At 66.5% G+C, this 56901-nt stretch carries 53 protein-coding genes (2 of these 53 only partly in view); 18 read left to right on the top strand and 35 right to left on the bottom strand.

All coding sequences use genetic code 11. The annotated features are described in order from the left end of the window. The 6 genes in view from cobN to P0X85_RS06460 are tightly spaced (at most 11 nt apart) and all read left to right on the top strand, a layout consistent with a single transcriptional unit that may run on beyond the window. Positions 1–690, top strand: the 3' end of a protein-coding gene (gene cobN, locus P0X85_RS06435) for a cobaltochelatase subunit CobN (protein ID WP_275810293.1). It extends 3624 nt beyond the left edge of the window; the window shows 690 of its 4314 coding nt (coding positions 3625–4314); the start codon falls outside the window, past its left edge; its stop codon occupies positions 688–690. A gap of 11 nt (positions 691–701) precedes the next feature. Then, the gene (locus P0X85_RS06440) at positions 702–1220 is read left to right on the top strand and encodes a MotA/TolQ/ExbB proton channel family protein (RefSeq protein ID WP_275810296.1); all 519 of its coding nucleotides are present in this window, start codon (positions 702–704) and stop codon (positions 1218–1220) included. Then, complete coding sequence (locus tag P0X85_RS06445; RefSeq protein WP_275810299.1) at positions 1213–1569, top strand: DUF2149 domain-containing protein; 357 nt, start codon at positions 1213–1215, stop codon at positions 1567–1569. Before P0X85_RS06440 ends, P0X85_RS06445 begins: the two co-directional genes overlap by 8 nt. Continuing rightward, on the top strand, positions 1562–2236 hold the full coding sequence (gene exbB, locus P0X85_RS06450) for a tonB-system energizer ExbB (protein WP_275810302.1): 675 nt from the start codon (positions 1562–1564) through the stop codon (positions 2234–2236). Before P0X85_RS06445 ends, exbB begins: the two co-directional genes overlap by 8 nt. Position 2237: 1 nt before the next feature. Then, a complete protein-coding gene (exbD, locus tag P0X85_RS06455) occupies positions 2238–2666 on the top strand; it encodes a TonB system transport protein ExbD (protein WP_275810306.1) in 429 nt (142 codons plus the stop codon). Beyond that, a complete protein-coding gene (locus P0X85_RS06460; protein WP_275810308.1) occupies positions 2663–3424 on the top strand; it encodes a TonB family protein in 762 nt (253 codons plus the stop codon). Before exbD ends, P0X85_RS06460 begins: the two co-directional genes overlap by 4 nt. A gap of 6 nt (positions 3425–3430) precedes the next feature. On the opposite strand, the gene recN is transcribed toward P0X85_RS06460, so the two are convergent. The 14 genes from recN to P0X85_RS06530 all read right to left on the bottom strand — a co-directional run bounded on the left by recN (position 3431) and on the right by P0X85_RS06530 (position 19434). Then, positions 3431–5080 (bottom strand): DNA repair protein RecN, encoded by a 1650-nt coding sequence (gene recN / locus P0X85_RS06465; protein ID WP_275810311.1) that lies wholly within the window; start codon positions 5078–5080, stop codon positions 3431–3433. A gap of 36 nt (positions 5081–5116) precedes the next feature. Next, the gene (locus tag P0X85_RS06470) at positions 5117–5965 is read right to left on the bottom strand and encodes an outer membrane protein assembly factor BamD (protein WP_275810314.1); all 849 of its coding nucleotides are present in this window, start codon (positions 5963–5965) and stop codon (positions 5117–5119) included. A gap of 187 nt (positions 5966–6152) precedes the next feature. Beyond that, the gene (gene lpxC / locus P0X85_RS06475) at positions 6153–7073 is read right to left on the bottom strand and encodes a UDP-3-O-acyl-N-acetylglucosamine deacetylase (protein WP_420851793.1); all 921 of its coding nucleotides are present in this window, start codon (positions 7071–7073) and stop codon (positions 6153–6155) included. A gap of 246 nt (positions 7074–7319) precedes the next feature. Further along, positions 7320–8960: a cell division protein FtsZ gene (gene ftsZ, locus P0X85_RS06480; RefSeq protein WP_275810317.1), complete on the bottom strand. Its 1641-nt coding sequence runs from the start codon at positions 8958–8960 to the stop codon at positions 7320–7322. A 207-nt stretch (positions 8961–9167) separates the two neighbouring features. Beyond that, positions 9168–10505: a cell division protein FtsA gene (gene ftsA, locus P0X85_RS06485; protein ID WP_275810320.1), complete on the bottom strand. Its 1338-nt coding sequence runs from the start codon at positions 10503–10505 to the stop codon at positions 9168–9170. Then, positions 10502–11737 carry a cell division protein FtsQ/DivIB gene (locus P0X85_RS06490; RefSeq protein ID WP_275810323.1) on the bottom strand — a complete coding sequence of 412 codons (1236 nt, stop codon included), beginning with the start codon at positions 11735–11737 and terminating at the stop codon, positions 10502–10504. The genes ftsA and P0X85_RS06490 overlap by 4 nt, the downstream gene beginning before the upstream one ends. Then, positions 11725–12639: a D-alanine--D-alanine ligase gene (locus P0X85_RS06495; RefSeq protein ID WP_275810326.1), complete on the bottom strand. Its 915-nt coding sequence runs from the start codon at positions 12637–12639 to the stop codon at positions 11725–11727. Before P0X85_RS06495 ends, P0X85_RS06490 begins: the two co-directional genes overlap by 13 nt. A gap of 71 nt (positions 12640–12710) precedes the next feature. Then, a complete protein-coding gene (gene murB, locus P0X85_RS06500; RefSeq protein WP_275810329.1) occupies positions 12711–13640 on the bottom strand; it encodes a UDP-N-acetylmuramate dehydrogenase in 930 nt (309 codons plus the stop codon). Positions 13641–13685: 45 nt separating this feature from the next. Next, on the bottom strand, positions 13686–13952 hold the full coding sequence (locus tag P0X85_RS06505; protein WP_275810332.1) for a hypothetical protein: 267 nt from the start codon (positions 13950–13952) through the stop codon (positions 13686–13688). A 24-nt stretch (positions 13953–13976) separates the two neighbouring features. Beyond that, positions 13977–14225, bottom strand: a complete 249-nt coding sequence (locus P0X85_RS06510; RefSeq protein ID WP_275810335.1) for a DUF2484 family protein — start codon at positions 14223–14225, stop codon at positions 13977–13979. After that, on the bottom strand, positions 14222–15406 hold the full coding sequence (locus P0X85_RS06515; RefSeq protein WP_275810338.1) for an APC family permease: 1185 nt from the start codon (positions 15404–15406) through the stop codon (positions 14222–14224). Before P0X85_RS06515 ends, P0X85_RS06510 begins: the two co-directional genes overlap by 4 nt. Before the next feature lie 333 nt (positions 15407–15739). Beyond that, positions 15740–17161: a UDP-N-acetylmuramate--L-alanine ligase gene (gene murC / locus P0X85_RS06520; RefSeq protein WP_275810342.1), complete on the bottom strand. Its 1422-nt coding sequence runs from the start codon at positions 17159–17161 to the stop codon at positions 15740–15742. Positions 17162–17165: 4 nt separating this feature from the next. Then, complete coding sequence (locus P0X85_RS06525; protein ID WP_275810345.1) at positions 17166–18266, bottom strand: UDP-N-acetylglucosamine--N-acetylmuramyl-(pentapeptide) pyrophosphoryl-undecaprenol N-acetylglucosamine transferase; 1101 nt, start codon at positions 18264–18266, stop codon at positions 17166–17168. 1 nt (position 18267) lies between these two features. Continuing rightward, complete coding sequence (locus P0X85_RS06530; protein ID WP_275810348.1) at positions 18268–19434, bottom strand: peptidoglycan glycosyltransferase FtsW; 1167 nt, start codon at positions 19432–19434, stop codon at positions 18268–18270. Between the two features lie 311 nt (positions 19435–19745). Between P0X85_RS06530 and P0X85_RS06535 the strand changes: the two genes are divergently transcribed. Continuing rightward, a complete protein-coding gene (locus P0X85_RS06535) occupies positions 19746–20672 on the top strand; it encodes an L-lactate dehydrogenase (RefSeq protein ID WP_275810351.1) in 927 nt (308 codons plus the stop codon). On the opposite strand, the gene murD is transcribed toward P0X85_RS06535, so the two are convergent. The 10 genes from murD to P0X85_RS06585 all read right to left on the bottom strand — a co-directional run bounded on the left by murD (position 20669) and on the right by P0X85_RS06585 (position 32417). Then, positions 20669–22069 (bottom strand): UDP-N-acetylmuramoyl-L-alanine--D-glutamate ligase, encoded by a 1401-nt coding sequence (gene murD / locus P0X85_RS06540; protein WP_275810354.1) that lies wholly within the window; start codon positions 22067–22069, stop codon positions 20669–20671. The two genes, P0X85_RS06535 and murD, sit on opposite strands and share 4 nt — an antisense overlap. A gap of 78 nt (positions 22070–22147) precedes the next feature. Further along, positions 22148–22837, bottom strand: coding sequence for a hypothetical protein (locus tag P0X85_RS06545; RefSeq protein WP_275810357.1), 690 nt, complete (start codon positions 22835–22837; stop codon positions 22148–22150). 83 nt (positions 22838–22920) lie between these two features. Next, positions 22921–24003, bottom strand: coding sequence for a phospho-N-acetylmuramoyl-pentapeptide-transferase (gene mraY, locus P0X85_RS06550; protein ID WP_275810360.1), 1083 nt, complete (start codon positions 24001–24003; stop codon positions 22921–22923). Then, complete coding sequence (locus P0X85_RS06555) at positions 24003–25454, bottom strand: UDP-N-acetylmuramoyl-tripeptide--D-alanyl-D-alanine ligase (RefSeq protein WP_275810363.1); 1452 nt, start codon at positions 25452–25454, stop codon at positions 24003–24005. The genes mraY and P0X85_RS06555 overlap by 1 nt, the downstream gene beginning before the upstream one ends. Then, positions 25454–26938 carry a UDP-N-acetylmuramoyl-L-alanyl-D-glutamate--2,6-diaminopimelate ligase gene (locus P0X85_RS06560; protein ID WP_275810368.1) on the bottom strand — a complete coding sequence of 495 codons (1485 nt, stop codon included), beginning with the start codon at positions 26936–26938 and terminating at the stop codon, positions 25454–25456. Before P0X85_RS06560 ends, P0X85_RS06555 begins: the two co-directional genes overlap by 1 nt. A 91-nt stretch (positions 26939–27029) precedes the next feature. Then, positions 27030–28811, bottom strand: coding sequence for a peptidoglycan D,D-transpeptidase FtsI family protein (locus P0X85_RS06565; RefSeq protein ID WP_275810371.1), 1782 nt, complete (start codon positions 28809–28811; stop codon positions 27030–27032). Beyond that, positions 28808–29158, bottom strand: coding sequence for a cell division protein FtsL (ftsL, locus tag P0X85_RS06570; protein WP_275810374.1), 351 nt, complete (start codon positions 29156–29158; stop codon positions 28808–28810). Before ftsL ends, P0X85_RS06565 begins: the two co-directional genes overlap by 4 nt. Next, complete coding sequence (gene rsmH, locus P0X85_RS06575) at positions 29155–30153, bottom strand: 16S rRNA (cytosine(1402)-N(4))-methyltransferase RsmH (RefSeq protein ID WP_275810377.1); 999 nt, start codon at positions 30151–30153, stop codon at positions 29155–29157. The genes ftsL and rsmH overlap by 4 nt, the downstream gene beginning before the upstream one ends. Before the next feature lie 3 nt (positions 30154–30156). Next, positions 30157–30621, bottom strand: a complete 465-nt coding sequence (gene mraZ / locus P0X85_RS06580) for a division/cell wall cluster transcriptional repressor MraZ (protein WP_420851794.1) — start codon at positions 30619–30621, stop codon at positions 30157–30159. Between the two features lie 734 nt (positions 30622–31355). Then, positions 31356–32417: an Mrp/NBP35 family ATP-binding protein gene (locus P0X85_RS06585; RefSeq protein ID WP_275810383.1), complete on the bottom strand. Its 1062-nt coding sequence runs from the start codon at positions 32415–32417 to the stop codon at positions 31356–31358. A 340-nt stretch (positions 32418–32757) separates the two neighbouring features. On the opposite strand from P0X85_RS06585, the gene P0X85_RS06590 reads away from it, so the two are divergent. From P0X85_RS06590 to P0X85_RS06605, 4 genes are all read left to right on the top strand, one after another. Continuing rightward, positions 32758–32961 (top strand): DUF1127 domain-containing protein, encoded by a 204-nt coding sequence (locus P0X85_RS06590; protein ID WP_275810386.1) that lies wholly within the window; start codon positions 32758–32760, stop codon positions 32959–32961. A gap of 565 nt (positions 32962–33526) precedes the next feature. Next, positions 33527–34324: a 23S rRNA (adenine(2030)-N(6))-methyltransferase RlmJ gene (gene rlmJ, locus P0X85_RS06595; protein WP_275810389.1), complete on the top strand. Its 798-nt coding sequence runs from the start codon at positions 33527–33529 to the stop codon at positions 34322–34324. 156 nt (positions 34325–34480) lie between these two features. Continuing rightward, the gene (locus P0X85_RS06600) at positions 34481–35584 is read left to right on the top strand and encodes an acyltransferase family protein (RefSeq protein WP_275810392.1); all 1104 of its coding nucleotides are present in this window, start codon (positions 34481–34483) and stop codon (positions 35582–35584) included. A gap of 3 nt (positions 35585–35587) precedes the next feature. Further along, the gene (locus tag P0X85_RS06605) at positions 35588–36505 is read left to right on the top strand and encodes a hypothetical protein (RefSeq protein WP_275810395.1); all 918 of its coding nucleotides are present in this window, start codon (positions 35588–35590) and stop codon (positions 36503–36505) included. Between the two features lie 16 nt (positions 36506–36521). Here the strand turns inward: P0X85_RS06605 and P0X85_RS06610 are convergent, their stop codons facing one another. The 9 genes from P0X85_RS06610 to P0X85_RS06650 all read right to left on the bottom strand — a co-directional run bounded on the left by P0X85_RS06610 (position 36522) and on the right by P0X85_RS06650 (position 46338). Further along, positions 36522–38864, bottom strand: a complete 2343-nt coding sequence (locus P0X85_RS06610) for an ATP-dependent helicase (protein ID WP_420851795.1) — start codon at positions 38862–38864, stop codon at positions 36522–36524. A gap of 231 nt (positions 38865–39095) precedes the next feature. Further along, positions 39096–40193 carry a GTP cyclohydrolase FolE2 gene (folE2, locus tag P0X85_RS06615; protein WP_275810398.1) on the bottom strand — a complete coding sequence of 366 codons (1098 nt, stop codon included), beginning with the start codon at positions 40191–40193 and terminating at the stop codon, positions 39096–39098. Between the two features lie 104 nt (positions 40194–40297). Beyond that, complete coding sequence (metZ, locus tag P0X85_RS06620; protein ID WP_275810401.1) at positions 40298–41476, bottom strand: O-succinylhomoserine sulfhydrylase; 1179 nt, start codon at positions 41474–41476, stop codon at positions 40298–40300. A 97-nt stretch (positions 41477–41573) separates the two neighbouring features. Further along, positions 41574–42347, bottom strand: coding sequence for a hypothetical protein (locus P0X85_RS06625; RefSeq protein WP_275810404.1), 774 nt, complete (start codon positions 42345–42347; stop codon positions 41574–41576). Then, entirely contained in the window at positions 42328–42966 is a 639-nt protein-coding gene (locus P0X85_RS06630) for an inner membrane-spanning protein YciB (RefSeq protein ID WP_275810664.1), read from the bottom strand. Before P0X85_RS06630 ends, P0X85_RS06625 begins: the two co-directional genes overlap by 20 nt. 58 nt (positions 42967–43024) lie before the next feature. Continuing rightward, positions 43025–43924: an EamA family transporter gene (locus tag P0X85_RS06635; protein WP_275810407.1), complete on the bottom strand. Its 900-nt coding sequence runs from the start codon at positions 43922–43924 to the stop codon at positions 43025–43027. Positions 43925–43951: 27 nt separating this feature from the next. Next, a complete protein-coding gene (locus P0X85_RS06640) occupies positions 43952–44374 on the bottom strand; it encodes a hypothetical protein (RefSeq protein WP_275810410.1) in 423 nt (140 codons plus the stop codon). Positions 44375–44377: 3 nt separating this feature from the next. Further along, positions 44378–45622, bottom strand: coding sequence for a signal recognition particle-docking protein FtsY (gene ftsY, locus P0X85_RS06645; RefSeq protein WP_275810413.1), 1245 nt, complete (start codon positions 45620–45622; stop codon positions 44378–44380). 56 nt (positions 45623–45678) lie between these two features. Then, the gene (locus tag P0X85_RS06650) at positions 45679–46338 is read right to left on the bottom strand and encodes a lysoplasmalogenase (protein WP_275810416.1); all 660 of its coding nucleotides are present in this window, start codon (positions 46336–46338) and stop codon (positions 45679–45681) included. A gap of 96 nt (positions 46339–46434) precedes the next feature. On the opposite strand from P0X85_RS06650, the gene P0X85_RS06655 reads away from it, so the two are divergent. Together P0X85_RS06655 and P0X85_RS06660 are read left to right on the top strand one after the other, a co-directional pair. Beyond that, positions 46435–48060: an alkane 1-monooxygenase gene (locus tag P0X85_RS06655; RefSeq protein WP_338030517.1), complete on the top strand. Its 1626-nt coding sequence runs from the start codon at positions 46435–46437 to the stop codon at positions 48058–48060. A gap of 53 nt (positions 48061–48113) precedes the next feature. After that, the gene (locus tag P0X85_RS06660; protein WP_275810419.1) at positions 48114–48548 is read left to right on the top strand and encodes a hypothetical protein; all 435 of its coding nucleotides are present in this window, start codon (positions 48114–48116) and stop codon (positions 48546–48548) included. A 71-nt stretch (positions 48549–48619) separates the two neighbouring features. Here the strand turns inward: P0X85_RS06660 and xseA are convergent, their stop codons facing one another. After that, positions 48620–50170 carry an exodeoxyribonuclease VII large subunit gene (gene xseA / locus P0X85_RS06665; protein WP_275810422.1) on the bottom strand — a complete coding sequence of 517 codons (1551 nt, stop codon included), beginning with the start codon at positions 50168–50170 and terminating at the stop codon, positions 48620–48622. Positions 50171–50237: 67 nt separating this feature from the next. Between xseA and purD the strand changes: the two genes are divergently transcribed. After that, on the top strand, positions 50238–51500 hold the full coding sequence (gene purD / locus P0X85_RS06670; protein WP_275810426.1) for a phosphoribosylamine--glycine ligase: 1263 nt from the start codon (positions 50238–50240) through the stop codon (positions 51498–51500). Positions 51501–51655: 155 nt separating this feature from the next. Here purD and P0X85_RS06675 read toward each other — a convergent pair whose 3' ends face one another. Next, complete coding sequence (locus P0X85_RS06675; protein ID WP_275810429.1) at positions 51656–53035, bottom strand: L-serine ammonia-lyase; 1380 nt, start codon at positions 53033–53035, stop codon at positions 51656–51658. Positions 53036–53193: 158 nt separating this feature from the next. Between P0X85_RS06675 and P0X85_RS06680 the strand changes: the two genes are divergently transcribed. The 4 genes from P0X85_RS06680 to hflK form a co-directional block, all read left to right on the top strand. Next, a complete protein-coding gene (locus P0X85_RS06680; protein WP_275810432.1) occupies positions 53194–54213 on the top strand; it encodes a Hint domain-containing protein in 1020 nt (339 codons plus the stop codon). 122 nt (positions 54214–54335) lie between these two features. Then, positions 54336–55121, top strand: a complete 786-nt coding sequence (gene rpiA / locus P0X85_RS06685; RefSeq protein WP_275810435.1) for a ribose-5-phosphate isomerase RpiA — start codon at positions 54336–54338, stop codon at positions 55119–55121. 93 nt (positions 55122–55214) lie between these two features. Further along, positions 55215–56570: a glutathione-disulfide reductase gene (gene gor, locus P0X85_RS06690; protein ID WP_275810438.1), complete on the top strand. Its 1356-nt coding sequence runs from the start codon at positions 55215–55217 to the stop codon at positions 56568–56570. 56 nt (positions 56571–56626) lie between these two features. After that, positions 56627–56901 carry the 5' end (the start) of an FtsH protease activity modulator HflK gene (gene hflK, locus P0X85_RS06695; protein WP_275810441.1) on the top strand. 868 nt of this gene lie beyond the right edge of the window, so only the first 275 of its 1143 coding nucleotides appear in the window; the start codon lies at positions 56627–56629; its stop codon lies off the right edge, out of view.

Consider the following 56901-nt stretch of genomic DNA (forward strand, 5'->3'; position numbering starts at 1 on the left):
ATCTCGAACATGCGCGACCCGAACCGCACCAAGCTGCAATCGGCCGAAGGGTTCATGGCGTCCGAGTTGCGCGCGGTCTATCAGCATCCCCGCTGGGTGGCCGAGATGCAGGACGAGGGCTTTGCGGGCACGCTGGCGCTGTTGAAGACGGTCAACAATTTCTGGGGCTGGCAGGTGATGGATCGCGACGTGGTGCGCGACGATCAGTGGCGCGAGTTCATGGCCGTCTATGTCGAGGACCGCTACGAGCTGGGCGTGCGCGAGTGGTTCGAGGAGACCAACCCGCAGGCCATGGCGCAGATCGCAGAGCGCATGATCGAGGCGATCCGCAAGGGCTATTGGGAGGCCTCGGAAGAGGATCTGCGCAAGCTGATCGAGACCTATACCGAGGTCGCGGCCGCCCATGATGTCGTCTCGCAGAACGACACGTTCACCGACTATGTCGCGGCGCAGGCGGCGGGCTTTGGGCTCACGCTTGCGGCGATGACGCCCGAGGCGGCGCCGAGCGAACCGGAGCCTGCGCAAGGCACGCCCGAGCCGGTGAGCGGGCAGGAATTGCGCGAAGAGGCCAAGCCCCCCGCGCCCCCTGCCCCCCCGCACTATTACGCGCTGATCCCGCTCTTGCTGATCGGGTTCGGCTTTGTCTGGCAGGCGGGAGCGCTTTGGCGCCGCCCGCGCGCCATCGCCTGAGGAGAACGCGCATGACCATGCTTGAAACGCTGATGTTCGAGGTCTCGAAACTGTTCCTGACCCCGGTTCTGGTGATCCTGTCGCTGATGTTCGTGGCGGCCCTCGTAGGGCTGGGCGGGTTTCTCGCCGAGGCCGCGATGCGCTGGACGGGGCGCGGAGGGATGCGCCCGCTCGCGCGCTACCGCGCCGCCCATCCGCAGGCGAGCCGCGACGCGCTGGAGTTGCACCTTCTGCGCCGGCTGGAGCCGTTGCGGGTGATCTCGCGGGTGGCGCCGATGCTGGGGCTGGTGGCGACGATGATCCCGATGGGTCCGGCGCTCGTGGCCGTAAGCCAGGGCGACACCGGCGGCATTGCCGAGAACCTCGTGATCGCTTTCGCCGCCGTGATCATCGCGCTGCTGGCGGCGGCGATCACCTACACGGTGCTCTCGGTGCGGCGGCGCTGGCTGCTCGAGGAATTGGACGAGATCCTGAGCGCGCCCCGCGCCAAGGCGCAGGTCGTCGCCCTGCCGGAGGCCGCCCATGTCTGACCTTCACCAAGCAGAGATGCACCACCGGCTGGGCGTGCTCGACGATGACGATGGCGACGACCCGATCCTGTCGGTCGTCAATATCATCGACGTGTTTCTGGTCATCATCGCGGTGCTTCTGATCACCGTGATGGAGAACCCGCTCAACCCGTTCTCGGTCGAACAGGTGACGGTCATCAAGAATGCGGGCCAGCCTGACATGGAGATCACCGTGAAGGACGGCAAGGAGATGAAGACCTTTACCGCGACCGGGCAGATCGGCTCGGGCACGGGCACAAAGGCGGGGATCGCTTACCGGATGGAGGACGGCTCGATGGTCTATGTGCCGCAGGAGGGGACCAATGAGTGATCTCGTCGTCTCCGACCTCACGCCGATGGGGATGTATCACAATGCCGATGCGGTGGTTCAGGCGATCTTGCTGATCCTCGTGGCGGCCTCTGTCGTGAGCTGGACGGTGCTGTTTGCCAAAGGGGTCGAGCTGGCCGCGCAGCGGGTGCGGCTGGGCCGGGCGCTGATGCGGTTGCGGGCCGCGTCCGGGCTTGATGCGCTGGCGGGGCTTGGCGGCGCGGCGGCACGGATGCTCGCCGAGGCGCGGCTGGAGATCGAGGCCTCTGGGGCCACGCTGCCCGCGGCGGGCGTGAAGGAGCGGCTCGCGCTTCGGATCGCGCGGATCGAGGCGGGCGAAGGGCGGCGCGCGCAGCGGGGCACCGGGGTGCTGGCCACGATCGGGGCGGTCGCGCCCTTTGTCGGGCTCTTTGGCACGGTTTGGGGGATCATGAATTCCTTCGTCTCGATTGCCCAAAGCCAGACGACCAATCTGGCCGTGGTCGCGCCGGGCATCGCCGAGGCGTTGCTGGCGACGGCGGTGGGCCTTGGCGCGGCGATCCCGGCAGTGGTGATCTACAACGCGCTCGGGCGCGTGGTCGCGGCCCAGCGTGCGGGGCTTGCGGATGCGGGCGCGCTGGTTCTTGCGATTGCCGGGCGCGATCTGGACCGCGCGCAGGGAGGGGCGTGAGATGGGATTTTCGCTCTACACCGATGACAGCCCCGAGGAAATGAGCGAGATCAACGTCACGCCTTTCATCGACGTGATGCTGGTGCTGCTCATCATTTTCATGGTGGCGGCGCCGCTGGCGACGGTCGATATTCCGGTGGACCTGCCGGGGCAGAGCGCGGCCCCTGCGACCCCGCGCGACGCGGAACCGTTATTTCTCACGCTGACGGGCGAGCAGCGACTGATGCTCAATGAGCAGCCGGTCGCGCCCGGTGCGCTGGCGGCGGCGCTTGAGGTCGCCACCGGGGCCGATCCCGAGACCCGGCTTTACCTGCGCGCCGATGAGAGCGTGCCTTATGGCGCGCTGATGGCGGTGATGGATGAGTTGCGCGGCGCGGGCTATCTCAAGGTCGCGCTGGTCACGCGGGAAATTCAGGGCGGCGCGCCATGAGAGACACGGGGCGGACAGTGGCACCTTGGCTGATCGGGCTGGCGCTTGCGGGCGCGGCCCATGCCTCGGTGGCGGTGGCGGTGATTGGCCGCGCGCAGCCCCCCGCCCTGCCCGCGCCCGAAGGGGCCTTTGTCGTGGAACTGGCCGAGATCGCGACCTCGCGCGGGACGGAAGCAAAGGATTTGGCCTTGGGCGCGGAGGCGAGCGCACAGGATGCCATTGCCGAGGCGGACCCGGTCGAGGCGCCGCCGCCCCCCGAGGAGCCCGAGCCGGTCCCCGAAGAGGTGCCCGCGCCAGAGCCAGAGCCAGAGCCAGAGCCGGAACCGGAACCGGAACCGGTCGAACCGCCGCCTGCCCCGCCGCAAGAGGCCGTAGCGCAAAGCACCACCACTCATTCGGACGCGCATGTCTTGGCCGAAACCGACCGCGCGCGCGAACAAGCCGTGACGCGCCGGGCGGCGGATCCGCAGCAAGTGGCGGCTTGGATGCGGGAGCTGGAGATGCGGCTGCAAAAGGAAAAGACTTATCCCGAAGAGGCGCGGCGCGCGAAATGCGAGGGCGTGGCGACGGTGCGCCTGTCGCTCACCGCCGAGGGGGCGTTTGCCGGGGCGACGCTGGTGACGGGATCGGGGACGGCGGCGCTCGATGCGGCGGCGCTGGATCTGGTCGAGCGCGCGGCCCCCTACCCTGCGCCGCCCACGACGGGCGCGAATGGGCTGCTTACGCTGCTGGTGCCGGTGCGCTACGCGTTGAAGTGAGGGGGGTCAGCCGCGCAACAGGTCGTCGGCGGCGGCGCGCGCGGCCTCGGTCACTTCGGCGCCCGAGATCATCCGTGCGATCTCGTCGCGGCGGGCCTCGGGCGGGAGCGCCACGACCTCGGAGGTGGTCATCCCGTCGGAGACCGATTTCTGCACGCGGAAATGATGCCCGCCCCGCGCGGCGACCTGCGGGCTGTGCGTGACGACAAGGACCTGCGCGCCGGCGGCCAGCGTCGCCAGACGGCGGCCAACCGCATCGGCCGTCGCCCCACCGACACCGCGGTCGATCTCGTCGAAGATCATTACCAGCGCGTCGGCGCCTTTGGACAGCACGACCTTGAGCGCGAGCAGGAAGCGCGAAAGCTCGCCCCCCGAAGCGATCTTGTTGAGCGGGCCAGCCGGGGCGCCGGGATTGGTGGCGACGGTGAAAGCGACGGTGTCGATGCCCTCGGGGCCGGGTTCGCCCGCGCTGAACGAGGTCGCAAACACTGCGCGTTCCATCTTGAGCGGCGCGAGTTCCTGCGCCATGGCCGCGTCGAGGCGCGTTGCGGCCTCGGCGCGGGCCGCCGACAGGGCCGTAGCCGCCGCATCGAAGCGCGCGCCCGCCTCGGCCACCTGCTTTTGCAGCTTGGCGATATCGCCTTCGGAGGCGTCGAGCGCAGCCAGACGCGCGCGCAGATCGGCAGCGAAACCGCCCAGATCGTCGGGGAGCACGCCATGCTTGCGGGCAAGCCCCCGGATCGCGAAGAGCCGTTCCTCGCAGGCATCGAGGGCATGCGGATCGAAGCTGAGCGCATCGAGCGCGTCTTCGACGCCCTGCGCGGCCTCGCCCAACTCGATCAGCGCGCGTTCGAGCGAGGTCAGCGGCGCATCGAGACGCCCCTCGGCCCGGTCCGCCGCGCCTTGCAACCAGCGGTCGGCATCGCGCATCGCACCTTCTGCGCCCTCAGGGCCAAGCGCGGACAGCGCGCGCGCAACATCGGAGCGGATCTTTTCCGCGCCTTGCATCAGGCGGCGCTCGGCATCGAGCCTGGCCTCTTCGCCGGGCTGCGGGTCGAGTTGATCGAGTTCGCCGACCGCGTGGCGCAGGAATTCCTCTTCGGCACGGATCGCGTCGCGGGCGGCTTCGGCGGCACGCAGCGCCTTGGCCGCGCGGGCACGCTCGGCCCAGGCGGCGCGGGTGGCATCGAGCAGCGCATCATGGCCGGCGAAAGCGTCGAGCAACGCGCGGTGCCCGCGCTCGTTCAAGAGCCCGCCATCGTCCTGCTGGCCGTGCAATTCCACGAGCGTCGCGGAGAGCGCGCGCAACACCTCGCCACTGGCGCGACGGTCATTGATGAAGGCGGTCTTGCGCCCGTCACGGGTATTCACGCGGCGCAGAATGAGTTCGGACCCGCCGGGCAGCCCGGCCTCGGCCAGCAATGCGTGCGCGGGATGGCCTTCGGGCAGGTCGAAAACGGCGGTGACCTCGCCCTGCTCCGCGCCCTTGCGCACAAGTTCCGCCCGCCCGCGCCAGCCCAGCACGAAACCCAGCGAGTCGAGCAGGATCGACTTGCCCGCCCCGGTCTCGCCGGTGAGCACGTTCAGACCATCGCGGAACTCGAGATCGAGATGCGCGATGATGAGCATGTCGCGGATTTCAAGGTGACGCAGCATGATTGATCCCGCATCGGCTCCGGGCGCGGACCCGGATCAGAGCCATTCGCCCCGCAGCACTTGCCGATAAACCTTGGTCAGCCAGCTATCGCCCTTGCCCTCGGGCTCCAGCCCGCGCTTGGTCAGCAGACGATAGGCATCGTCGTAGAAGGGCGAGCCCTGATAGTTGTGCCCAAGGATCGCGGCTGCCGTCTGCGCCTCGTCGGTGATGCCAAGCGCGAGATAGGCCTCGGTCAGACGCATCAGCGCCTCGGCCGTGTGCTCGGTGGTCTGGAAGTCCTCGACCACGACGCGGAAGCGGTTGATCGCGGCGGTGTAGTGGCCACGCTTGAGGTAGTAGCGCCCGATCTCCATCTCCTTGGCGGCGAGGTGATCGAAGGCGAGATCGAATTTCAGGATCGAAGAGCGCGCGTAATCGCTGTCGGGATATTCCTCGATCACGTCACGCAGCGCTTGCAGCGCCTGGAAGGTCAGGCCCTGATCGCGGCCAACCTCGTCGATCTGGTCGTAATAGCTCAGCGCAAGGAGGTATTTGGCATAGGCCGCATCCTCGTCGCCCGGATAGGTGTCGAGGAAACGCTGCGCGGAGGCGCGCGCGGCCTCGTAATCCTTGGAGCGGTGCTGCGCGAAAGCCTGCATGATCAGCGAGCGTTTCGCCCATTCGGAATAGGGATAGAGGCGTTCCACCTCGGAGAAATAACGCAGCGCCTCGACCGGGCGGCGGGGATTGCCGACCTCCAGCTCATATTCGCCACGCTTGTAGATTTCCTCGGCGGTGAAATTCTCGAGCGGCACTTCGTCCGAACCGCCCCCGCCACAGGCCGCCAGAGCCGAAATCAGCACAAGACTTGCCAAACGAGTAGCCAGCGATCTGCCGCGCGCCATGCCCTGCCCTTATCCATTCTTGTGCCGGAGCGGTTCCGGCACCTCCTTCGGGACCGTCAAGCGGCCCTGCTTCGATTGTCCTAGCACAGAAAAATCCGGGGCGCAAAACGCCTTTCGCACGGAAGCGCCACGGAAATTCCGGATCGGGTCGAACGGGTCACCGCCGCCCCGAAAGGCGGGCAGAGGATCAGCGGGCGGCCAGACCGGCAGCGCGGCACACGCCCGCGCCCGGCAGGCTGTAAGCCTGTGCAGGGGAACAGGTTTCCCATTCCCAAGCTTCGGGATCGGCGAAGAGTGCGCGCAGCAGGCGATTGGTCATCGCGTGACCCGCGCGCGCGCCGACATAGCGGCCAAGGATCGGCGCGCCCGCAAGCGCGAGATCGCCGAGCGCGTCGAGCATCTTGTGGCGCACCGGTTCGTCCGCATGGCGCAGACCGCCCGGGCTCAGAACCTTGTCGCCATCGACCACAACGGCGTTCTCATAAGTGCCGCCGAGCGCAAGGCCATTGGCGCGCATGAAGTCCACATCGGCCTGACGGCAGAAGGTGCGGCTGTCCATCAACTCACGCACGAAGGCGCCATTGGCCATGTTGAGCCGCTTTTCTTGCTTGCCGATCGCGGCGTCTGCGAAGTCGATGCTGAAGTCGATGACCAGCGACGCGGCCGGTTCAAGCCGGGCCACTGCCTCGCCCTCACGGACTTCGACGGGTTTGAGCACGCGGATCGCACGCAGCGCGCCGCTGAGCGCGCGCAGGCCCGCCGCCTGAATACCTGCGACGAATTCGGCCGAGGAGCCGTCAAGGATCGGAACTTCGGGGCCGTCGATCTCGATCAGCGTATTGTGCACGCCCGCGCCGACCAGAGCCGCCATGATATGTTCGATGGTCGAAACCGACACGCCGTCTTCGTTCTCGATCAGCGTGCAGAGTTTCGAGGGCGTCACGCGATCCCAGATCGCGGCGATACGCGGGTTGCGGTCGGTGATATCGGTACGGCGGAACACGATGCCATGATCGGACGGCGCGGGATGGAGCACCATCCGCACGGGGGCGCCCGTGTGCAGGCCCACGCCTTCAAAGGCAACCGGTTTTGCAATCGTCATCTGCACGATAGTGGCCTTTCGCTGCCGCCTTACGCTTGTTTTCCCGTGCCGTTGAGCGTCAGAGAGACTCAGGGCCCGGAACCGCATGATCAGTTAGTCACCCCCGGCCCGCATCACAATTCACTCTTTGTAACGCTTTGAAACAAAACTGTCGCAAAGGGGCAAAACCCTGCTTACGGCCATTTAAGTATCTGTTTTACAAAGAAAAAGGGCTGGCGCAGGCCAGCCCTTTTCAGGTGGTTTTGTGATGGCTTAATTGGCCTGACGGCGCAGGAAAGCCGGGATCTCGATGCGGTCCTGATCCTGCGGAGCCTCGTCTTCGTATTCCGAATGCTGCGGCTGCACGGCCTGCGCGCGCTGCGGCGCGGCGTGCTGCGGCTGGCCTTCATGGCCGTGGCCGGTCATCCGGTTGATGAGCGAGTTGATCCCGAAGCGCGGCTTTTCGGCCTGCGGCTGCGGTTGCGGTGCGGCGGCACGCTGCGGCGCGGCCATCGGACGCTGCACGGGCTGCATCGGCGCCTTGTTCACGGCTGCCTGAAGACGCGCAAGCGCCTCGGGCGAGGGCGTGCCGGGCGCGCGCGGACGCGGCGCGACATAGGCCGAAGGGTCTTCGTCGACATGCAGGTTCTGCTCTGCGGCGCGCGGCTGATAGGCGGGCGGCGGCAGATCGTCGGCGGCTTGCGGCGCGGGGGCTGCGGCGGCGGTTTGCGCGGCGGGCGCGTCGAACAGGCTCGGCGCGGGCTGCGGCGCCGGTTGCGCTGCTGCTGCGGCGGCAGCAACGGGCTGGGCCGAGGTCACCGACAGCGCCGGCTGCGGGGCCGGTTGCGGCGCGGGCGCGGGGTTCACCTCTTCGGCCACCGGCTCATGCGCGGGCTTGAGCGGCTCGGCGAGCGAACGGCGCGGCACCGGAATCTCGGTGGTCGCGGCCACAGCGTCGATGCCGGTCGCCACGACGGAGACGCGCATGCCGCCTTCCATCTCCGGGTCCAGCGTCGAGCCGACGATGATATTGGCGTCCGGGTCCACCTCTTCGCGGATGCGGTTCGCCGCTTCGTCGAGTTCGAACAGCGTGAGGTCGTAGCCGCCGGTGATGTTGATGAGAACGCCCTTCGCGCCCTTGAGCGAGATCTCGTCCAGCAGCGGGTTGGCGATCGCCTTCTCTGCGGCCTGCACGGCGCGCTCGTCGCCGGTGGCTTCGCCGGTGCCCATCATTGCCTTGCCCATCTCGTCCATCACGGCACGCACATCGGCAAAGTCGAGGTTGATCAGGCCCGGACGGACCATCAGGTCGGTCACCCCCTTGACGCCCTGATAGAGCACGTCATCGGCCATCGCGAAGGCCTCGGTGAAGGTGGTCTTCTCGTTGGCGAGGCGGAACAGGTTCTGGTTCGGAATGATGATCAGCGTGTCGACGACCTTTTGCAGGGCCTCGATGCCCTCTTCGGCCTGACGCATGCGCTTGGAGCCCTCGAACTGGAAGGGCTTGGTCACGACGCCGACGGTCAGAACACCCAGCTCACGCGCGGCTTGGGCGATGATCGGGGCGGCGCCCGTGCCGGTGCCGCCGCCCATGCCGGCGGTGATGAAGCACATATGCGCACCCGCGAGGTGATCGACGATCTCCTCGATGGTTTCTTCGGCGGCGGCGGCGCCGACCGAGGGACGTGCCCCCGCACCGAGACCTTCGGTCACCTTCACGCCCATCTGGACGCGCGCCTGCGACTTGGACTGCTGAAGCGCCTGCGCGTCGGTGTTGGCCACCACGAACTCGACACCTTCGAGCTGTTGCTCGATCATGTTATTGACGGCATTGCCGCCGGCACCGCCCACCCCAAACACGGTGATCCGCGGCTTGAGGTCCTGGTGCTCCGACATCATCAGATTCAAGGTCATTGGTTCCGCCTGTGATTTTGTGTTCGGCCCTGTCCCGACCGAATTCCCCGAAAATTAGGCTGATATTAAACAGATTCCGCCGAAGCGTCACCCAAAAAACACGCTTCAAACACAAAATCTGCGACAGATCTTGCGTGTGTAAGCGGTATTTCGCGCATGACTCATCATCTAGCGGGGCCAGATGGCATCCCCCGCAGCGGATTGCGATCACCAGTTATCGCGGAACCAGCGGATCGCGCGGCGCAGGGACCGTCCGCCAAGGCGCTCGGCGGGGATTTCGAAGTCCCACCATTCGTCCTGCGGATGCGCCGCAAAGAGCGCAAGCCCCACCACCGAAGAGAAGCCAGAGCCCGTCGCCGCCTGCGGCAGACCCTGCACCCGCAGGGGCCGCCCGAGGCGCACGTTCTGGCCCAGAATACGCGCCGCAAGGCCATCGAGACCGGGGATCTGGCTGGCCCCGCCGGTCAGCACGATTTGCTGGCTCGGCAGGTGCTCGAACCCGGCCGCATCGAGAAGGCCGCGCACCTCTTCGAGGATTTCCTCGACGCGCGGGCGCATGATGCCGATCAGCTCGGCGCGGCTCACCTGACGGCGGTCCTTTTCCCAGTCGCCCGAATTGCCCGAGAGCTCGATCATTTCGCGGTCGTCCATGCCGGTCGCATGGACGCCCCCGTGGAAGGTCTTGATCCGCTCGGCCACCGCCATCGGCACCTGAAGGCCGGCGGCGATGTCGCGGGTGACCAGATCGCCGCCCATGCGCACCGCATCGGCAAAGATCATATGTTTCTTCATGAAGACCGAGACGCCGGTCGCGCCGCCCCCCATGTCGATACAGGCCGCGCCCAGTTCCTGCTCGTCCTCGACGAGGCTCGAAATGCCCGAGAGATAGGCGGAGCTTGCGATGCCGGCGAGTTCGAGATCGCAGCGGCGGATGCAATAGATCAGGTTCTGCACGGCGTCGGCATCGACGGTCAGCATATGCATGTCGGTGGCGAGCTTGCGGCCCACATGGCCGCGCGGGTCGATCAGGCCGGAGCGGTGATCGAGCGCGAAGTTGACCGGCTGGGCGTGGAGCACCTCACGGCCCGCGCCGATATCGGGCATGTCGCAGGCGGCCAGCACCCGGCCCACATCGGACTCGGTGACGTGTTCGCCGCCGATCTCGATCTCGCCCGCAAGCCCGTAAGAGCGCGGATTCGCGCCCGCGAAACAGGCGATGACGTGATCCACGCGGGTATTGGCCATCTTTTGCGCGGCCTGAACGGCTGTGCGGATCGCACGCTCGGTTTCGTTCATCGCGTCGACTTCGCCAAAGCGCACCCCGCGCGAGCGGGTGGTGGCGGCACCGATCACGCGCACGCTTGCCTGCCCGGCCAGCGAGCCGAGCGCATCGCTGTCGCGCGCCTCTTCGGGGCTGCCGTCGAAACGCAGCACGAGGCACGCGATTTTCGACGTGCCGATATCGAGAAGCGCAATCACGCCGCGTTGCATCGCGGCCTTGCGCATGTTTCGCATCGCTCGTTGGGACTCGTAAAGATCGGTCATTGGCCAGCCTTTGCTTTGGTCACCTGCCCGGTGATCTCGCGGAATTTCTCGAGAGAGGTCTCGGAAAGGCGGATCGTCGGGCGATCGTTGTTGCGCATGTCGAGATGCGTGAAGTCACGGCTGAGGAGGTCCTCGGCCGCATCGAGGGCGAGCACGCGATCCATCGCGCGCACGGGGTTCTGTTCGGGCAGCATCAGGCGCTGGTTGCGGTCAAGCACCACGTCCCAGCGGCGCTCACCCATCCGCACGAGGCCCCGCAGGCGCGGCAGGATCGGACCCGCCGCCTGCAAGAGCGCCAGCGCCTCGGGCACGGCGCGATCGGCCCCTGCCCCCGCGATCAGCGGCAGGTCGGGGCGCACGTCGCGCGCGGTAATGGTGGCGACCCGGTGGCCGGTGGCGTCCAGCATCTCGACGCTGGTGGCGGTGCGCCACAGGATTACGGGTTCGCGCTCGGTCACCTTGATTTCCAGCGTGCCGCCGGGGCGGATCACGAGGCTGGCATCGGCCACGGCATCGAGCCGTTTGATCAGGCCGCGATAGGCGTCGAGGTCGATATCGAAGGACGAGGCCGGGAGCGCCACGGGCGCCATCGCGCGGATCGCGCCGTCCACCTCGGGCGAGGCCCCCTCAATCTTCATCAGGGAAACCATGAATTCCGGGCGGTGCTGGATGCGCTCGCGCATCGTCTCGTAGTAACCGACAAGTTCACTGCGCCGCGCATCATCTGCAACCCAAGCACCGATCCCCAACGCCAGACAGAAGACCGGGACCCCAATCCGTACGAAGGCGCGCACCGAGGGGCGCAGCCAGAGCCGTTCGAGCCGGTAGGCCAGCCGCGAGGGCGCGGGGTCGCGGCGCGGGGTGGCGACACGGGCGCGGGCGTTCTGCATCTGCGCCTGCATGAAGGATTGCCCGGCGCGCGGCGGGTCTGCGGGCGCGCGCATCGGCCGGGGCTGTGCGTAATGCTGCATCTGGGCATGCGGATGGGCGTCATCCACCGGCTGCGCGTGATGAAGCTGCTGCGCGGCGGCTTGGGCGGCCTCGTGGCGGGCGCGGGCCTCTTGCGCCTGCGGATGGGCCGGATGGCCATGGGCGAAGCGGAGTTTCTGGCCACCCTGCGGAGGATGGGCGCGCGGCGCCTCGGCCTCTTGCGCGGGGTGGGCGCGCAGGCGCGGCTCTTGCAGATGGGCGTGGCCCTGCGGGTGCGGATGGCCCGGGTTCAGCGGTCGCATGAGGCGTCCTCCACCATCCAGGTCACCAACTCGGGGAAGCTGATCCCCATATGCGCGGCCTGCTCAGGCGCGAGCGAGGTCGGCGTCATGCCCGGCTGCGTATTGGTTTCCAGAAGCACAAGCCCATCAAGCCCGCGCGCCTCGTCCCAGCGGAAATCGGTGCGCGACATCCCCCGGCAGCCAAGCGCGTTATGGGCGCGCAGCGCGTAATCGCGGCAAGCCTCGGTGATCGAGGGCGGGATCTCGGCGGGCAGCACGTGGCGCGAGCCGCCGACATTGTATTTGGCGGCATAGTCATACCAGCCTTCGGTGATGATCTCGGTCACGCAGAGCGCGCGGTCGCCCAGCACCGAGCAGGTCAGCTCGCGGCCCGGCGCGTAGGTCTCGACCATCACGGTCTCGGGCATTTCGTCAGAGAGTTGCGGCGGCGCGTTCGCGCCCTCCATCACCAGATAGACGCCGACCGAGGAGCCTTCGTTATTCGGCTTCACGACATAGGGCGCGGGCAACACATGGCGTGCCATGACATCGGCCTTGGGCGCGAGCACGCTTTCGACAATCGGCAGGCCTTCGGTGCGGTAGACATCCTTGGCGCGGGCCTTGTCCATCGCAAGAGCCGAGGCCAGAACGCCGGAATGCGTATAGGGGAGGCGCAGCCATTCGAGCACGCCCTGCACGCAGCCATCTTCGCCCCAACGGCCATGCAGCGCGTTGAACACGCAGTCGGGCTTTGCGTCAGCGAGCTGCTGCGCAAGATCATGGCCCGCATCGACCTCGATCACTTCGAAACCTGCCACCCGCAGCGCTTCGGCGCATTCACGCCCCGAAGAGAGCGACACTTCGCGCTCTGCCGAAGGTCCGCCCATCAGTACCGCCACACGGTGGGATGCCCTGCTCGACATTCCCGCCACCTTATCGCCTTTGCCCGGAGTTGTTCCCCGTGGCGTTCTTCATTACCTGCACGCGGTCCGGCTTACCCGGCGAATTCACCCACGCGCATGATTTCCCACTGTAACGAAATTCCCTGCGTCTGCAAAACCTTTTTGCGGACTTCCTCGCCGAGGGTTTCCAGATCGGCGGCTGTCGCGTCGCCGGTATTGATCAGGAAATTCGAGTGCTTTTCAGACATTTGCGCGCCACCGATGCGCGCGCCGCGCATGCCGGCCTCGTCAATGACCTTCCATGCCTTGAGGTCATGCACATCATCCGCCCGGCCCGTTGAGGAGAACCCGGCCGGATTGCGGAAAGTGGAACCCGCCGAGCGGTCCTTGGTCGGCTGGGTCGCGTCGCGTTTTGCGAGCTGATCCTCCATCCGGGCGGCCAGCGCCTCGGGGTCGCCGGAAGTCCCCTCAAACAGGCCACCAGTCAGCACCCAGCCTTCGGGCAGGCTCGACTGTCGATATTGCAACGAGAGATCGGCTGCGGGGATCGTGACCGCCTCCCCCGCGCGGGTGAGCGCATAGGCCTCGATCAGGTGGTCCGCGACATAGGACCCATAGCAGCCCGCATTCATGCGGATCGCGCCGCCAATCGCGCCCGGAATGGTGCGCAGAAAGGTCAGGTCCACGCCCTCGGCAGCCGCCTTGCGCGCGACATGGGCGTCAAGAGCGGCGGCGCCCGCGCGGACGCGTGCGCCCTCGATCTCGATGCCGTTGAAGCCGCGCCCGAGGCGGATCACCACGGCGCGGATGCCACCATCGCGCACGATCAGGTTGGAGCCGACCCCCATCGGGAAGACCGGCACGTCAGCGGGCAGATGCGCGAGGAACTGCGCCAGATCGTCCGCGTCCGCGGGCTGGAACAGCCAGTCGGCGGGGCCGCCCACGCGCAGCCACGTCAGATCCGCCAAAGGGCGGTTCGGCACCAGCGCGCCGCGCGGCTCATATCCTGGGGTCAGGGTCATGGCGCTGTCCTAGCGGGCCGTCCCCGCCGAGGCAAGCGCGATCCATCAGCTGCGCCCGCTGGCAATCACGATCAAAAGCCCAAGCGCCACGGGCGCCACCAAGAGCCCGCCCGTCCCCGCCAGCAGCAGCGCGCCCAGATGCGCGCTCACCAGCGCGGGCAGCATCAGCGCCACGGCCAGCACCGCGGCCGCGATGCATACCCGGATCACCGAGCGACGATAGCCGCCCTTCCAGACCGTGCGCCCCACCCAGATCGTGAACACCAGCATCGGCACGGCCAGCACGAGGGCCTGAAGATATTCGACACGCATTGGATCACCTTTCCTGTTTAGCGCCTAGTCGCCCTGCCCCGGATTGCGCAGCGCGCGCAGCATGTAGCGCAGCGGCCAGCGCAGCACCGACATGCCTCCCGCCAGCACCAAAAACCCGAGCACCGCGCCATGCTGCCACGTGACCCAACCCACGATAGGGACGCCGGTCGCGATCAGCGCCCAGGCGGCGGGCCAGTGGAACCTTCGCGGGCCAAGCGCGATCACGGTGGCGATCAGCGCCCAGAGGCAGGCGGCAAGGAGCGCGTGGGTCATGTCAGACCTCCAAAGGCGGCGGCAAGGGCGGCGAACGAGGCGAAAGCGCCGAAGACGGGCACGATCATCGGCACGCGGAAGGCGGCCTCGGGCGTGCGGCGTTTGAGGAAGATGAGCGAGAGGTTCACCAGCGCGAACACCGCCAGCAGCGTGAGCGAGGTGGCCTCGGCCAGGGTCGAGACCGGCAGGCTGAGCGCCGCCGCCAGCATCAGCGCACCCGCCAGCGCGGTGGCGAGGATCGGTGTGCCAAGGCGCGGGTGTGCATGGTGGAAAATCGCCAGTGAAGGGGCGCGCTTGCCCAAGCCAAACAGCACCCGCGCCGCCATGACGATCTGCGCAAGCACCCCGTTCAGCGCGGCCACCCCAGCGATCGCAGGCAGGATCGCGACCGATCCGCCCCGCGACGCCCAAACGAGCGCGAGCGGGCTTTCGGACCCGGCCAGAACATCTTGCGGAACCGCGCGGATCGCAGCGGTCGAGACGATGAGGTAAAGCGCCGTCGTAATCACCAGCGCCGCGAGAATCGCGCGCGGCATGGTGCGGGTCGGATCGCGCACCTCCTCGGCCATGTTCACGATATCCTCGAAGCCTATAAAGGCAAAGAAGGCGAGCGCCGCTGCCGCGCCGATCCCGGCCCAGGGGATTTCGGGCGGGGAGAGATAGGCGGCAACCGGGGGCGCGGTGAACCCCGCCCAGATCACGAGGGCCAGCCCGCCGACCTCGATCAGCGTGAGAAGTGCCGCGAACCCGATGGATTCGAGCACGCCCAGACAGGCGATGGCGATAAGCCCAAGGCCAAGCCCAAGGATCAGTTGCGTCTGCGAGAAGGGCAGCATCAAGCCCAGATAGCCCGCGCCGCCGCGCAGCACCGCCGCCGCCGAAATCACCCCCGCCGCGACGATGGCCAGCCCCACGAGGATCGCCAGCCCATGCGCACGCAGCCCCTCTTCGACGAAGGCAACCTCCCCCGCCGCTTCAGGCAGGCGCACCGAGAGTTCCGCGTAAGACAGGGCCGACGGGGCCGCGATCAGCCCGGCCGCGACAAAGGCCAGGGGCGCCCAGACGCCCGCTTCGGCTGCGACCGCGCCCACGAGCACATAGATCCCCGCGCCGACCATCACGCCCACCCCGTAGGCGGTGAGCAGCACAGGACCGAGGCGGCGCTTGAGACTGTCCGTCATGTCTTGCCTCCTCTCCCTGAGGTGCCAGCGGTCCTGAACCGAACGATTGAGACGATCACCACGAGCACCAACCCAATTGCGACGGCATAACCGCCAAGTCTGAACGCTTGCCCCAGGGCCGCGGACGGGCCACCGACAAGCTTTCCCCCGCTCAGCATGCGTTGCAGCGCGACGAGGGCCCAGAAACTCGCAAGCCAAACAAATATTACACCAAAACCGGCAACGAACGGATGCCGCCGCCACGTCAGCCAGACCGCGGCGGGAATGCTCAGCCAGGGCGCCGCGAGAAGAATGAGGTCCGCTGCGATCCCTGCCAAACGTTGTCTCCCGGTCTTAGGCTGCCCCGAGCTTTGCGGGCAGGCCATTGGCCCATGCCGAAATCGTCCCCGCGCCAAGGCAGACGACGATGTCGCCCGGACGCGCCTGCTCGCGCACCAGACGCGCGAGGTCTTCTTCGTTCAACAGCGCGCGGGCGTGGCGGTGACCGTGCTGGATCAGCCCGGCGACCAGATCGTCGCGGCTTGCGCCTTCGATGGGTTCCTCGCCTGCCGCGTAAACCTCGGCGATGGCGACCACGTCGGCCTCGTTGAAGCAGGTGCAGAAATCGTCGAAGAGCGAATGCAGCCGCGAGTAGCGGTGGGGCTGGTGAACGGCGATCACACGCGCGCCGGGGGTGCCTGCAACGGCTTGCCGGGCCGCCTTGAGAACGGCTGCGATTTCAACGGGATGGTGGCCGTAATCGTCGATGATCGAGACCCCGCCCAGCACCTCGCCGACCTTGGTGAAGCGGCGATTGACGCCCGCGAACCCGGCCAGCGCTTCCTTGATCTCGGCCAGTTTCATGCCGAGATGTCGCGCGACAGCCACTGCTGCCAGCGCGTTCGAGACGTTGTGATCGCCCGGCATCGGGAGCGTGCAACCCTCGATCACCGGCGTGTCTTCCTCGCCTTGCAGCGCGATATCGAAATGCGCGATCCCCGCCTCGTAGCGCAGGTTCAGCGCGCGCACATCGGCCTGTGCGTTGAAGCCGAATGTCACCACGCGGCGGTCGGTGATGCGCCCCACCAGCGCCTGAACCTCGGGGTGATCGGTGCAGCACACGGCCAGCCCGTAGAACGGAATGTTCGAGACGAAGTTGTAGAAACCCTCGCGCAGCTTGTCGAAATCGCCCCAATGCTCCATGTGCTCGGGGTCGATATTGGTGACGATGGCGATGGTCGCGGGCAGACGGTTGAACGAGCCGTCGGACTCGTCGGCCTCGACCACCATCCACTCGCCCGCCCCGGCGCGCGCGTTCGAACCATAGGCGTGGATGATGCCGCCATTGATCACGGTCGGGTCGAAATGCCCCTTGTCCAGAAGTGTCGCCACCAGCGTCGTGGTCGTGGTCTTGCCGTGGGTGCCGCCGATCGCGATGTTCGAGCGCAGACGCATCAGTTCGGCCAGCATCTCGGCGCGGCGCACCACCGGCAGGCCGCGCTTGCGGGCCTCTTCCAGTTCGGGATTGCCCTTTTTGATCGCGGTCGAGATCACCACCACGGCGGCGTCCCCGATATTTTCGGCGCGCTGGCCTTCGAAGATGGTTGCGCCAAGGCTCGCCAGTCGGTCGGTGATCTTCGACGCTTTCGCATCCGAGCCCTGCACGCGGAAGCCCTGCGTCATCAGCACCTCGGCGATGCCCGACATGCCGATGCCGCCGATCCCCACGAAATGGATGGGACCGAGTTCTCCGGGCAGTTTGGTGGCGGCGTTCATCTGATCAACTCTTTCCTGCAAGCTCTTCAACAAGGGCGACAAGGCGCTCGGTCGCATCGGGAATGCCGTAGCCAAGCGCGGACTGGGCCATTTGCACGGCCCCGCCCGGATTGTCCAGCACCAGCATGATCTGCCGCGCGAGGCTGTCGGCGCTAAGCTGGCTTTCGGGGATGGTAATCGCACCGCCCGCCTCGGACAGGCCGCGCGCATTGGCGCTTTGGTGGTCGCCCGCGGCTGCCGCGTAGGGGATCAGGATGGCCGGGCGCCCGATCACGGAGATATCCGCAACCGATGAGGCGCCCGCGCGCGAAATGACCAGTTGGCATTCCGAGAGCCTGCGCGGCACATCGGTGAAGAAGGGCTCGACCTCGGCGGGGATACCGGCATTGGCGTAGGCCTCGGTCACGCGCGCGCCGTCTTCGTCACGGGCCTGATGCGACACCCGCAGATTGGCAAGGACCTGATCGGGGAGGCTGGCAATCGCGGCGGGGACCACGTCCGAAAGGATGCGCGCGCCCTGCGAACCACCGATCACGAGGATCGAGATCGGGTAATCGCCCGGCGGAATATAGCCCGCGCCCGCGCGCTCAAGCACTGCGCCACGCACCGGGTTGCCGGTATGGATGCCCTGCACGCCTTCGGGCAGATCGGTCGGCCAGGTGCCGCAGGCGAAAGCGTTGACGCGCTTGGCGAAGACCCGGTTCACGCGGCCCATGATGCCGTTCTGTTCATGGATCGCGCGCGGGATGCGCAGCGCCCAGGCCGCGCCGAGCGCCGGGATCGTCGGGTAGCCGCCAAAGCCCACGACGACCGCCGGGCGGTCCGTGAGATTTGCGACACTCGCCTTGAGGATGCCGCCCAGAATACGGAAGGGCACGGCGAGTTTCGCCAGCGCCCCGCCCCGCGCGAAGGTCGCCGAGGGGACTTGCTCGACCTTGACCACATGCGGAAAGCCACCCGCATAGCGCGCGCCCCGCGCATCCGTCGAGAGCTTCACCCGCCAGCCGCGTCGCACCATGGCCTCGGCCAAGGCCTGCGCCGGAAACATATGGCCGCCGGTTCCCCCGGCGGCGATCAGCAATAGCGGGTCTCGGGCCTTGGCCATCTCAGTTGCCTCGCCGGGTGAGAATGTCGGCGATCTGGCCCTGCGGACGGGTCCGGGTGAGCGCCAGCAGCATACCGAGCGCGATGCCGGATGCGATGACCGACGACCCGCCGTAAGACACGAAGGGCAGCGTCATGCCCTTGGCCGGCAAAAGCCGCACGGCCACGCCCATGTTGATGAAGGCCTGCACACCGAAGGCACAGGCAAGCCCGGTGCCTGCGAGACGCGCGAAGGGGTCGCGCTCGCGCATCAGGCGCAGCAGCGAAGAGATCACGACGGTCGCGTAAAGCGCGATGATCGCGAGAACGAGGATGAGACCGTATTCCTCGGCGGCGACCGCGATGATGAAGTCGGTATGGGCATCCGGGAGCGACCATTTCACGGTCCCTTCGCCGACACCCACACCGAAGAACCCGCCTTCCTGAATGGCGTTGGTCGCGTAGCCGATCTGCGTGCGCGGGTCGATCTCGGGGCTGAGAAAGCCGTTGATCCGGCGCGCGAAGTGCTCGGACGCGTTATAGGCAAAGACGCCGCCCGCGACCGTCAGCCCGCCAATCGCGGTCAGGATGAAGAAGGGTGCGCCCGCCACGAAATACATCACGCCCCAGCTGAACAGCACGAGCGACGCCTGCCCGAAATCGGGTTGCAGCGCGAGTGCGACCACGATGATGCAGGCGAGGATGAAGGAGTAGAACCGCCCCGGCGGACCCGCGACCTCATGGGCGGCGGCCATGAACCAGGCGGCGATGATCACGAAGCCGGGCTTGAGGAATTCGGAGGGCTGGACCGAGGCGAAGCCGAGCGAGAACCAGCGCACCGCGCCCTTGCCGAAATCGGTGCCGAACACCGGCAGCAAAAGGATCGCGACGAAGGAAAAGGCAAAGCCGATGACGCCAAGGCGGCGCACCTGAAGCGGCGGCAACATGGAGATGCCGAGCATCGTCAGCAGCGCCACCACGCCGAAAAAGGCCTGACGTTTCACATAGTAGAAGGGTTCGAGCCCGTTCTTCTCGGCCAGCGGCACCGAAGCCGCGAGTCCCAGAAGCAGGCCGATCCCGAACAGCATCAGGATCGAACTCAAGGCGAGCTTGTCGAGCGTCCGCCACCACTTGGGAAGAACAGGTTCACCTGCCCGCACGGGCACGGTGCCAAAGACCATCTCTGTCATGGGCCAATACCGCCGTCACTGCCTCAAATCGCCCGTTTTCCGGGTCTGGCTGCAAGGTTAGCGGAAAATGAATGCGCTGCCTAGAGGAAGATCGCAGGCGTAGGCGCCCGCATGCCGGGCGGCGGGACGTTTGGGGGCTCTGCCCCCTCTGGGCTCGCGCCCATTCACCCCCGGGATATTTCCAGCGATTGGAGCCGGAGAGCGTGCCGCTCGATCACGCGCCAACGGCGCCTCGCGGCAGCGGCGCGAATGGGGGGTTGTTTTTGGGGTCGCAGAGCCGGAAGCTTGGTGAAAGCGATGGGAGGCGGGCGATGAAGGTCGGGATCGTTGGAACGGGGATGGTCGGGTCGGCGGCGGGCTATGCGCTGGCGCTGCGGGGTGGTGCCAGCCGGATCGTGCTGGTCGACCGCAATGCGGCGCTCGCCTCGGCGCAGGCCGAGGATATCGCGCATGCCGTGCCCTTTGCCCATGCCTGCGCGGTCGAGGCCGGGGGCTATGACGCGCTGCACGGTGCGGCGGTGGTCATCCTCGCCTGCGGGGTTGCGCAGAAGCCCGGCGAGAGCCGCCTCTCGCTTCTGACCCGCAACCGCGATGTCTTTGCCGAGGTGATCGGGCAGGTTCTGGCCGTCGCCCCCGATGCGATCCTGCTGGTCGCCTCGAACCCGGTCGATGTGATGACGCAGATCGCGCGCGATCTGTCGGGACTGCCCGCCGAGCGGGTGATCGGGTCGGGGACGATCCTCGACACGGCGCGGTTTCGGGCGATGTTGGGCGCGCATCTCGGCGTCGCGGCGCAATCGGTGCATGGCTATGTGCTGGGCGAGCACGGCGATTCCGAGGTGCTGGCGTGGTCGGCGACCCGCGTTGGGTCGGAACCTGTCAGCTCTTTCGCCGCGCAGGTTTCGGCACCGATCACCGAGGACGTCCGCGCGCGGATCGATCAGGGCGTGCGCCGCGCCGCCTATCGCATCATCGAGGGCAAGGGGGCGACGTGGTACGGGATCGGCGCGGGTCTCGCGCGCATTTGTCAGGCGATCCGCGACGATCAGCGCGCGGTGCTGTCGGTCTCGATCGTGACGCCCGAGGTGGACGGCGTCGGGCCGGTTGCACTCAGCCTGCCGCGCGTTGTGGGGCGCGAGGGTGTGGTGGCAACACTCATGCCCGAGCTTGCGCCAGATGAGCGCGCGGGGCTGCGGGCGTCGGCCGAGATCCTGAAGGCGAGCGCCGAGGGGCTTTAGCCCCCGAGCGCCGCCACCAGCGCGGTGAAATGCTCGCCGCGCTTCTCGAAATTGGGGTATTGGTCGAAGCTCGCCGCCGCCGGCGCAAGGAGCACCGTATCGCCCGCCTCGGCCTCGCGCGCGCAGGCCGCGACCGCCGCTTCCATCGTCTCGCAGATTTCATGGTCGAGCCCGTCGAGGTCGAGCGCGAAATCGCGTGCCGAGTGGCCGATGAAATAGGCTTTGCGCACTTTGCTCAGGTGTTGGCCCAGGGCCGTCACGCCGCCTTCCTTGCCCAAGCCCCCCGCGATCCAGCGGATATTGTCGAAGGCGTCGAGCGCCTTGGCGGCACTATCGACATTCGTCGCCTTGGAGTCGTTGACCCAACGCACGCCGCCGATCTCGGCGATGGTCTGTGAGCGGTGCGGGAGCCCCGAAAAGCTGTGGAACGCGGCCTCGATTTCGCGCGGGGCGAGGCCGAGCGCACGCACGGCGGCATAGGCCGCGCAGGCATTCTGGTGGTTATGCGCGCCGGGCAAGCCGGTCACGGCGCGCAGGTCGATTGAGGCCACCTGACGCCCCTTGCGCCATTCGGACAGGAAACCTTTGCGGGCAAACACCGACCAGCCATAGTCGCCAAGCTTGCGGGTTGAAGAGACGCGGATCACGCGGTCATCCTCGCGCGCGGTGGCGAGCTGATTGGCCAGATAGATGCCCTCGGGTTCATCGACACCGATCACGGCGCGATCCGGGCCACCTTCGGCAAAGAGGCGCCGCTTGGCCGCGAAATAGCCGCCCATCCCCGCGTGACGGTCGAGATGGTCCGGCGAGAGGTTGGTGAAGACCGCGATATCGGGAGTGAGCGCGCGGGCCAGATCGGTCTGATAGGACGAAAGTTCGAGCACCACGACCTCGCCGTCCTCCGCGGGCTCGATATCCAGCACGCCGCGCCCGATATTGCCCGCCATCTGGGTCGGGCGCCCGGTCTCCTGGAGGATGTGATGAATGAGCGCCGTGGTCGTCGATTTGCCGTTCGACCCGGTCACACAGATCGTGCGCGGCATCGTGTCGAACGCGTCCCAATCGGCAGTCGCCCAGGAACGGAAAAACAGCCCGATATCGTTGTCGACCGGGATGCCCTCGGCCATGGCGCGGGCGATGATCTTGTTGGGCGCGGGGTAAAGATGCGGGATACCCGGCGAGGTGATCAGCGCAGCCACGCCCTCGAACGCATCGGCGCGGGTCAGGTCGTGGCAGGCAAAGCCCGCCTCTTCGGCACGGGCGCGCGATTCCGGGCTGTCATCCCAGCACAGCGGCTCGGCTCCGCCTGCGCGCAGAGCTGCTGCCGTCGCAAGGCCCGACCGGCCCAGCCCCAGCACAGCTACTTTTTGTCCCTCGAAGCCCTGAACCGGAATCATCGCATCCCCCTTTGGCGCTCGCGGGGGCGCTGCCCCCGCACCCCCGGGATATTTGAAGCAGCGTGAAAGGGGAAGAGGTCAGGCGCGTGCGGCGCGCTCCTTGGCCTCGGCGCGCAGCTTGGCGGCGGCGTCGGGCCGGTTGTGATCGTCGAGGAAGGCGGCGTAATCGAGCCGCGCCCGCACGGCAAAGGACGGGTCTTCTGGCTGTTCGGCCTCGAGGGTTGCGCGAAACAGCGCATCGGCCTCGGCAGCGTGGCCGGTGCGCGCGAGCACGGGTGCGCTGGATAGGGCGAGATCGAGATAGCGCGGATCGGCCTTGCCCAATGTGCGACGCACCAGTGAGAGTGCCTCACTCGCCGCGCGATAGGCCGCGTCGTGATTGGGATGGCGGCGCGAAAGCCAGGCCAATGTCTCGGCCAGCGCCAGTGGATCGGCCCCGATCTTGCGCTCAATGGAGAGCGCCGCCTCGAGCCGCGCGGTCACCGCTTCGGCGGCATCTTCCTCGTCATAGGCGGTGGCGGCCAGCACGAGGGCACGCGCGCGTTCCCGCGTGACCCGGCCGAAGTGGCGCAGGGCGAGATCGGCCGCGCGATCATAGGCCGTCTGACGCCCGGCGGGCGTGTCAGCCTCTGCGCCCGCCTCCATCGCCTCGACGAAAGCTGCCTGCCCCGCATTGCGCAGCGCCGCCGCCCGCGCGGCCTTGCGGCTCCGCGAGATCGCGACCCCGACCATGATCGCGAGAACGACGGGGACAACGGCGAGAAGCATCCTGTTCCTTTATGAAGCCCGAAATGCTCCGGGGGTGAATGGGCGCGAACCGAGAGGCGCAGCGCCCCTGCCCGCCGAGCGTGTCAGCGCAGCTTCAGCGTCGCGAGGCCGATCAGCGCGAGGATCAGCGAGATGATCCAGAAACGGATCACGATCTGCGGCTCGGCCCAACCTTTCTTCTCGAAATGGTGGTGGATCGGCGCCATCAGGAAAACCCGCTTTCCGGTGCGTTTGAAATAGGCGACCTGAATGATGACCGAAAGAGCCTCGACCACGAAGAGACCGCCGACGATGGCCAGCACGATCTCGTGCTTGGTGCAGACCGCGATGGCGCCGAGCGCGCCGCCAAGGGCGAGCGAGCCGGTATCGCCCATGAACACGGCGGCGGGCGGTGCGTTATACCAAAGGAAGCCCAGGCCCCCACCGATCAGCGCGGCGGTGAAGATGAAGATTTCGCCGGTGCCCGGCACGTAGTGCACCTCGAGATATTCGGTGAAGTCGACCCGCCCCACGATATAGGCGATGGTGCCCAGCGTTCCGGCTGCGATCATCGCGGGCATGATCGCCAGCCCGTCGAGCCCGTCGGTGAGGTTCACCGCATTCGCCGCCCCCACGATCACGATCATGGCGAAGGGCACGAAGAAGATCGACAGGTTGATGAGCGCATCCTTGAACACGGGCAGCGCAAGCTGGCCCGAAAGGTCACTCGGGTGCATCCATGCGGCGGCGATCCCGGCGCAGGCGGCCAGCGCGAGGCCAAGCCCCATACGCACGCGCCCGGAGACGCCCTTGACGTTCTGTTTGGAGACCTTGGCATAGTCGTCCCAGAAGCCGATCGCCGCGTAGCCATAGGTCACGCCCAGCACGATCCAGACATAGCCATTGTCGAGGCGCGCCCAAAGCAGGGTCGAGACCAGCATCGCCGAGAGGATCAGCAAGCCCCCCATCGTGGGCGTCCCGGCTTTGGCCAGATGTCCCTCGGGGCCGTCATCGCGGATCGGCTGACCCTTGCCCTGTTTGCGACGCAGGATGTTGATCAGCGGGCGTCCGAACAGAAAGCCGAAGATCAGCGCCGTGAAGAACGCGGCCCCCGCCCGGAAGGTGATGTAGCGAAACAGGTTGAAGATGTCGCCACCATCCGAGAGGTTGGTCAACCAATACAGCATTACTCTTTCCCCTTATGCGCGTCCGCCGCGCCCGGTTGCCCCAGTTTTTTCAGGGCGTCAACCACAAGGCTGACCTTGGAGCCCTTGGACCCCTTGACCAGCACCACATCGCCCGCATCGACCAGATGCGGCGCGCGATCGACCAGCCCTTTCGCGCTCTCGTGCCATTCGCCGCGCTTCTCGCGGGGCAGCGCCTCGAACAGCGCGCGCATGCGCGGCCCGGCCAGATGCACGATATCGATCCGCGCCATCGAGGGGTGACCGGCGATGGCGGCATGGAGCGTGGCCTCTTCGGGGCCAAGTTCAAGCATGTCGCCCAGCACCGCGACGCGGCGCCCGCGCGCAACCCGTCCGATGCCGTCGCGCGGCTCGGTCGCGGCGAGCACATCGAGCGCCGCCGCCATCGAGGCGGGGTTCGCGTTGAACGCGTCGTCGTAAAGATCGAAGCTTTGCCGCTCATCGACGATGTCCATGTAGACCCGCTCGCGCGCGCCGCGGCCAGCGGGCGGCTCCCACAGACCGATATCGCAGGCGACAACCGCCGGATCGCAACCCACCGCCTCGCAGATCGCCAGAACGCCAAGCGCATTGGCGGCGAAATGCGCGCCGGGGGCCATGACCTTGAAGAGCATGTCCTGCCCGGCATGGGTCGCCCGCACCACGGTCGCATCGGCCCCGGGGCGCGCGTCGGTCAGCAGGTAGTCCGACCCGGCCTCCGGCCCGAAGCTGAGCACCTTGGCCGCGCGCGTATGGGCGGCGTCGCGCAGGATCGGCGTGACCGAAAGGCCCGTCGGGATCACCGCGATACCGCCCGGCTCCAGCCCCTCGAAGATCGCCGCCTTTTCGCGCGCGATGCCCTCGATATTCTCGAAAGCCTCCAGATGGGCGGGGGCCACGGTCGTAATCATCGCCGCGTGGGGCCGCGCCATCCGCGCAAGCGGCGCGATTTCGCCGGGATGGTTCATCCCGATCTCGATCACCGCGAAATCGGCATCGGCAGGCAGCCGCGCAAGCGTGATCGGTACGCCCCAGTGGTTGTTGAAGCTCGCCTCGGCGGCATGAACCTTGCCTTGCGCCGAAAGCACCGCGCGCAGCATCTCCTTGGTCGAGGTCTTGCCGACCGATCCGGTCACGGCCAGCACGCGACCCCGCGCCCGCGCGCGCCCGGCCCGCCCCAGATCTTCAAGCGCGCTCAGCACGTCATCGACGATCAGCAGCGGATCATCCTCGGAGCAGCCTTCGGGGATGCGGCTGACCAGTGCCGCGCCTGCGCCCTGCGCCAGCGCCTGCGCCACGAAATCATGGCCATCGCGCGCCGCCGTAAGCGCCACGAACAGCTCGCCCGGGCGGATCGTCCGCGTGTCGATGGAAATGCCGGTCACGCCGAAGGGGCGCGTCGCACGGCCCCCGGTGGCAGCGGCGGCGTCTTCGTAGGTCCAGAGCACGGCCATCAGATTTTCCCGTCCAGTGCAGCCACAGCGACCGAGGCCTGCTCGGCATCGTCGAAGGGGTAAACATCCGTGCCGATGATCTGACCGCTTTCATGGCCCTTGCCGGCGATCAGAAGCGCGTCGCCCGGCCCAAGCGCATCGACGCCGCGCAGGATCGCTTCGGCGCGATCGCCGATTTCGGTGGCCTCGGGGCCCGCGCCGTCCAGCACGGCGGCCCGGATCGAGGCCGGGTCTTCGGTGCGGGGATTGTCGTCGGTCACGATGACCAGATCGGCATTCTCGGCGGCGGCCCGGCCCATCAGCGGGCGCTTGGTGCGGTCGCGGTCGCCCCCCGCGCCGACGATGGCCACGAGCCGCCCCATGACATGCGGACGCAGCGCCTTGAGCGCGGTCTCGACCGCGTCGGGCGTATGGGCGTAATCGACGAACACGGTCGCGCCATTCTCGCGCGTTGCCGCCAGTTGCATCCGCCCGCGCACAGTGCCGAGGCGGGGAAGAACCGCAAAGACCGCCTCGGGATCGGCACCGCAGGCGATCACCAGCGCCGCAGCGGTCAACACGTTCATCGCCTGGAAGCCGCCAATGAGCGGCAGGCGCGTCATGAAGGGGCGCCCCTCCCATGAAAAGCGCACATCCTGCCCGGTCGCGTCATAGCGCTGCCCCAGAAGCCGCAGGTCGGCCCAATCCGCGTGGCCAATGGCAATCAGGCGCTGACCGCGCGCGGTCACATATTTCGACAGCTCCACCCCGCGCGGGTCGTCGATATTGAGCACCGCCACCCCGTCCTCGGGCAGCACACGGGTGAAAAGCCCCGCCTTGGCCGCGAAATACTCATCGAAGGTCGCGTGGTAATCGAGATGGTCCTGGGTGAAGTTCGTGAAGCCCGCCGCCGCAAGCCGCACCCCATCGAGACGACGCTGCGCGAGCCCGTGGGACGAGGCCTCCATCGCGGCATGGGTCACCCCCGCCGCCGCCATATCGGCCAGCAGACGGTGGAGGGTCACCGGTTCGGGCGTAGTGTGAGCGGAGGGTGCGCTGAAGGCCCCTTCGACGCCGGTCGTGCCGATATTCGCGGCCTCGAAATCGAGCAACTGCCAGATCTGACGGGTAAAACTCGCGACGCTTGTCTTGCCGTTGGTTCCGGTCACGGCGATCATCGTCTCGGGCTGCGCGCCGAACCAAAGCGCGGCGGCAAAGGCGAGCGCCTGACGCGGGTCCTCGGTCACGACAAGGGCGATATCGGTGCCGGCAAGCGCCTCGCGCGCGATCTCGGCGCCTTCGCGGTCGGTCAGAACAGCCGCCGCCTGCATCCGCAGCGCATAGGGCACGAACTCGGCCCCGTGCATCTTGACGCCCGGCATTGCCGCAAAAAGATGCCCCGGCTTGATCTGGCGGCTATCGACCGAAATTCCGGTGATCTGCACATCCGCGCCATGCAGGGCGGTGAGGCCCAATTCGCTCAAGGCTTTGGTCGCCGAACCCATATCTTGTGCCCTCTTTTCACCCACGCCCCGTTTATCGTGGGCTGCCCCCCCGCGTCAACGCGCAAGGGCGCGCGCAGGCAGGCCCGCGCGGTCAGTTGCGCACGAGCGTGATGCCTTCGAGCTCATCCGGCCCTTCGGTCGGTCGCAGCCCCATCAGGGGTGCCACCCGGCGGATCACCTCGGCGGCCACCGGAACGGCAGTCCAACCGGCGGTGCGACGCGGCTCTTTGCCGGAATTCTCGCTCGGCTCGTCAAGGGTCAGCACCAGCACGTATTTCGGATCGGTGACCGGGAAGACCGAGGCAAAGGTCGCCATGACCTTGTCGTCATAGTAGCCGCCGGTGGGCTTCGCCTTGTCGGCGGAGCCGGTCTTGCCCGCGACCTGATAGCCCGCGACCTCGCCAAACGAGGCGGTGCCGCGCGTCACGACGGCGCGCATCATCGCCAGCGACCGGCGCGCGACGGCTTCGGACATGACCTGCTCACCTTCGGGGTGGCTCTCGGCGTGAAGGATCGTCGGCGTCACCCGCTTCCCGCCATTCGCAATCGTCGCATAGGCGGCGGCGAGGTGCATCGGTGAGGCCGACAGCCCGTGCCCATAGCCAATGGTCATCGAGGAAATCTCGGTCCATTTCGGCGGCAACAGCGGACGGCCCGTCCCCGCCTCGACAACCTCGACAGGGGTCGTCTGCAAGAAGCCCAGACGGTCGAGGAACTCCTTCTGACGCTCCGCCCCGATCATCTGCACGATCCGCGCGGTGCCCACGTTAGAGGATTTGACGATCACGTCGGTGACCGACAACTCTTTGCCGTAGTTATGAAAATCACGAATACGGTGCTTGCCGTAGCGCATCGGAGAACGCGAGTCGACCATGGTCGAGGGGTTCACGAGACCAAGCTCCATCGCCTGTGCCACCGCGAAAATCTTGAAGGTCGAGCCAAGCTCGTAGACGCCCTGCACCGCACGGTTAAACAGCGGGCTGTCGGACGCATCGCCCTCGGTCAGCGCATGCGGACGGTCGTTCGGGTCGAAATCGGGCAGGCTCGCCATGGCGAGAACCTCGCCGGTCTCGACCTCCATCAGAATGGCTGCGGCACCCTTGGCATTCATCAGCTTCATGCCGCCCGCCAGCACCTCTTCGACCACCGATTGCAGCGTGAGGTCGATCGAAAGTTGCAGCGGCGCGCCCTCGTTCGCGGGATCGCGGAGCCAGTCGTCGCTGAATTTCTCGATCCCGGCCACGCCGATAATCTCGGCCGAACTGACCCCCTCCGCCCCGTAGCGCGCGCCGCCAAGGATATGCGAGGCCAGCGCGCCGTTCGGATAGAGACGCATCTCGCGCGGGCCGAACAGCAGCCCCGGATCGCCGATATCATGCACGGCCTGCATCTGCTCGGGCGAGATGCGCTTTTTCAGCCAGACGAATTTGCGCGCGCCGGTGAAATCGCGCACCAGCCGCTCGCGGTCGAGATCGGGGAAGATGCTGACCAGCTTTTCGGCGGTGCCGACCGGATCGACCATAATCGGCGGCTGCGCGTAGAGCGCGTGGGTCACGAGGTTGGTCGCCAGAACCCGGCCCCGGCGGTCCACGATATCGGCGCGCTGCGCGAGGATCGCGGCTTCGGATTCGGCCAGTTGCGGCTCTTCGACCGGGGCAGCGGCCATCGCGCCCATGCGCAAACCGACGGTCATGAAGGCCAACAGGAACAGGCCCGCCATAAGCAGCAGGCGCGTTTCGGCGCGGGCACGCTCGCGGTCGCGGTTGGCCTCACCACGCAGACGGATATTCTCGCGTTCGATGGCGTCGGGGTTCTGTCCGGTCGCGCGGGCTTTCAGGATATGGGCCAGCGGGCGCAGCGGGGTGCGGATCATTCTGCGGCCTCCTCAAGCTCGGTGGCGATGACGTCGATGGGCTCCGAGAGGAGCGGTTCGGGCATCGGATAGGCGACCTGTGCCACCGCGCCGAATTGCTCGGGGGCGAGCGGCAGGAGCGGCACCGAGGCGAAGTTGAGGTTCACCAGTTCCCGCAGACGGTCAGGACGGTTCAGATAGGCCCATTCCGCGCGCAGAACGCCCAGCCCTTCGCGCAGGCTTGCGATTTCGCGTTGCAACTCGCGCATCTCGCTCTGGCGGTCCTGGGTCTCGTAATTCACGCGATAGGCCCAGAAGATCAGCCCCATCACGCAGAGCGCGGTGGCAAGATAGATCAGGCTTCTCATCGACGTCTCCGTTGGGCTGAAATGGCGCCGGGGACCGGGGCGGGCAGGCCAAGGGCGCTGCGGTCGGCCTGTCCGGCGGGGGTTGCGGTACGAGTGGCGACGCGCAGTTTGGCCGAGCGTGCGCGCGGGTTTTCCTCGAGTTCCTCGGCATCCGGACCGATGGCTTTGGACACCTCGACAAAAGCGGGGTCGGCGGCATGCTGAGCAGGCGCATAGCGCGAGCCGCCGCCCCCCGTCGAGCTGCGCGCCGCCAAGAAGCGTTTGACCACGCGGTCTTCGAGCGAGTGGAAGGTCACGACCGCCAGCTTCCCACCGGGTTTGAGCGCGCGCTCGGCGGCCTCAAGCCCCTCGATGAGCTGGCCGAACTCGTCATTGACCGCGATCCGGATCGCCTGGAACGACCGGGTCGCGGGATGGCTTTGACCGGGCTTCGGGCGCGGCAGGCAGCGCTCGATCACATGGACGAGCTGCTGCGTTGTTTCAAAGGCGTGCGCCTTGCGCGCGTCAACGATGGCGCGGGCGATGCGGCGCGAGGCGCGCTCTTCGCCGTAGTGATACAGAATGTCGGCCAGCGTCGTCTCGTCGTCTTCGTTGACGATGTCCGCCGCCGAACGCCCCTCTTGCGACATGCGCATGTCGAGCGGCCCGTCACGCAGGAAGGAAAAGCCGCGCTCGGCCTGATCGAGCTGCATCGAAGACACGCCGAGATCGAGCACGACCCCATCGAGCAGGTCGGCTGAATAGGTGTCGAGTTCGGAGAAGGTGCCTTCGACCAGCTCCAGCCGGTCGCCATATTGGTCACGCCACGAAGCCGCCATCTCGAAGACCATCGGATCGCGGTCGACACCGATCACTTTGTCGGCGCCCGCCTCCAGAAGTCCGCGCGTATAGCCGCCCGCCCCGAAGGTGCCATCAAGCCATAGGCCAGAGACAGGCGCGACCGCTTTCAGAAGCGGTCGCAGAAGAACGGGGATATGGGGGGCGGCAGCGCTCATGATCTACCTCGGCAAGGGCGGCAGATTGACGAGCGGGTCGTAATTGCGCGGCCGGGTCTGGCTGCGCTCGGCATTGCGGGCGGCCTGTTCGGCCTCATAGGCCTCGGGGTCCCAGATCTTGAAGCTGGTCCCTGCCGAGACGAAGAACGCCTCTTTCGACAGGCCGATCTTCTCGCGCAGCTTTTGCGGCAGGACGAGGCGACCGTCATCGTCGATCTGCGCCTCATGCGACTGCCCATACATCAATTCTTCGATTTCCTCGCGCTCGACCGAGCCGCGCTGCATCAGGTCGATCTGCTCGTCGATCTCGGCGATGGCTTCCATCGTGTAGACCTCGAGCCAGTTCTGCTCGGGACCGCCATAGACGATGACGATATTGGCGCGGGAGCCGGTGGACCAGTCGGGATCGCAGGCTTCAATGACACGGCGAAATGAGGCGGGGATGGAAACGCGACCTTTCGCGTCCACCTTGAATGTCTCCGAACCTCTGAACCGGCGTGCCAAACGCGCGATCTCCTGTCCCAATCATCCCCACCCGTGGCCGAATAGGAAAACGGCGGATCGGGCTGCTGCCACTGCCCAATCCGCCGCCCTCGTCCCATCTCTGGGTATGTCCGACTGCGCGCGCCACCTGGGGGGATGTCTGCTCGCTCGCGCGCCGGATCTCTCTTTTCAGAAGCGAAGGTCTGTATGAAACCTGCTCTTTTCGCCGTGAGGTCTTGGTGCCTCTTGGAAGTTTTTTATTTCCGCTTCCGATGCACAAGGGATGCCATGGGATTTCACGGGAAGCAATAGGAATTTCACCCACCAATCGGGAATATCTGGTGCGAAGAGGTCAGATGAAACAACATATTGGGCCAAAATCACACACAGATTAACCACAAATAGTGCCACACATCATCGTCACATCTAGATGTAGGCACTCCAGTGCCATCCCACGCTTTCCCATTTTCAGACGATTTTTTTGCCAAAAGGCGGCGATTTCACCCCGCAATGCGCGAAATCACTCGGAAACACGGCGCGTCACGGCCCGGTGATTCGTCGTGAGGGCCGCGCGGGAAGCACTTTTCCCGCGAATTCCCATGAGACCCGTCGGCACCCACGATTCAGCGCCATGAATTCCCGTCACCCACCCACAAGAAGCAAAAAAGGGCGGCGCCGCTCCGGCACCGCCCTTCGTCTTCAGAATGATCTCTGGCGCGTCAGACTACGCCCGCACCGATCAGCTTGGCCGCGATAGCCGCATAGGCCTCGGCCGCGGCCCCACCCTGCGCCGCCGCTGGCGTGCCCGCATCGCCCGCGAGCCGCACATCGAGATCGAGAGGCAACTCGCCCAGATAGGGCAGGTTCAGCCGTTCAGCCTCGGCCCCGACCCCGCCATGACCAAAGAGATGCGCCTCATGGCCGCAATTCGGACAGGTATAGGTCGACATGTTCTCGATCAGCCCCATCACCGGCGTGCCCAGCCGGCGGAACATATCGAGCGCCTTCTTGGCGTCGAGCAGCGCCACGTCCTGGGGCGTCGAGACGATGATCGCGCCATCGAGTTTGGTTTTCTGACAGAGCGAAAGCTGAATGTCGCCCGTGCCCGGCGGCAGGTCGATCACCAGCACGTCGAGCGGCCCGTAATGGTCCCAGGCCACCTGCCCCAGCATCTGTTGCAGCGCCCCCATCAGCATCGGCCCGCGCCAGATGACCGCTTCATCCTCCTTGAGCATAAGGCCGATCGACATCAGCGTGACGCCATGCGCCTGAAGCGGGATGATCGTCTTGCCATCGGGCGAGGCCGGGCGCTTGTTCACCCCCATCATGCGCGGCTGCGACGGGCCATAGATATCCGCGTCAAGCAGCCCGACCTTCTTGCCCGCCCGCGCGAGCGCGACGGCGAGGTTGGAGCTGACCGTCGATTTGCCGACGCCGCCCTTGCCGGACCCGACCGCGATGATCGTCTTGACGCCCGCCACCGGCAGCGGCCCGGCCTGCGGCGTCGGATGGCCGCCGATCTTGGGCCCGCCCATCCCTTGCGGCGGGCCGGAGGGCACCACGATGGTCACCGAACCGACACCCGGCACGGCGCGCACCGCCGCTTCGAGCGTGGGCTTGATCGCCGCAAGCGCCTCGGGCCCCGCGCCCTCCAGCACGAAGCGCACCACCCCCGCCTCGACCGCGAGCGCGCGGACGAAATCGCGACTCACCGGATCGCCGCCATCGGGGAATTTGACCTGCTTCAGAGCCTCCAGAACCTGCTCTTTTGTAACAGTCATGTGAAATCTCCGCGCTGTTCCGTGTCCGGGCCTGACTGTGACCAATTCCCCCCGGAGAACAAGGGGGGCGCGACAAAGTTATCCGCCGGACTCGATTTTTCCCAACGGGTCAAAGGCTTGCATGACGTGAACGTAAGGTCACCGCAGCGCGCGCAGGGCGCACCCGGAATTAGGTCAGCAACCGTTATGCATTTTCTGCATGGCGGCATTGAGCCTGCGACCCATTGTGCAGTTGCAGCATTGGAGCCATGTTAGCCCCAACAGCGCATCAAGCGCGATCAGTGACACGCCGCTCAAGGTCCTCCCCCCGAGGCGGCACATCGTTAGAAGGTTCAAGATTATGGCTCTCGTCCATGACACCCGCACCGCCGAGTTCGGCATCGCAAATCTCTTCGCCGGCATCGCCGACGCAATCGCCCGCCGCAAAGTCTATCGTCAGACCCTGCGCGAGCTGAACGCGCTCTCGACCCGCGAACTCGACGATCTGGGCATCCATCGTTCGATGGTGACCCGCGTGGCCTACGAAGCGGCCTACGGCAAATAAGATTACCCTTCCAGAGGCTCCTCCTCCTCCCTGAGCCTCGGAAATCGGCGACACCCTCCTCCTCCTCCCTGAGGGTGTCGCCACGAAATACCGGCCCCGGGATCGTGATGATCCATGCCGGATGTCCGATGCGACGGCCTCCTCCTCCTCCCTGAGGCCGACGTGATGAAGGCGGCGCCCTCCTCCTCCTCCCTGAGGGCGCCGCACTTCAGCCCGGACCAGCGCTCACGGGCCCCTGGCCCATGGTTACGAAAGGCCCCTCCTCCTCCCTGGGCCAATCGTTCCCGGCGGTGACCTCCTCCTCCTCCCTGAGGTCACCGCTACCTTCTTCCCCTGCCCCACCTCCTCCCGGGGCGCATAAAGGGGATCGCGGCGCCGCTTCATCCTCCTCCCGAGGTGGCGCCAGCACATACCGACGGCCTCCTCCTCCTCCCTGAGGCCCAAGGTTCTGAACGGCGGCGCCCCTCCTCCTCCCTGGGTGCCGCCGTTTTCAGTTCCAGAGCGCCCTTGCCATCGCCCCCCGGAACAGGGCATCACCGGGAACAGGCGCGAAAGGGACAAACCGATGCTCTCCTACCAGCACATCTATCACGCGGGGAATCTGGCGGACGTGCACAAGCACGCGCTGATGGCGGTGATGCTCGACTACCTGACGCGCAAGGACAAACCGCTCTCCTATATCGAGACCCATGCCGGGCGCGGGCTTTATCAGCTCGACGCGGCAGAGGCGCTCAAGACCGGCGAGGCGGCGCAGGGCATCGAGAAGGTGCGCGGGCTTGGCTGGTTCGCGCCCGACCACCCCTATATGCGCGCCCTCGACGCGGTGACCGCCGCGCATGGGCCGCGCGCCTATCCCGGCTCACCGCTGCTGGCCGCAAACCTGCTGCGCCCGGTGGATGCGATCCATCTGTGCGAATTGCACCCGCGCGAATTCGCGGCCCTGCGTGAGGCGATGGCCCCGCATGGGGGGATCTTCCACCAGAAGGACGGCTTGCAGATGGCGCTGGCTCTGGCGCCGCCCACGCCCCGGCGCGGCATCATGCTGATCGACCCCTCCTACGAGGTGAAATCCGACTATGAGGCCCTGCCGCGCCTGATCTCGCAGGTCGCGCGGAAATGGAATGTCGGGGTGATCGCGCTTTGGTATCCGATCCTCGCCGCCCATGTGCCGATCGCGCGCACGCAGGTGGCAATGGTGCGCGCCCTGCGCGAAATGCACCCCGATATCTTCATTCACGAGGTTCGCTTCCCGCCCGCCCGCGAGGGACACGGGATGGTGGGTTCGGGCATGGCGATCCTCAATGCGCCGTGGGGAATCGAGGGCGAGGCACAACGGCTGAGCAAGCTCTACGCCGCGCTCTGACCCCGACAGGGGCGGCGCGAATTCGGGATGCGCGCTGAAAATCCAAGCATCCATGGTGTTCATCCACAACCACAAGTTGTGATTTTCTTTCCGTAAGGTCAAATCACGCCGGTCTTGTGTAGGATGGTCCGGTTCGAGATCGAACGGAGGACGCCTGTGGCCCTGACGACCAGACAGACGACCGACCGACGCCCGACACCCGGGACGCGCCCCGAACTCTCCCCACCGCCGCGGGGGCGGGAGCGGATCGCATGGCTCGATGTTGCAAAAGGCGGGTCCATCCTCATGGTCGCCTTCTTTCACGCCTGCTGGTCGCTCGAACAGGCCGGGCTGAGTCATCCGCTTCTGGACCAGATCAACGCCGCCGGACGGCCGATCCGCATGCCGATGTTCTTTCTGATCTCGGGGATGTTTGCGGCGCGGCTGATGGCACGGGACTGGCGCACGGTGCTCTCGCGGCGCTGCGGAATGCTGGGGGCTCTTTTTGTGATCTGGACCGTCATCATCACCCTCTTCACCCATCTGAGCGGGCTGGAAGGCGGCGGGCTGTCGCGGGCGCTGAGCGAACTGGCGCGCGCGCTGTATGATCCCAGCACGGCACTGTGGTTTCTCTGGGCGCTGGTGATCTACACAGCGCTCACACGGGCGCTGTGGTCCGTGAGGCCGCTGGCGCTGGGGCTGGGTCTGCTCGCGTTTGTCTATGCGCGGGGACTCGATACCCCGCTGAGCTGGACCCAGATCAACCTGCTCTCCTATCTGGTCTTCTTCGTCGCGGGGGCGTGGTTTGGCCCGTGGATCGTGCGGCTGGTGACGGGACGCATGCCCTCGGCCCTGGCGATTGCCGCGCTGTTTCCGCTTTGGGCCTGGCTCTTGCAGGGCCAGACCGAGCAAAGCGTCGCACGCGCCGTCTTCGCGTTGCTTGGCTCTGTCAGCGGGGTGATGATCGGGCTTCTGGTGGCGCGCGCGATCAGCGCGGTGGCCCCGATGCGCGCACTCTTTGTCATGCTGGGGCGCAACACGCTGCCGATCTATGTGCTGCACCTGACAGCGGAACGGCTGATCGTGGCGGGGGTCGCGCCCAGCCTGTCGCCCGCGCTACCGGTTCTGGCCCCGGCGGCTATCATGCTCACCATCCTTGGCGTTGCGATCAGCCTTTGGCTGCATCGGTTGAGCCGCAACACCCGCGCCGCGTGGCTGTTCGCGCCCAGCCTGCCACAGCCGCGACCGTTGCTTGCGGGCCTCGGGCGCAAGGGGCCCTGAGCCATGTTCGACCGCCCGTTTCCCGAGATCCAGCCGATTCCGTTTCACGGGCGTGTGCTGTTCCATACCGGCCCGCACAAGACCGGCACCACCACGATTCAGGCGTTTCTGGCACGCAATCGCGGACGGTTGCTCGATCAGGGCGTGCTCTACCCCGAGGCCGGTCGGCTGCGGGGCCAGCGCCTCCTGAACCTGCACCATCCGCTCGTGGTCTCACTGGCAGAGGCCGATCCGATCACGTTTCAGCACCATGCCGAAGCCATGGCCCGGGAAATCGGACGCACCTATCCCGATACGGTTCTGATCTCGACCGAGGCGCTTGCGCGCGAGGTGCTGCCCGAAACGGTTTATCCCGCGCTGATCCGCCTCTTTGCCCATGCCAAGCGCGACTGGCTGCTGTATCTGCGCCGTCAGGACGACCTGCTGGTCTCACTCTATCAGGAGCGGGTGAAGCGCTGCCTGTCATCCTGGCCCGAACGGATCGAGGCCTGCGACCGACCGGAACTGCTCGACCATATGTTCCGTATCGAGCAACTGCGCGCGCGCGTGGGCGCAGACACGATCCTCGTGCGCTCCTTCGAGAAAGCCCGTCATCGGCTGATCGACGCGTTTCTGGAAGATGCCGGGATCGCACCGGACCTGCGCTTCGAGCAGGTCGCGTCGAGCAATGCCTCCCTGCCGCGCGCGACAGTTCAGGCGCTGCGCTATGCCAATGCCGCCCCCGGCCCGCTGCGGGATGCGGCGCGGTGGGTGACGTGGCGCGGCTTCGGGATGCTCCGGCGCAGCGGGGTTCGGCTGCGGCGCGGTTCGACGCTGCTCGACAGCGCCGCACGCGAGCGTATCCTCGCGCGCTACCGCGAGAGCAATCGCCAGATTGATGCGCTCTATTTCGACGAGGATGGCAGCGGGCTGCCGGTCTGAGCCTTAGAACGGCACGTCACCCGGCCTGATCGGCGGGCACGATGAAGCCGGCCTTCACATGCTTGGAGCCCGCCTTGTCGAACTCTACCACCAGCGTGTCGCCCTCGGCATCCATGACCTCGCCATAGCCGAATTTCTTGTGGAACACCCGTGCGCCAATCTCGAAAGCCGGGATCTCGGCGTCGATGATCTGGCCACCGCGCGGACGCGCGCCTGCGCTCGTGCCTCGCTCTTGCAGGCGCTTCCAACCCGGCGAGTTATAGACATCGGCCCGCGTCGCCCGCGCCTCGATGGCCGAGGAGTCGAACCCGGTCCGCGCCGCCGCCCCGTAGCCGCCGCCATAAAGTCCCGGCTGGGTCAGCACATCCACATGTTTCGCGGGCAGCTCATCAATGAAGCGTGAGGGCAATTGCGACTGCCACTGCCCATAGACCCGACGGTTGCCCGCAAAGGAAATCGTGCACAGTTCCTCGGCACGGGTGATGCCGACATAGGCCAGACGGCGTTCCTCCTCGAGGCCCTTCTGCCCGGTCTCGTCCATCGCGCGCTGGCTCGGGAACAGCCCATCCTCCCAGCCCGGCAGGAACACGGCCGGAAATTCCAGACCCTTGGCTGCGTGGAGCGTCATGATCGTGACCTTCTCCTCGGCCTCCTCGCTGTCATTGTCCATGATCAGCGCGACGTGCTCGAGGAAGCCTTGCAGGTTCTCGAATTGCTCCAGCGCCTTCACGAGTTCCTTGAGGTTTTCAAGCCGCCCCGGCGCTTCGGGCGTCTCGTCGTTCAGCCACATCTCCGTGTAGCCCGACTCTTCGAGGATCGTCTCGGCCAGACGGATGTGATCGGCCCCGTCCAGCACCTCGGCGTGCCAGCGGCCCAGCATCTCGGTCAACGCGCGCAGCTGCCCCAGCCCCTTGCCACCGATCAGCCCCTCGGCGACGACCGCCTTCGCGCCCATCACAAGGGACAGATCGCTCTCCCGCGCGCGGCGCTGGATCACCTGAATGGCCTTGTCGCCCAGCCCGCGTCGGGGCGTGTTCACGATCCGCTCAAAGGCCAGATCGTCATCGGGCGACACCGCCAGCCGGAAATAGGCCATCGCATCGCGGATCTCGAGCCGCTCATAGAAGCGCGGGCCACCGATCACGCGATAGGGCAGCCCGATGGTCAGGAAGCGATCCTCGAAGGCGCGCATCTGATGCGAAGCGCGCACGAGGATGGCCTGATCGTTGAGCCCGAACGGGTGCAGCCCGCGCGTGCCCCGTTGCAGAGCCTCGATCTCTTCCCCGATCCAGCGCGCCTCTTCCTCGCCATCCCAATGGCCGATCAGCCGAACCTTCTCGCCGCCCTTGGCCTCGGTCCACAGGGTCTTGCCCAAGCGGTCGGAATTCTCGGCGATGACCCGCGAGGCGGCGGCGAGGATATGCTCGGTCGAGCGGTAATTCTGTTCGAGCCGGATCACCTCGGCGCCCGGAAAATCCTTTTCGAAGCGCAGGATGTTGCCAACCTCGGCGCCACGCCAGCCATAGATCGACTGGTCGTCATCGCCCACACAACAGATATTCTTGTGGGTCTGCGCGAGCAGCCGCAGCCAGAGATATTGCGCGACGTTGGTGTCCTGATACTCGTCCACGAGGATATACCGGAACCAGCGCTGATACTGTTGCAGAACATCCGGATGGGCCTGAAAAATCGTGACCATATGCAACAGCAGGTCACCGAAATCGACCGCGTTGAGCGTGCGCAGACGCTCCTGATAGGCGGCGTAAAGCTCTGACCCGCGATTGTTGAAGGCTGCGGTCTCGGTGCCGCGCACCCGGTCGGGCGTCAGCGCGCGGTTCTTCCAGCCGTCGATGACCCCGGCCAATTGCCGCGCGGGCCAGCGCTTTTCATCCATATTGGCCGCGATAATCACCTGCTTGAGCAGCCGGATCTGATCGTCCGTATCGAGAATGGTGAAGTTCGACTTGAGGCCCACCAGTTCCGCATGGCGGCGCAGGAGCTTCACGCAGACCGAGTGAAAGGTGCCGAGCCACGGCATCCCCTCGATCGCGCCGCCCAAAAGGCTACCCACCCGCTGCTTCATCTCGCGTGCGGCCTTGTTGGTGAAGGTCACGGCGAGGATCTCGTTGGGGCGTGCGCGTCCGGTGCGGATCAGATGCGCGATCCGGCAGGTCAGCGCCTTTGTCTTGCCGGTGCCGGCCCCCGCCAGCATCAAAACCGGCCCGTCCAGCGCCTCGACCGCTGCGCGCTGCGCAGGGTTCAGCCCTTCGAGGTAAGGCTCACCCCCCCGCGCGCCCATCATCGCGCGCGCCGAGAGACTCATCCCCTCGAAATCGTCGTCTTCATCCAACAGGTCCATCCCGCCAATCTAACCGCGCAGACCGACAAGGCCAAGGCCAATGTTTCCGTATTGTTCGCGCCACTTCGCAAAGCCCGGCGCAAAAGGCGGTGCTGCCCCTCTGCGCGCACGCCCACTCATCCCCGGACCATTTCCGGCTTGGTGAAAGCGACAGGCTTTCCAATCGCTTCAAATATCCTCGGGGGTGAATTTGCCGAAGGCAAAGAGGGGGCGGACAGCCCCCTGCCCCGTTCAGCCGTGATGGATGAGGGACGCGAAAAGCCGCGGGTCGAGGCTGGCGGAGGCGAAGGTCTCGCCCTCGGTGAGAACCGCCACCGCGTCGTGGCTGTGCAGGCTTTCCTGATGGCTTGCGACCACGCGGAAGTCGCCCACGCGCGGATCGGCCAGTAGCCCGGCCGCGAAAGCGCGCACCGCGTCTTCGACGAAGATCGGGTTGGCGGCGTTCAGTTCGGCGAAGGCCTGCTCGTCCTCACGTTTGACCATGACCTGCGTTTCGGTCGGCACCGCGCGGCGGGCAATCTCGATCAGGTCCTCGAACCACAGACATTGGCCATCGCAATCCGACACCACCGAAATCCGCGCGACCGAGCGTTGCGAATGAGGGGTCGCCAACTGGCTCCGCGTCTGGCGCGCGTGCTCGGACAGTTCGAGCGAGCACGGGCAGGTCGAGGAGTAAACGTAGTCGAGATGGGTGATCTTCTTGCGCTCGCCGCTGACATCCACCTGTTCGAGCGCGATATCGTAATATTGCCAGCCCGAGAGGCCCGAGCGCAGCGACGCAACACGCATCGGGAAGGAAAAGCGCATCTGAAGGCGGGCGTCGAAGCTCTCGAGGTGATCCTTGTAGTCATCGACCGCGTGGCGCATCACCTCGGAGGAGAAATCCCTCTCGGCATGGGCGTAGAAGCTGCGCATGATGCGGCTCATGTTGATGCCCTTTTTCTCGGCCTCAAGGCTCACCGTGCCGGTGACCGAGGTTTCGAGCGTGATCTCGCCGCCGTCTTTCAGCCGGTAGCGGATCGGGAGGCGGAAATTCGAGATACCGACATGCTCGATCCGGGTTTTGGCACCCACGATCAGCGAGGCGGGGCCGTTTTGCAGATCGGGCAGCGAGGCCTTGTAGGCCGGATCGACGGAGAAAGCCGGATCGTATTCGCGTTTCAGATCGGGATAGTTCCCGACAGCGCGCCCCGGAAGCAGGCGCGCAATCGCCGGGTCGAGCGCCGCGATTTCCACCGGGTCCGCGGTCTCGGCCCAGGCGCGCAACGTTTCAAGCGCATCCTTGGCTTCCGCCAGATCGGGCGCATCAATCTTGTCGATACGGTTCATCGCTCTCCCTCCGCTCTCACCGCGTCCAAGACATATGTGTCGCGCGCGAAAAATGTCCAAGGGAAAGCGACGCTGTTTTTCCAGCCTGCGACCTTGCGTCCGGATCAGGCCGCGTCGAGCGCCGCACGCACGTCCGCGACGAGGTCGGCGCCGTCTTCGATCCCGAGCGACATCCGCACCATCCCGTCGGTAATCCCGATCAGGGCGCGCTCCTCCTGCGAGAGGTTCTTATGCGTCGTCGTCGCCGGGTGGGTGGCAATGGATTTCGCGTCGCCGAGGTTGTTCGAGATCGACACGATCCGGAGCGCGTTGAGGAAGCGGAAGGCCGCCTCCTTGCCGCCCTTCAGGTCGAAGGCGACCATGGTGCCGCCCGCGCCCATCTGCTCGATGGCCAGCGCGTGCTGCGGGTGATCCATCAGGCCCGGATAGATCGTCCTGGCGAGCTTGGGATGCCCCGCCACGGCCGAGGCCACCGTCGCCGCATTCGCCGCTTGCGCGCGCACCCGAAGGTCGAGCGTTTGCAGCCCGTTGAGCATCACCCATGCGTGGAACGGGCTCATCGCGCCACCGGTATGCTTCACGAACATCTCCAGCGGCCCGCGGATATACGCGCGGCTGCCGCACACCACGCCGCCGAGCACCCGCCCGCCGCCGTCGATATGCTTGGTCGTCGAGTAGCAGACAATGTCCACGCCCAGTTCCACCGCCCGCGAGAAGATCGGCGAGGCGAAGGCATTATCCACCACAACCAGCGCACCGCCCGCATGGGCGATGTCGGAGACGCTCTTCATGTCGATGACTTCAAGGCCGGGGTTCGAGACGCTCTCGAAGAAGCAGACCTTGGTATTGGGGCGCATCGCGGCGCGCCACGCGTCCAGATCGGTGCCGTCGATCAGCGTCACCTCGACCCCGAAACCGCCGAGGATCTTGAGCACATGCAGGCAGGAGCCGAACATCTGGCGCGCGGCGACGATGTGGTCGCCCGATTTCACGAGGCAGCTCAACGCGCCGTTGATCGCGGCCATGCCCGAGGCACAGGCGAAAGCGTCCTCGGTGCCCTCGATCGCGGCCATGCGATCTTCGAACATACGCGTGGTCGGGTTGCCGTAGCGGGCATAGATGAACTCATCCGGGCCGGTCTCGACGAAGCGGGCTTCGGCGGCCTCGGCGGAGGGGTAGATAAAGCCCTGCGTCAGGAAGAGCGCCTCGGCCAGCTCGCCGTATTGCGAGCGGCGGATGCCTTCGTGAACGAGTTTGGTGCGCTTGTTCCAATCCTTCGACATCGGATCGTCCTCTTGAATGGGTCGCGCCCGGCCCTAGCGCCCGGCATGGGGTGCGTCAACCTGTCTCGCCTGAATCGGGACAATTTCGCTGCCGAATTCAAGGCTGGGAATATGTGCCCTCAGTGCTGGCAAGGCTGGCGTCGGGTGGCAGGATACGGGCGCGAAAGTCACCGCCCGCGCGGCGCATCGCGCGGGAAAGCGCCCGGCGGTCGCGGGTGATCGCAGCTTCGATCAGGGGGCCAAGCTGGCCGCTGGCCTTGAGGTGCTGACCCAGATCAGAGTGGCTTTGCGCGGGAAACAGGAAATGGTCCACACCTGCGGGTGTCGCAAAAGCGCGGGCATGGGCGAGGTCGTCGCGCAGACCGTGGAGAAGCGTCACCTGCGGCCCCTGCCCCGCGCGCGGCAAGGGGGCGACCGGGAAGGCCAGCGGGCGCGGCACCCGCTTCGTCCAATAGCGCCAGCGGGTCTCGGGGCCGATATGGCGCCGCAGAATCGAATATTGCGCCGAGATCGCAACGATCGCGTGCAGGTCGAGGATGCGACCGGCGGCCAGCGCACAAAAGGCGCCCATCGAAAAGCCGATCGCGGTCACGCATTCGACGGGCTGGCGTTTGTGGATCTCGGCCATGGCGGCTTGCAGGGCCTCCGGAAACTCGGGCGCATTGCCCCAGCTGCGGGAGATGTCAGAGACAAACAGCGCGGGCCGTCCGGCTGCCCCAATCGCGGAGCCCACGAGTTCGGGCGGTGGCATCTCGGCCCGGCGCCGCCCGATGGAGGAGAACGAGATCACCAGATCGGAACCTGTGCCGGGCGCGAACAGCACCCGGATCGGCCCTGCCTCGATCAGCGTTTCAAAGGCCGCCCTTGTCACCCTTGTCCTCGCCGTCCTTGTCGGCGCCGTAGCGGGCGATCAGCCCCGATTGCGTCATGAAGAACGCGATCAGTAGCGCGGTGAGGCCGAAGGTCTTGAAGTTCACCCAGGCCTGATCCGACATGGTGCGCCAGACCAACTCATTGGCGACCGCGAGGCCAAGGAACATCAGCACGAGCCGCTTGGTCAGGATCATCCAGCCCTCATGCGTCATCGGCAGGGCTTCATCCATCACCAGTTGCAACCAAGGCTTGCCGCGCCACAGGCCAAAGCCCAGAAGCGCCGCGAAGAGCAGGTAGATCAGCGTGGGCTTCATCTTGAAGAAGCGCGGATCGTTCAGCCAGACCGACAGCCCGCCAAACACCGTGACAAGGACCAGCGTCGCGATCTGCATCGGCGCAAGGCGTCCGGTCAGCCGCCACAGGATCAGCGTCGAGACCGCGATCAGCGGGATGAAGAGCGCGGTGGCCACGACAAAGCCGGAATAGTCGCGCCCGAGGATGGTATAGGTGCCATCCTTGAGCAGCATGAAGGCGGCGAAGAAGATGATGAGCGGGCCGAAATCGAGGGCGAATTTGAGCCCTTTGGAGATCGTGGCCGGGCCTTCGCCGCCGGGCATATGGCTCTCGGGGGCGGTCGGCATGAGATGCGGTTTCTTGTGATCGTCTGTCATGTCCCTACCCTGCCATTTCCACGATCACGGCGCCAGCCGCGATCAATGCCATCAGCGCCGTGCGGCGCGGCCCGACCTTTTCGCCCAGCACGAGCCAACCGATCAGCGCGGCGAAAACGGTCGAGGTTTCGCGCAGGACCGCCGCCTCACCGACATTGTCGAGCCGCGTGGCGAGCATGATCGAGCCAAAGGAGAAATAGGCCACGAACGCACCGATGACACCGCGCCGCAGAAGCGGGACGAATTCCGAACTCGGCAAAGCGCGCCAGCGCCGGAAGGTCACCAGCGGCATGAAAATGCCGTCGATGAAGAAGAACCATGCGAGGAAGGTGAACGGGTCGGCGGTCGCCCGGATGCCATAGGCATCATAGGTCGTGTAGGCGGCGACGAAGAGCCCGGTCAGCACCGCAAAGCCCAGCGCCGGGACCATCGTGTCGCGCGCCACGGTCACCGTGCGCAGGTTGTAGAGCGCAAGGCCGTAAATCCCTGCCAGCAGCACCGCCACACCAGCCCATTGGCCGACAGTGAAATGCTCGTTGAAGATCAGCCCCGCGCCAATGACCGCGAACAACGGCCCCGTGCCGCGCACCACCGGATAGACCACCGTATAAGCCCCGCGCGTATAGGTCATCGCCTGCGCCAGCTTGTAGAGCACGTGGATCACGAAAGCGCCCGCGAAGATCGGCCACATATGCGGCTCGGGCCACGGCACCACGAACAGTGCGAAGGGCATCGCGATGATCCCGTAGCTCGCATCAATGGCCGCACGCGAGAGCCACGGATCGTGCCGCCCCTTTTGCAGCGCGCCAAAGAGCGCATGCAGGAAGGCCGCCAGCAGCGCGAGGCCAAGCGCGACCTGATGCCCCGCCTCCGTGCCTTCCAGCGCCGTCAGATAGCCGCTCATCCGCCTACTCCTACCGCGCGCCGCACGTCAACACAGGATCGGCTCGTCCTCACCGATCCATCCCAGCGGGATCAGCCGCCCCGAGCTTGTCGCCACCGGCCCGTAGCTCGGGTCCAGAGCGCCGATCTCGACCAGCGTGTCCTCGAAACTCTCGATCACGAAATCCGACCGGTAGCCGGGCCGAAGCGCAAGCTGCACGATCCGCGCGATCATATCGCCGCTTTCGGGATCGACGACGATCATGCCAGAGCCGACCAGCTTGTCTCCGTCCAGCAAGAGCAGATGCGCATGCAGCGCGCAATCCTCACCCCAATCCTCGAACAGTTCATCGGGGTTGAGGCTGAACTCGCGCACGAAGTCGTGCAGCGCGATGACGCCGGACGGATCGGCAGGCGTGGCGAACGGAAAGCCGCCCTCGGGCGGACGGGTGTAGTCGATGATACGCAGCATGGATCAGTCCCCGGCTCCGACCAGAGCCTTTGCGAAGTCCTCGGGATCGAAGGGCGCCAGATCGTCGATCTGCTCGCCCACGCCGATGGCATGGATCGGCAAGCCGAACTTGTCCGCCAGCGCAACCAGAACGCCGCCCTTGGCGGTGCCGTCGAGCTTGGTCATAACAAGCCCCGACACGTCAGATATCTTGCGGAAAATCTCGACCTGGCTGAGCGCGTTCTGCCCGGTGGTCGCGTCGAGCACCAGAAGGGTATTATGCGGCGCGCTCGGGTCTTTCTTGCGGATCACGCGGACGATTTTCGCAAGTTCCTCCATCAGGTCCGCGCGGTTTTGCAGCCGCCCGGCGGTGTCGATCATCAGAAGATCGGCGCCATCTGCCTCGGCGCGGGTCATGGCGTCGAAGGCCAGCGAGGCCGGGTCGGAGCCTTCGGGCGCGGTCAGCACCGGCACGCCCGCGCGCGTCCCCCAGACCTGAAGCTGTTCGACGGCGGCGGCGCGGAACGTGTCGCCCGCCGCAATCACCACGGTCTTGCCCGCCGCCTTGAACTGCGAGGCGAGCTTGCCGATCGTCGTGGTCTTGCCCGAGCCGTTCACGCCCACGACCAGCACCACCTGCGGTTTCTTGGGATACAGCGGCATCGGCTTTGCCACCGGCTCCATGATGCGGGCGATTTCGGTGGCAAGCAGCGATTTGAGTTCCGGCACCGAAAGTTTGCGCCCCATGCGCCCTTCGGCGAGGTTGGCCGACACCCGGAGCGCGGTATCGACGCCCATGTCAGACGCGATCAGCAGCTCTTCGAGGCTTTCGAGCATCTCGTCGTCGAGTACCCGGCGCGGCGCGGCGGGGGCGGCGCTCTTGCCCATCAGACGGCCCAGAAGCCCCGGCTTTTTCACCGGCTCGACCGTAGGCTCCGAGAGCGGCGGGGTGAGATCGGGCTTCGGCATCGGCGCGGGCGGCGCCACTGGCGCGGGTTCCGGCTCCGGCACGGGTTCCGGCTCGGGCGTCAGGTCCGGCGCAGGTGCCGGGATCGGTTCCGGCTCGGGCGCGGGGATCGGCTCAGGCTCCGGTTCCGGGGTCGGTTCCGGGGCCGGCTCTGGCGCAGACGTAACCTCAGGTTCCGGCTCGGGCAGCGTTTCCGCGACATCGTCTTCGGCAGGCGCCTCGGCCACGATCGCATCCAGACCCTCCTCGAGCTTCGAGGAAGACCGGGTAAGCCGGGATTTCAGCTTTTTGAAAAACGACATGGCGGGCCCTTCGTGGTTTCCCCTCACCTAATCAATCGCGGCGCACGATGGAAGGGCTATCCGCCCATCGCCGCCAGCCCGCCGAGCAGGATCAGCGCCTGCCCGCCCCAATAGAGCGCCCAGAGCAGATATTTGAGCGCGCGGCGCAGCGCTCCGTCCGCAAGGCAGAACATCTCGATCGAGAGCAGCAGATCGGAGGTCAGAAACGCCATCGCACCGAGGATCAGCAACCCATGCCGCGCGGGCAGGGCCAGCGCCGCAAGCGCCATCATCAGGATTATGACGACATAGCCCCGCACCGGCCAGCGCAAAGCGCCCGTTCGTGGCGCGAGCGAGATTTCCGTCGAGGCCCCCAGCACCAGCAACGCCAGCGCCGGCACCAGCGGCGGCGGAAAACTTCCCAAGGGGATCAGGCCCGCGACATAGACCAGATGGCCCAGCGCAAACGCCCCCATCCCCGCCAGAAAGGCGCGTTCGGTCGGACGGGACAGGCACCAATCCCCCAACGCTCCGAGCGCCAGCCCTGCCACCAGCCAGAGCGGCCCTCCCGCAGCCAGCGCCGTCAGCGCCAGCAAGGCGACCGAGGCGGTCTTGACCGCCGACTTGGCCGCGCTGGCCGGGGCATCGGCATAGATCACCCCCTGCCAGAGCGCGAACACCATGGCCATGCAGAGAAACACAAGCGCGACGGGCGAGAGGGAAAGCAGGTCGATCATCGCGCCACAACAGCGAAAAATTGTCGCGACTGCAAGGCTTGGCCCTGTTTTCGTTAAATTCCCTTCTATGCTACGCCGCACGCAGTGAGGTGTGTCATGTTTCGAGCGATAGATACCGACAAGGTCAAGGCGGCCGCAGAGGGCAAGCCCAAAGGGGCGGCAAAGCTCCCCGGCCTGCCCCCCATGGAGCCAGAGGCCCCGCCCCCCGACAAGACGCCCGAGACCACGCCTGCGCGCCGCCTGCGCTTGCGGCTGCGCAAGACCGAGAAGCCCGCGCGTGGCACGCGCCCTGGCGGTTCGCAGGACCGCGCGCAGACCGTCAACGCCCCGGCGGGGGAACCGCCAGCCGAGGACCGGGCAGACACGGAACCGGTGCGCACGCCGGACGAAGCGATTGCCGCGCTCATGGCCATGCAGGAGGTGCCGGAGACCGGCGAGGCGCGGACCCGCGCGCGCCATCCGCGCGCCGATGCACCATCCACAGAGATTCCGCCCCGCCCCACCGGCAAGGCCGCGCGGTTCCAGCCATGGCCTCGTCCCGCCCCACGCTGGACCGCCTTCGTCCCCGAGCCGATCCGCTCGGTTCTAACGCTCCCGCGTGAGATCCCCGAGGTGGACACCTTCGCGCTCGTGGTGCTGTCGCCCCTGCCCTTCCTGTTGCTCGGTGCGCTCTTCGGCGGCGTGGCGGCGGCAATCGGGCTGGTCTGGATCACGCTGTTCATCTTTTTCTTCGACGTGATCTTGCGCCGCGCCGCGCCGGATGCGCCCGAAGGGTCCGAATTCCCGGCCGCCAATCTGCTTTCTCAAGTGCTGGCGGGCGCGCATTTCGTGCTGCTGTTCACCGGCATATGGGCGCTTTCAGGCGGCACCGGGCTTGGCCTCGGCAGTTGGGTGATGGTGTTCCTTGGGTTGGGGCTGTTCTTCGGGCAGGTCTCGAATTCCAACGCCCATGAAATGATCCACCGCTCGGATCGCAAGATGTTTCTGCTGGGCAAATGGGTCTACACATCTTTGCTGTTCGGGCATCACACCTCGGCGCATCGCCATGTGCATCACCGTTTCGTCGCAACGCCGGGCGATCCGAATTCGGCGGAGCTGGGCGAAGGGTTCTGGGCTTTCGCCCCGCGCGCCTGGATCGGCTCTTTCGTTTCGGGCTACGAAATGGAGCGCAACCTGCGCCAGAAGCAGATTCAGGCCGCCGCCGAGGCCGAAGCCCCGCTGGAGCGCGCCCGGCTTTGGCTGCGCGCCCAGCGCCCCTATGCCGATTATCTGCTCGGCGGGGTGGGCTTTGTTCTGCTGGTCTGGGCGCTCTTTGGCTTTGGCGGCCTTGTCGGTTACCTGCTGCTCTGTGCCTATGCGCAATTGCAGCTTTTGCTGTCGGATTACGTGCAGCATTACGGCCTGCGCCGCCGTCAGACAGATATCGACAAGTTCGAGCCTGTCGGACCTCAGCATAGCTGGGACGCGCCGCATCCGGTCAGCGCGCTCTGGATGCTCAATGCCCCGCGCCATTCGGACCATCACGCCCATCCCGGCCGCCCCTATCCGGCGCTGCAACTGGGCGATCTGAGTGTGGCCGACCGGCCCGTCCTGCCGCAGTCGCTGCCCGCGATGGCGGTGCTTGCGCTGATCCCGCCGATCTGGCGACGGGTGATGGACAAGCGGGTGGCGGCGATGATCGCGGCGCGGCAGACGCCCGTCCCCGCGACAAGCCGCAGCTGATCACACGAAGGTGGGTTTCGCGCACGGAACTGGCGTGGCAATCTGCGGCCATGATGACCCTGCTGTCCCGCGCCAGTGTCGCGCTGATCGCCCTTGCCGCCCTGCCAGCCCTCGCACAGGAGGCCCCGCCGCCCGCCCCAGACACCGGGCCGCCGCTGAGCGCCGAGGCGTTCGATGCGCGCACCGTCGGGCGCACCATCACCTATTCCTCGGCCGGTCTGCCCTATGGCGTGGAGCAATATCTGCCGGGGCGGCGGGTGCTGTGGGCCTTTGCCGAGGGGGAGTGCAAGGAAGGCACTTGGTTTCAGGCCGAGGAGCTGATCTGCTTCGATTACGAGGACGAGAACGGGTTGCAGTGCTGGACCTTTTTCGACACGCCGGACGGGCTGATCGCGCGTTTTGAGGGGCGCACCGATCAGGCGCCGCTGGTCTCACTGACCGAGTCGCCCGAGCCGCTGGCCTGTCAGGGACCAGAGGTCGGCGTCTGAGAGCGCGAGGGGCGCTGCCCCTCTGGGTCTTGTGGCCCCTTCACCCCGGAGCATCTCGGGTTTGATGAATGCTAAAAGAGGCTGCCCTGTTCTGGGGGCGGCGTCTTCTTGCGTGGCTTCGTATTCGGGGTGGCGCTCGGAGCCGCGCTGGCTGGCGCGGCAGACGGGGGCGCGGCTGGGGCGGACTCTGGACGCACCGCGACGCGGCCGTCGTGGAACTGAATTTCGAGCGCGGCTTGGCCTGCCGCGACCTCGGCCGAGGTCACCAGCGCCTCGGCGCCGCGCACCACCGCATAGCCGCGCTTGAGTGTCTCGGTATAGCCCAAGGTCTGCCGCATCCGGTCGAGCCGGTCGAGCCTGTCTTCAAGCGCCTTGAGCCGTTGGCGCGGCGCATGATCCAAGCGATCCGACAGCCCGGCAAGCCGGTCGCGCCCCTGCGCATTCTGGCGTTGGGCGTCGGTCCGGGCCCGCAGCAGCGCGGGTCCGAGGCGTCCGGCGAGATCGGTCAGGCGTTTATGTTCCCCCGCCATGAACCCGGTCAGGATGCGCGGCCCCATAAGCGCCGAGAGCGGGGCGAAGGCCTCGCGTTTGCGCCCCGTTACGGCACGCAGCGCCGGCGCAAGCCGGTCCGACCACAGATCGAACCGCTGCCGCGCGGGTTGCAGGAGCGTTTCCGGGCGGCCCAGCGCGCGGGACAAATCCGCATGGCGCTGTCGGCGCTGGTCGAGGCGCGTCCGGGTGGCGCGGGCCGCGCGCAGCTCGGCCTCGGAGAGCCATGCGAGCAGGTCCGCGCGCACCGGGACGGCCATTTCAGCGGCGGCGGTCGGCGTGGGCGCCCGGCGGTCCGACACAAAGTCGATCAGCGTCGTGTCGGTTTCGTGTCCCACCGCCGAAATCAACGGAATCCGGCTTTCGGCGGCCGCGCGCGCGACGATCTCCTCATTGAAGCCCCAGAGGTCCTCGATAGAGCCGCCGCCCCGCGCGACGATCAAAAGGTCCGGGCGCGGGATCGGGCCGCCCTCGGGCAGGGCGTTGAAGCCACGGATCGCGTTAGCGACCTCGGGGGCGCAGGCCTGCCCCTGCACCGCCACCGGCCAGATCAGCACGCGGCGCGGGAAGCGGTCGCGCAGGCGGTGCAGGATGTCGCGGATCACCGCACCCGATGGTGAGGTCACCACCCCGATGACGTCCGGCAACCACGGGATCGGCTGCTTGCGCGCCGGATCGAAGAGACCCTCGGCGGCGAGCATCTTCTTGCGCGCCTCGAGCATCGCCATCAGCGCGCCCGCCCCCGCAGGTTCGACGCTATCCACGATCAGCTGATATTTCGATTGGCCCGGAAAGGTCGTGAGCTTGCCGGTCGCGATCACCTCCATCCCCTCCTCGGGGCGGACCTGCATCTTCGAGACCTGCCCCTTCCACGACACGGCGGCAATGACCGCGCGGTCGTCCTTGAGGTCGAAATACATGTGTCCCGAACTGGGCCGCGAGACCCGCCCCACCTCGCCACGCACGCGGACACGGCCGAACTCACCCTCGATCACGCGTTTCACCGCGCCCGAGATTTCCGAGACCGTGTAATCATGGGCGTTGTCGCCGGGGCTGTCTTCGAGAAGGTCCATCGCTTTGCCTTGCCTGTCAGGTTCCCAGACCTTAGAAGGCCGCAAAGCGATGGCCAAGGGGGTAGGCATGAACATTCTGGTGCTGGGCAGCGGCGGGCGTGAACACGCGCTGGCATGGGCGATCAAGCAGAACCCGAAATGCGACCGCCTGATCGTGGCGCCGGGCAATGCCGGGATCGCGCAAATCGCGGATTGCGCGGCCATCGACCCTTGTGACGCGGCGGCGGTTCTGGCCTGCGTCGAAGAGAATGCCATCGATTTCGTGGTGATCGGCCCCGAGGCGCCGCTGGCGGCAGGTGTGGCGGATGCGCTGCGCGGCGCGGGCATCCTGACCTTCGGCCCCTCCGCCGAGGCCGCCCGGCTCGAGGCCTCCAAAGCCTTCACCAAAGAAATCTGCGATGCGTGCAACGCCCCGACGGCGGGCTACGCGCGCTTCGACGATCTCGAAGAGGCCAAGGACTATGTGCTCGCGCAAGGCGCACCGATCGTGGTCAAGGCCGATGGTCTGGCCGCCGGCAAGGGCGTGATCGTTGCGATGACCCTCGAAGAGGCACTGCTGGGGCTCGAAGAGATTTTCGGCGGCGCCTTCGGCGCGGCGGGCGCGGAAGTCGTGATCGAGGAATTCATGGCGGGCGAAGAAGCCTCGCTCTTCGTGCTTTCGGACGGCAAGAACGTGCTGGCCGTGGGCGGCGCGCAAGACCACAAGCGCGTGGGCGATGGCGATACCGGCCCCAATACCGGCGGCATGGGCGCCTATTCGCCCGCACCGGTGCTCAGCCCCGAGATCGAAGCGCAGGCGATGCACGAGATCGTGCAACCCACCATCGACGAGATGGCGCGACGCGGCACCCCGTTCCAAGGTGTGCTCTATGCCGGGCTGATGATCGAGAACGGGCGCGCGCGGCTGGTGGAATACAACGTGCGCTTCGGCGACCCGGAATGTCAGGTACTGATGCTGCGGCTCGGCGCGCAGGCGCTGGACCTCTTGCTGGCCTGCGCCGAAGGGCGGCTCAATGAGATGTCGGTGACCTGGGCGGATGATCACGCGATGACCGTCGTCATGGCCGCCAAGGGCTACCCCGGCAGCTACCAGAAAGGCACGCCGATCCAAGGGCTCGACACCCTGCCCGAGGACAGCGCGCATATGGTCTTCCATGCAGGCACCGCGCTTCAGGACGGGCAGATCGTGGCCACCGGCGGGCGCGTGCTCAACGTGACCGCCCGCGGCGCAACGCTGAAGGAAGCGCAAGCGCGCGCCTATGCGATGGTGGACCAGATCGACTGGCCCGAAGGCTTCTGCCGCCGCGATATCGGCTGGCGCGCCCTCTGATCCTCCAATGATGGGGGCTCTGCCCCCGGCCTGCGGCCTCCCCCGGGATATTTCGAGCGATTGGAGAGCAAGCATTCTCCGCTTCCAATCGCGTCAAATATCCCCGGGGTGAATGGCGCAAAGCGCCAGAGGGGGCGGCGCCCCCTGCGATGCTTTCAGCAATTCGGCACGTTGACCGCAAGACCGCCGAGGCTGGTTTCCTTGTAATGGTCATGCATGTCCCGGCCCGTTTGGCGCATGGTCTCGATGGCGGCGTCGAGGGGGACGAAATGCGTCCCGTCGCCGCGCATCGAGAGCGAGGCCGCCGAGATCGCCTTAATCGCCCCCAGACCGTTGCGCTCGATACAGGGGACCTGCACCAGCCCCTTCACCGGGTCACAGGTCATGCCGAGGTGATGTTCCAGCGCGATCTCGGCGGCGTTCTCGATCTGCTCGGGCGTGCCCCCCAGCACGGCGGCGAGGCCAGCCGCGGCCATCGCGGCTGCTGAGCCGACCTCGGCCTGACAGCCACATTCCGCCCCCGAGATCGAGGCATTATGCTTGATCAGGCCGCCGATCGCGGCAGCGGTCAGCAGGAATTCCGGCACCCGCGCGCGGGTCGCGCCCGGCACATGGTCGAGCCAGTAGCGTAGCACGGCTGGCAGCACCCCCGCCGCGCCATTGGTGGGCGCCGTCACCACCTGCCCGCCGGCCGCGTTTTCCTCGTTCACCGCCATCGCATAGGTCGAGATCCAGTCGTTGATGACATGGGGGGCGGTCATGTTCATGCCGCGTTCGGCGAGCAATTTCTCGTGGATCGCGCGGGCCCGGCGGCGCACCTTGAGGCCGCCCGGCAGAATGCCCTCATTCGCCAGACCACGTCCGATGCAATCGTTCATGACCGTCCAGATCCGCTCGAGTCCTGTCTCGATCTCGGCGGCGGTTCGGAAGCGCGATTCGTTGCGGTGTTTCATCTGGGCGATGCTCAGGCCCGAGGCATGGGCCATTTGCAGCATCTCGGCCGCCGAGCGGAACGGGAACGGCACCGGCGACGGGTCGTTGCGCGCGTGATCGTCGATCGCCCCCATTTCCCCGGCGCTCAGCACAAAGCCCCCGCCGATGGAGTAGTAGATCTCTTGCAAGAGCACGTCGCCCTGCGGGTCGAGCGCTTCGAGCACCATGCCATTCGCGTGCCCCGGCAGCGGCGGGCCAAAATCAAAGACCAGATGCGCCTCGGGATCGAACTGCATCTCACCAAGGCCGGGCGGGGTCAGGCGTCGGGTCGTGCGGTTCATCTCGAGCACGGTTTCGGCCGCGTCATGGGCATAGGTTTCGGGCGTAAAGCCCGCAAGGCCAAGGATCACCGCCCGGTCGGTCGCATGGCCCTTGCCGGTAAAAGCGAGCGAGCCGTGCAGCCGCGCGCGCAGCCCATGCGCGCCGAACGGCGAGCCGCGCAGCCGCTCGAGAAAGCGCGCGCCGGCCACCATAGGCCCCATCGTATGCGACGAGGACGGGCCAACGCCGATCTTGAAAATGTCGAAGACGCTCAGAAACATGCACGGGCTCCCTTTGGGCCAGATTGCCACGGCTTTGCACGCGGCGCGGATTGAAAGCGACATCTTGCGCGTCAAACCGACCCGGCCAGAACGGTTAGCGAGATTTTCACCACTTTGCGCGCAGACTGCCCCCCGAGGTTTCGCAGGACAAGGGCGCGATGGCCGTTTACAGTTTCGCGGGCTGGCAGCTCTCGGATATTGTCGTATCCGGGCCGGACCCGTTTTCATCGAACGCGACTGCCAATAGCGACGCGGTCGGGGTGAGTTCGTTCACGATCTCGCCCTCGGCTTCTTTCGTCACGCTGGACATTTCCGATGACGAGGCGAATTTTCACGACGGGGATTCCGGGCAGAACCTGGCGACGTCAGAGACGTTCAACGGCCAAAGCTGGCCTGCCGGGACTTCGGTAGAAACCGAATACAGCTATATTATCCGGCCTGCGGGATCGCTTGATCCGGCGGACAACATCCTGATCTATTCGCTCGAATTCAACGGCGATGTGATCGGCATCGCCTCGTCGGAGCGGCTCTTTGCAGGGCAGAGCTATGACATCATCGCAATCGACAGTCAGGACCCGACCGTCGCCTATTCCGCGATGGCCGTGTGCTTTGCCGAAGGCACGCTGATCGCCACCCGGCGCGGCCCGGTTCCGGTGGAGCGGCTACGACTGGGCGATGCGGTGCTCAGTTCCGATAACGGCTATCGGGAGCTGCAATGGATCGGGCGCTGGCGCGTCAACGGGCGCGGCGCGAATGCCCCGGTGCGGATCGCGGCCGGGGTTCTGGGCAATGACCGCCATCTGGAGGTGTCGGGGCAACATCGTCTGGTAATCCGTCCTCAGGCGGGGCCCTACCGCGGAGAGGAAATCCTGACCCCCGCCAAGGCGCTGGTCGGGCTGCCAGGGGTCACGCTGGCACCGCGCCCGCGGGTGCTGTGGCTGCATCTGATGTTCGACCGCCATGAAATCATCTTTGCCGAAGGCGCCCGCGCCGAAAGCCTGCTGCCGGGGCCACAGGCGCTTGCCGCGATGGAACGCACGCAGGCGCGCGATCTCGATGCGCTGCTGGGCGCGCTCCCCGCCCCGCTTGCACCTGCCCGCGCTATCGTGCCGCCCGGCCAGATGCGGCGCATCGCCAAACGCCACTCCTCGGCACGCATTCTCGGGTCAGAGGCGTGACAGCCCGCGCGGCAGGTCGGGCGCGCAAAAAACGCGCCCACCCTTGGACAAGGTTCGATTCGGCCTCGCACGCGCGCGGCGGATTGCCTATAACCGGGGCGACAGTTGCACAGGAGACACCCATGGCCGCCGAACTCTCCCCCATCGACAAGGCGAAATTCGCCGCCGCCCGCCGCGCCGTCGACTTCGTCGAGGACGGGATGCGCGTGGGGCTTGGGACCGGTTCGACCGCCGCATGGATGGTGCGCTGCCTTGGCGAGATGGTGCGCGAGGAAGGGCTGCGGATCACCGGCGTGCCGACCAGCACCCGCACCGCCGATCTTGCGCGGCAGATGGGGATCAAGGTCGTGAGCCTCGACGAGGCGAAGTGGCTCGATCTGACGATCGATGGCGCGGACGAATTCGACCCCGAACTGAACCTGATCAAGGGCGGCGGCGGCGCGCTGCTGCAAGAAAAGATCGTTGCGACCGCCTCGGATCAGATGATCGTCATCACCGATGCCGCCAAGGAGGTTGCCCAGCTTGGCGCCTTCCCGCTTCCGGTCGAGGTGGTGCCCTTCGGCTGGCAGACCAGCCGCGCGCTGATCGAAGAGATGCTGGTGTCGATGGATGTGCTCGGCCGCAGCACCTCGCTGCGGCTGAACGGCTCGCAGCCTTTCGTCACCGATGAGGGGAACTACATCGTGGACTGCCATCTGAACCGGATCGGCAATGCCCGCCAACTCAGCCTTGTGCTGAACCAGATCCCGGGCGTGGTCGAGAACGGGCTCTTCATCGACATTTGCGACATGGTCATCATCGGCGGCGCAGACGGCAAGGTCGAGATCCGCGACATCAACGAGGGCACGGTCGCCCATGACAAGATCGACTTCGCGGACGAGAGCAATATTTTCGCCGACCTCGACTAAGACGGACCGCCCGCACGCGCCGGGGGTGTCAAAGACGCCCGCCGCCCCTATCTGAGGGGGCAGAGAGACATTGACCAAGGGGCCCAGTGCACGATGAGTTTTGACTTCGACCTGTTTGTGATCGGCGGCGGATCGGGCGGCGTGCGCGCGGCACGGATCGCGGCTGCGGAGCATGGCGCGCGGGTCGCGCTGGCCGAGGAATACCGCATGGGCGGCACCTGTGTGATCCGCGGCTGCGTGCCGAAAAAACTGATGGTCTATGCCTCGGGCTACCCGGAAGCGGTCGAAGAGGCCCGCGCTTATGGCTGGAGCGCCGAAGCGGGCGGGTTCGACTGGACCGCCTTCCGCGCGAAGCTCGATGCAGAGCTTGACCGGCTGGAGGCGATCTACCGTCAGGGCCAGAAAAATGCGGGCGTGATGGTGTTCGATCAGCGCGCGACCGTCGCGGGCCCGCATGAGGTGCGCCTTGCGGATGGCTCGATGATTAGCGCCAAGCATATCCTCGTGGCGGTCGGCGGGCGGCCCTTCGTGCCAGAGTTCGACGGCAGCGATCTGGTCATCACCTCGAATGACATCTTCAAGCTCGACGCCCTGCCCAAGCGCGTTCTGATCGTGGGCGGCGGCTATATCGCCTGCGAATTCGCCTGCATCCTGCACGGGCTCGGCGTCGAGGTGGTGCAATACAACCGCTCACCGCTTCTGCGCGAATTCGACGCCGAGGCGCGCGATCTGATCGTCGCCCAGATGGAGGCGCGCGGTATCGTGATCCATACCGGCGTGATCGTGCAGAAGATCGAAGCCGAGGGCGATCAGCGCGTCGTCACCTGCTCGCGCGGCGAGGTCGACCGCTTCGATCAGGTGATCTACGCGACCGGTCGCGTGCCGAACACCGAGGGGCTGGGCCTGGAGGCGGCGGGCGTGAAGCTTGGCCCGCGCGGCGAAGTCGTGGTGGACGAATGGTCGCAGACCAACATTCCCTCGATCTATGCGGTGGGTGATGTCACCGACCGGATTCAGCTGACCCCGGTTGCGATCCGCGAAGGTCACGCCTTTGCCGATACGGTCTTTGGTGCGAAGCCCCGCAAGGTCGATCATGAATTGGTCGCCTCGGCGGTGTTCACCCAGCCCGAGTTCGGGACCTGTGGTCTCACCGAGGACGCGGCGCGCGAAAATGGCCCTGTCGAGGTCTACGTTTCCACGTTCCGCCCGATGAAGACACTGTTTGCGGGCAAGGATGACCGTGTGCTGATGAAGCTCGTGGTGGACAAGGACAGCCAGCGCGTGGTCGGCTGCCATATCGTCGGCCCCGATGCGGGCGAGATGATCCAGATGGTCGCCATCGCCATGAAGATGGGCGCCACCAAGGCGCAGTTCGACGCGACCGTGGCGGTGCACCCGACCATGGCCGAGGAACTGGTAACGATGGGAAACCCGGTGCGGCACGCTTGAATTTCCCGAGCGCGCCCCCAAGTCGCTAAATAGATTGACTGAAAGGTGAGGACAGGATGAGCAACGGTGGTCCCTGGGGAACAGGTGGCGGTGGAGATGATGATCGGCGCGATGACGACCGCCGCCCCGGTCAGCGTCGCCCGAATGAGGGCAACCCGATCCCCGAGATCGAAGAGTTCATGAAGAAAGGCTCCGAGCAGCTGCGCGTCCTGATGGGCGGGCGTGGCTCTGGCGGTGGCGGCGCGCGCGGGCCGGGCGGCAGCGGCGGCCCCGGCATCTCGGGCTTTGGCGCGATCGGGCTGATCGCGCTCGCCGCGGCGGGCTTCTGGGC

The organism is Pseudothioclava nitratireducens (assembly GCF_029210495.1).
Taxonomy (GTDB): Bacteria; Pseudomonadota; Alphaproteobacteria; order Rhodobacterales; family Rhodobacteraceae; genus Pseudothioclava; species Pseudothioclava nitratireducens.

Coding starts and splice junctions, on each gene's coding strand:
- P0X85_RS06655 (WP_338030517.1), top strand. CDS start 46,435: ATGTTTCGAGCGATAGATACCGACAAGGTCAAGGCGGCCGCAGAGGGC.
- P0X85_RS06555 (WP_275810363.1), bottom strand. CDS start 25,454: ATGGCCGTGCTCTGGACCTACGAAGACGCCGCCGCTGCCACCGGGGGC.
- P0X85_RS06525 (WP_275810345.1), bottom strand. CDS start 18,266: ATGGCCAAGGCCCGAGACCCGCTATTGCTGATCGCCGCCGGGGGAACC.
- recN (WP_275810311.1), bottom strand. CDS start 5,080: ATGCTGCGTCACCTTGAAATCCGCGACATGCTCATCATCGCGCATCTC.
- P0X85_RS06585 (WP_275810383.1), bottom strand. CDS start 32,417: ATGACTGTTACAAAAGAGCAGGTTCTGGAGGCTCTGAAGCAGGTCAAA.
- P0X85_RS06630 (WP_275810664.1), bottom strand. CDS start 42,966: ATGCCCGGCGGCGAAGGCCCGGCCACGATCTCCAAAGGGCTCAAATTC.
- P0X85_RS06515 (WP_275810338.1), bottom strand. CDS start 15,406: ATGACGGACAGTCTCAAGCGCCGCCTCGGTCCTGTGCTGCTCACCGCC.
- ftsA (WP_275810320.1), bottom strand. CDS start 10,505: ATGACCGATCTTTACGAGTCCCAACGAGCGATGCGAAACATGCGCAAG.
- P0X85_RS06535 (WP_275810351.1), top strand. CDS start 19,746: ATGAAGGTCGGGATCGTTGGAACGGGGATGGTCGGGTCGGCGGCGGGC.
- P0X85_RS06495 (WP_275810326.1), bottom strand. CDS start 12,639: ATGTCGAGCAGGGCATCCCACCGTGTGGCGGTACTGATGGGCGGACCT.
- P0X85_RS06640 (WP_275810410.1), bottom strand. CDS start 44,374: ATGCTGCGTATCATCGACTACACCCGTCCGCCCGAGGGCGGCTTTCCG.
- P0X85_RS06560 (WP_275810368.1), bottom strand. CDS start 26,938: ATGGGTTCGGCGACCAAAGCCTTGAGCGAATTGGGCCTCACCGCCCTG.
- murD (WP_275810354.1), bottom strand. CDS start 22,069: ATGATTCCGGTTCAGGGCTTCGAGGGACAAAAAGTAGCTGTGCTGGGG.
- ftsZ (WP_275810317.1), bottom strand. CDS start 8,960: ATGACCTTGAATCTGATGATGTCGGAGCACCAGGACCTCAAGCCGCGG.
- P0X85_RS06445 (WP_275810299.1), top strand. CDS start 1,213: ATGTCTGACCTTCACCAAGCAGAGATGCACCACCGGCTGGGCGTGCTC.
- mraY (WP_275810360.1), bottom strand. CDS start 24,003: ATGCTGTATTGGTTGACCAACCTCTCGGATGGTGGCGACATCTTCAAC.
- purD (WP_275810426.1), top strand. CDS start 50,238: ATGAACATTCTGGTGCTGGGCAGCGGCGGGCGTGAACACGCGCTGGCA.
- folE2 (WP_275810398.1), bottom strand. CDS start 40,193: ATGAACCGTATCGACAAGATTGATGCGCCCGATCTGGCGGAAGCCAAG.
- P0X85_RS06460 (WP_275810308.1), top strand. CDS start 2,663: ATGAGAGACACGGGGCGGACAGTGGCACCTTGGCTGATCGGGCTGGCG.
- ftsY (WP_275810413.1), bottom strand. CDS start 45,622: ATGTCGTTTTTCAAAAAGCTGAAATCCCGGCTTACCCGGTCTTCCTCG.
- P0X85_RS06545 (WP_275810357.1), bottom strand. CDS start 22,837: ATGCTTCTCGCCGTTGTCCCCGTCGTTCTCGCGATCATGGTCGGGGTC.
- exbD (WP_275810306.1), top strand. CDS start 2,238: ATGGGATTTTCGCTCTACACCGATGACAGCCCCGAGGAAATGAGCGAG.
- P0X85_RS06505 (WP_275810332.1), bottom strand. CDS start 13,952: ATGCGTGTCGAATATCTTCAGGCCCTCGTGCTGGCCGTGCCGATGCTG.
- rpiA (WP_275810435.1), top strand. CDS start 54,336: ATGGCCGCCGAACTCTCCCCCATCGACAAGGCGAAATTCGCCGCCGCC.
- P0X85_RS06675 (WP_275810429.1), bottom strand. CDS start 53,035: ATGTTTCTGAGCGTCTTCGACATTTTCAAGATCGGCGTTGGCCCGTCC.
- P0X85_RS06650 (WP_275810416.1), bottom strand. CDS start 46,338: ATGATCGACCTGCTTTCCCTCTCGCCCGTCGCGCTTGTGTTTCTCTGC.
- xseA (WP_275810422.1), bottom strand. CDS start 50,170: ATGGACCTTCTCGAAGACAGCCCCGGCGACAACGCCCATGATTACACG.
- P0X85_RS06610 (WP_420851795.1), bottom strand. CDS start 38,864: ATGGACCTGTTGGATGAAGACGACGATTTCGAGGGGATGAGTCTCTCG.
- P0X85_RS06565 (WP_275810371.1), bottom strand. CDS start 28,811: ATGATCCGCACCCCGCTGCGCCCGCTGGCCCATATCCTGAAAGCCCGC.
- P0X85_RS06605 (WP_275810395.1), top strand. CDS start 35,588: ATGTTCGACCGCCCGTTTCCCGAGATCCAGCCGATTCCGTTTCACGGG.
- P0X85_RS06590 (WP_275810386.1), top strand. CDS start 32,758: ATGGCTCTCGTCCATGACACCCGCACCGCCGAGTTCGGCATCGCAAAT.
- P0X85_RS06440 (WP_275810296.1), top strand. CDS start 702: ATGACCATGCTTGAAACGCTGATGTTCGAGGTCTCGAAACTGTTCCTG.
- exbB (WP_275810302.1), top strand. CDS start 1,562: ATGAGTGATCTCGTCGTCTCCGACCTCACGCCGATGGGGATGTATCAC.
- P0X85_RS06470 (WP_275810314.1), bottom strand. CDS start 5,965: ATGGCGCGCGGCAGATCGCTGGCTACTCGTTTGGCAAGTCTTGTGCTG.
- P0X85_RS06635 (WP_275810407.1), bottom strand. CDS start 43,924: ATGAGCGGCTATCTGACGGCGCTGGAAGGCACGGAGGCGGGGCATCAG.
- ftsL (WP_275810374.1), bottom strand. CDS start 29,158: ATGAGAAGCCTGATCTATCTTGCCACCGCGCTCTGCGTGATGGGGCTG.
- murC (WP_275810342.1), bottom strand. CDS start 17,161: ATGAACGCCGCCACCAAACTGCCCGGAGAACTCGGTCCCATCCATTTC.
- murB (WP_275810329.1), bottom strand. CDS start 13,640: ATGACCCTGACCCCAGGATATGAGCCGCGCGGCGCGCTGGTGCCGAAC.
- rsmH (WP_275810377.1), bottom strand. CDS start 30,153: ATGAGCGCTGCCGCCCCCCATATCCCCGTTCTTCTGCGACCGCTTCTG.
- P0X85_RS06510 (WP_275810335.1), bottom strand. CDS start 14,225: ATGACCCACGCGCTCCTTGCCGCCTGCCTCTGGGCGCTGATCGCCACC.
- P0X85_RS06490 (WP_275810323.1), bottom strand. CDS start 11,737: ATGCGACCGCTGAACCCGGGCCATCCGCACCCGCAGGGCCACGCCCAT.
- gor (WP_275810438.1), top strand. CDS start 55,215: ATGAGTTTTGACTTCGACCTGTTTGTGATCGGCGGCGGATCGGGCGGC.
- rlmJ (WP_275810389.1), top strand. CDS start 33,527: ATGCTCTCCTACCAGCACATCTATCACGCGGGGAATCTGGCGGACGTG.
- P0X85_RS06680 (WP_275810432.1), top strand. CDS start 53,194: ATGGCCGTTTACAGTTTCGCGGGCTGGCAGCTCTCGGATATTGTCGTA.
- metZ (WP_275810401.1), bottom strand. CDS start 41,476: ATGTCGAAGGATTGGAACAAGCGCACCAAACTCGTTCACGAAGGCATC.
- P0X85_RS06530 (WP_275810348.1), bottom strand. CDS start 19,434: ATGACAGAGATGGTCTTTGGCACCGTGCCCGTGCGGGCAGGTGAACCT.
- P0X85_RS06660 (WP_275810419.1), top strand. CDS start 48,114: ATGACCCTGCTGTCCCGCGCCAGTGTCGCGCTGATCGCCCTTGCCGCC.